This is a genomic window from Marinobacter sp. VGCF2001, assembly GCF_049943275.1.
Classification (GTDB): Bacteria; Pseudomonadota; Gammaproteobacteria; order Pseudomonadales; family Oleiphilaceae; genus Marinobacter.
Map to the genome: position 1 here is coordinate 1 of NZ_JBNFVX010000008.1, position 55,353 is coordinate 55,353.

58 protein-coding genes (1 of these 58 only partly in view) are annotated in these 55,353 nt (G+C 58.5%); 35 read left to right on the forward strand and 23 right to left on the reverse strand.

Translation table 11 applies throughout. The features are described 5' to 3' along the window. Positions 1-23 precede the first annotated feature (23 nt). From ACP2AU_RS09550 to ACP2AU_RS09570, 5 genes are read right to left on the reverse strand one after another with little or no spacing between them, the layout of a single operon-like run. On the reverse strand, positions 24-398 hold the full coding sequence (locus ACP2AU_RS09550) for a hypothetical protein (RefSeq protein WP_426375896.1): 375 nt from the start codon (positions 396-398) through the stop codon (positions 24-26). Then, positions 370-1,152 (reverse strand): CbbQ/NirQ/NorQ/GpvN family protein, encoded by a 783-nt coding sequence (locus ACP2AU_RS09555; protein WP_426375897.1) that lies wholly within the window; start codon positions 1,150-1,152, stop codon positions 370-372. The genes ACP2AU_RS09550 and ACP2AU_RS09555 overlap by 29 nt, the downstream gene beginning before the upstream one ends. 13 nt (positions 1,153-1,165) lie before the next feature. Beyond that, complete coding sequence (locus ACP2AU_RS09560) at positions 1,166-1,891, reverse strand: PhnD/SsuA/transferrin family substrate-binding protein (RefSeq protein WP_426375898.1); 726 nt, start codon at positions 1,889-1,891, stop codon at positions 1,166-1,168. A gap of 1 nt (position 1,892) precedes the next feature. Then, positions 1,893-3,095, reverse strand: a complete 1,203-nt coding sequence (locus ACP2AU_RS09565) for a cytochrome D1 domain-containing protein (protein ID WP_426375899.1) — start codon at positions 3,093-3,095, stop codon at positions 1,893-1,895. 16 nt (positions 3,096-3,111) lie between these two features. Further along, the gene (locus ACP2AU_RS09570) at positions 3,112-3,429 is read right to left on the reverse strand and encodes a c-type cytochrome (protein ID WP_426375900.1); all 318 of its coding nucleotides are present in this window, start codon (positions 3,427-3,429) and stop codon (positions 3,112-3,114) included. Between the two features lie 271 nt (positions 3,430-3,700). Here ACP2AU_RS09570 and ACP2AU_RS09575 point away from each other — a divergent pair, with 271 nt between their 5' ends. From ACP2AU_RS09575 to ACP2AU_RS09615, 9 genes are all read left to right on the forward strand, one after another. After that, positions 3,701-5,428 (forward strand): cytochrome D1 domain-containing protein, encoded by a 1,728-nt coding sequence (locus tag ACP2AU_RS09575; protein WP_426375901.1) that lies wholly within the window; start codon positions 3,701-3,703, stop codon positions 5,426-5,428. 29 nt (positions 5,429-5,457) lie between these two features. After that, positions 5,458-5,922 (forward strand): AsnC family transcriptional regulator, encoded by a 465-nt coding sequence (locus ACP2AU_RS09580; protein ID WP_426375902.1) that lies wholly within the window; start codon positions 5,458-5,460, stop codon positions 5,920-5,922. Further along, positions 5,919-6,452 carry an AsnC family protein gene (locus tag ACP2AU_RS09585; RefSeq protein ID WP_426375903.1) on the forward strand — a complete coding sequence of 178 codons (534 nt, stop codon included), beginning with the start codon at positions 5,919-5,921 and terminating at the stop codon, positions 6,450-6,452. Before ACP2AU_RS09580 ends, ACP2AU_RS09585 begins: the two co-directional genes overlap by 4 nt. Beyond that, on the forward strand, positions 6,436-6,927 hold the full coding sequence (locus ACP2AU_RS09590) for an Lrp/AsnC family transcriptional regulator (protein WP_426375904.1): 492 nt from the start codon (positions 6,436-6,438) through the stop codon (positions 6,925-6,927). The genes ACP2AU_RS09585 and ACP2AU_RS09590 overlap by 17 nt, the downstream gene beginning before the upstream one ends. Next, the gene (locus tag ACP2AU_RS09595; RefSeq protein WP_426375905.1) at positions 6,902-7,420 is read left to right on the forward strand and encodes an Lrp/AsnC family transcriptional regulator; all 519 of its coding nucleotides are present in this window, start codon (positions 6,902-6,904) and stop codon (positions 7,418-7,420) included. The genes ACP2AU_RS09590 and ACP2AU_RS09595 overlap by 26 nt, the downstream gene beginning before the upstream one ends. Positions 7,421-7,553: 133 nt before the next feature. Then, positions 7,554-8,753, forward strand: coding sequence for a heme d1 biosynthesis radical SAM protein NirJ (nirJ, locus tag ACP2AU_RS09600; protein ID WP_426375906.1), 1,200 nt, complete (start codon positions 7,554-7,556; stop codon positions 8,751-8,753). Positions 8,754-8,764: 11 nt separating this feature from the next. After that, positions 8,765-9,628, forward strand: coding sequence for a uroporphyrinogen-III C-methyltransferase (gene cobA / locus ACP2AU_RS09605; protein WP_426375907.1), 864 nt, complete (start codon positions 8,765-8,767; stop codon positions 9,626-9,628). Between the two features lie 36 nt (positions 9,629-9,664). Then, positions 9,665-11,179 carry a cytochrome D1 domain-containing protein gene (locus ACP2AU_RS09610; RefSeq protein ID WP_426375908.1) on the forward strand — a complete coding sequence of 505 codons (1,515 nt, stop codon included), beginning with the start codon at positions 9,665-9,667 and terminating at the stop codon, positions 11,177-11,179. Between the two features lie 102 nt (positions 11,180-11,281). Further along, positions 11,282-11,995, forward strand: a complete 714-nt coding sequence (locus ACP2AU_RS09615; RefSeq protein ID WP_426375909.1) for a Crp/Fnr family transcriptional regulator — start codon at positions 11,282-11,284, stop codon at positions 11,993-11,995. 55 nt (positions 11,996-12,050) lie between these two features. Here the strand turns inward: ACP2AU_RS09615 and wrbA are convergent, their stop codons facing one another. Then, a complete protein-coding gene (gene wrbA / locus ACP2AU_RS09620) occupies positions 12,051-12,650 on the reverse strand; it encodes an NAD(P)H:quinone oxidoreductase (protein ID WP_426375910.1) in 600 nt (199 codons plus the stop codon). 209 nt (positions 12,651-12,859) lie between these two features. Here wrbA and trhA point away from each other — a divergent pair, with 209 nt between their 5' ends. Continuing rightward, positions 12,860-13,519 carry a PAQR family membrane homeostasis protein TrhA gene (gene trhA / locus ACP2AU_RS09625; protein WP_426375911.1) on the forward strand — a complete coding sequence of 220 codons (660 nt, stop codon included), beginning with the start codon at positions 12,860-12,862 and terminating at the stop codon, positions 13,517-13,519. Here the strand turns inward: trhA and ACP2AU_RS09630 are convergent. Next, complete coding sequence (locus ACP2AU_RS09630; RefSeq protein WP_426375912.1) at positions 13,516-14,073, reverse strand: YIP1 family protein; 558 nt, start codon at positions 14,071-14,073, stop codon at positions 13,516-13,518. The genes trhA and ACP2AU_RS09630 overlap by 4 nt on opposite strands. Positions 14,074-14,188: 115 nt before the next feature. Between ACP2AU_RS09630 and ACP2AU_RS09635 the strand changes: the two genes are divergently transcribed. From ACP2AU_RS09635 to ACP2AU_RS09645, 3 genes are all read left to right on the forward strand, one after another. Next, entirely contained in the window at positions 14,189-15,340 is a 1,152-nt protein-coding gene (locus ACP2AU_RS09635; protein WP_426375913.1) for an NnrS family protein, read from the forward strand. Further along, positions 15,341-15,508: a hypothetical protein gene (locus ACP2AU_RS09640; protein WP_426375914.1), complete on the forward strand. Its 168-nt coding sequence runs from the start codon at positions 15,341-15,343 to the stop codon at positions 15,506-15,508. A gap of 90 nt (positions 15,509-15,598) precedes the next feature. Next, positions 15,599-17,191 (forward strand): antiporter, encoded by a 1,593-nt coding sequence (locus ACP2AU_RS09645; protein WP_426375915.1) that lies wholly within the window; start codon positions 15,599-15,601, stop codon positions 17,189-17,191. Positions 17,192-17,273: 82 nt separating this feature from the next. Here ACP2AU_RS09645 and ACP2AU_RS09650 read toward each other — a convergent pair whose 3' ends face one another. From ACP2AU_RS09650 to ACP2AU_RS09660, 3 genes are all read right to left on the reverse strand, one after another. After that, the gene (locus tag ACP2AU_RS09650; RefSeq protein ID WP_426375916.1) at positions 17,274-17,900 is read right to left on the reverse strand and encodes an ankyrin repeat domain-containing protein; all 627 of its coding nucleotides are present in this window, start codon (positions 17,898-17,900) and stop codon (positions 17,274-17,276) included. A gap of 101 nt (positions 17,901-18,001) precedes the next feature. Further along, on the reverse strand, positions 18,002-19,507 hold the full coding sequence (locus ACP2AU_RS09655) for an MFS transporter (protein ID WP_426375917.1): 1,506 nt from the start codon (positions 19,505-19,507) through the stop codon (positions 18,002-18,004). 46 nt (positions 19,508-19,553) lie between these two features. Next, positions 19,554-20,015: a universal stress protein gene (locus ACP2AU_RS09660; RefSeq protein WP_426375918.1), complete on the reverse strand. Its 462-nt coding sequence runs from the start codon at positions 20,013-20,015 to the stop codon at positions 19,554-19,556. A gap of 271 nt (positions 20,016-20,286) precedes the next feature. On the opposite strand from ACP2AU_RS09660, the gene ACP2AU_RS09665 reads away from it, so the two are divergent. Both ACP2AU_RS09665 and ACP2AU_RS09670 read left to right on the forward strand, forming a co-directional pair. Then, complete coding sequence (locus ACP2AU_RS09665) at positions 20,287-21,645, forward strand: MFS transporter (protein WP_426375919.1); 1,359 nt, start codon at positions 20,287-20,289, stop codon at positions 21,643-21,645. 84 nt (positions 21,646-21,729) lie between these two features. Further along, entirely contained in the window at positions 21,730-22,551 is an 822-nt protein-coding gene (locus ACP2AU_RS09670; protein WP_426375920.1) for an ion transporter, read from the forward strand. Position 22,552: 1 nt separating this feature from the next. On the opposite strand, the gene ACP2AU_RS09675 is transcribed toward ACP2AU_RS09670, so the two are convergent. Next, a complete protein-coding gene (locus ACP2AU_RS09675; protein ID WP_426375921.1) occupies positions 22,553-22,924 on the reverse strand; it encodes a SirB2 family protein in 372 nt (123 codons plus the stop codon). 123 nt (positions 22,925-23,047) lie between these two features. On the opposite strand from ACP2AU_RS09675, the gene ACP2AU_RS09680 reads away from it, so the two are divergent. Next, positions 23,048-24,232 (forward strand): NnrS family protein, encoded by a 1,185-nt coding sequence (locus tag ACP2AU_RS09680; RefSeq protein WP_426375922.1) that lies wholly within the window; start codon positions 23,048-23,050, stop codon positions 24,230-24,232. Positions 24,233-24,237: 5 nt separating this feature from the next. On the opposite strand, the gene ACP2AU_RS09685 is transcribed toward ACP2AU_RS09680, so the two are convergent. Then, the gene (locus ACP2AU_RS09685) at positions 24,238-24,753 is read right to left on the reverse strand and encodes an SRPBCC family protein (RefSeq protein WP_426375923.1); all 516 of its coding nucleotides are present in this window, start codon (positions 24,751-24,753) and stop codon (positions 24,238-24,240) included. Positions 24,754-24,954: 201 nt separating this feature from the next. On the opposite strand from ACP2AU_RS09685, the gene fabA reads away from it, so the two are divergent. Together fabA and fabB are read left to right on the forward strand one after the other, a co-directional pair. After that, entirely contained in the window at positions 24,955-25,464 is a 510-nt protein-coding gene (fabA, locus tag ACP2AU_RS09690) for a bifunctional 3-hydroxydecanoyl-ACP dehydratase/trans-2-decenoyl-ACP isomerase (RefSeq protein ID WP_426375924.1), read from the forward strand. A gap of 11 nt (positions 25,465-25,475) precedes the next feature. Then, a complete protein-coding gene (gene fabB, locus ACP2AU_RS09695; RefSeq protein WP_426375925.1) occupies positions 25,476-26,687 on the forward strand; it encodes a beta-ketoacyl-ACP synthase I in 1,212 nt (403 codons plus the stop codon). Here fabB and ACP2AU_RS09700 read toward each other — a convergent pair whose 3' ends face one another. Next, positions 26,688-27,044: a helix-turn-helix domain-containing protein gene (locus ACP2AU_RS09700; protein ID WP_426375926.1), complete on the reverse strand. Its 357-nt coding sequence runs from the start codon at positions 27,042-27,044 to the stop codon at positions 26,688-26,690. A gap of 190 nt (positions 27,045-27,234) precedes the next feature. Between ACP2AU_RS09700 and yegQ the strand changes: the two genes are divergently transcribed. The 8 genes from yegQ (at position 27,235) to ACP2AU_RS09740 (ending at position 35,247) form a co-directional block, all read left to right on the forward strand. Next, the gene (gene yegQ / locus ACP2AU_RS09705; RefSeq protein WP_426375927.1) at positions 27,235-28,557 is read left to right on the forward strand and encodes a tRNA 5-hydroxyuridine modification protein YegQ; all 1,323 of its coding nucleotides are present in this window, start codon (positions 27,235-27,237) and stop codon (positions 28,555-28,557) included. Between the two features lie 330 nt (positions 28,558-28,887). Next, the gene (gene sufB / locus ACP2AU_RS09710; RefSeq protein ID WP_426375928.1) at positions 28,888-30,336 is read left to right on the forward strand and encodes a Fe-S cluster assembly protein SufB; all 1,449 of its coding nucleotides are present in this window, start codon (positions 28,888-28,890) and stop codon (positions 30,334-30,336) included. Between the two features lie 196 nt (positions 30,337-30,532). Continuing rightward, the gene (gene sufC, locus ACP2AU_RS09715) at positions 30,533-31,294 is read left to right on the forward strand and encodes a Fe-S cluster assembly ATPase SufC (protein ID WP_426375929.1); all 762 of its coding nucleotides are present in this window, start codon (positions 30,533-30,535) and stop codon (positions 31,292-31,294) included. Between the two features lie 15 nt (positions 31,295-31,309). Then, the gene (gene sufD / locus ACP2AU_RS09720; protein WP_426375930.1) at positions 31,310-32,596 is read left to right on the forward strand and encodes a Fe-S cluster assembly protein SufD; all 1,287 of its coding nucleotides are present in this window, start codon (positions 31,310-31,312) and stop codon (positions 32,594-32,596) included. Positions 32,597-32,601: 5 nt separating this feature from the next. Further along, entirely contained in the window at positions 32,602-33,855 is a 1,254-nt protein-coding gene (locus ACP2AU_RS09725; RefSeq protein WP_426375931.1) for an aminotransferase class V-fold PLP-dependent enzyme, read from the forward strand. 12 nt (positions 33,856-33,867) lie between these two features. Further along, the gene (locus ACP2AU_RS09730; protein ID WP_426375932.1) at positions 33,868-34,224 is read left to right on the forward strand and encodes a HesB/IscA family protein; all 357 of its coding nucleotides are present in this window, start codon (positions 33,868-33,870) and stop codon (positions 34,222-34,224) included. 25 nt (positions 34,225-34,249) lie between these two features. After that, positions 34,250-34,792 (forward strand): putative Fe-S cluster assembly protein SufT, encoded by a 543-nt coding sequence (sufT, locus tag ACP2AU_RS09735; RefSeq protein WP_426375933.1) that lies wholly within the window; start codon positions 34,250-34,252, stop codon positions 34,790-34,792. Continuing rightward, a complete protein-coding gene (locus ACP2AU_RS09740; protein WP_426375934.1) occupies positions 34,789-35,247 on the forward strand; it encodes a SufE family protein in 459 nt (152 codons plus the stop codon). Before sufT ends, ACP2AU_RS09740 begins: the two co-directional genes overlap by 4 nt. A gap of 3 nt (positions 35,248-35,250) precedes the next feature. Here the strand turns inward: ACP2AU_RS09740 and ACP2AU_RS09745 are convergent, their stop codons facing one another. Together ACP2AU_RS09745 and ACP2AU_RS09750 are read right to left on the reverse strand one after the other, a co-directional pair. Beyond that, complete coding sequence (locus tag ACP2AU_RS09745; protein ID WP_426375935.1) at positions 35,251-36,471, reverse strand: flagellar assembly protein T N-terminal domain-containing protein; 1,221 nt, start codon at positions 36,469-36,471, stop codon at positions 35,251-35,253. 57 nt (positions 36,472-36,528) lie between these two features. Beyond that, positions 36,529-37,065 carry an LPP20 family lipoprotein gene (locus ACP2AU_RS09750; protein ID WP_426375936.1) on the reverse strand — a complete coding sequence of 179 codons (537 nt, stop codon included), beginning with the start codon at positions 37,063-37,065 and terminating at the stop codon, positions 36,529-36,531. A 252-nt stretch (positions 37,066-37,317) separates the two neighbouring features. On the opposite strand from ACP2AU_RS09750, the gene traF reads away from it, so the two are divergent. The 5 genes from traF (at position 37,318) to trmL (ending at position 42,407) form a co-directional block, all read left to right on the forward strand. Beyond that, positions 37,318-38,622, forward strand: coding sequence for a conjugal transfer protein TraF (gene traF, locus ACP2AU_RS09755; protein WP_426375937.1), 1,305 nt, complete (start codon positions 37,318-37,320; stop codon positions 38,620-38,622). Positions 38,623-38,765: 143 nt separating this feature from the next. Then, positions 38,766-39,878 carry a multifunctional CCA tRNA nucleotidyl transferase/2'3'-cyclic phosphodiesterase/2'nucleotidase/phosphatase gene (locus tag ACP2AU_RS09760; RefSeq protein WP_426375938.1) on the forward strand — a complete coding sequence of 371 codons (1,113 nt, stop codon included), beginning with the start codon at positions 38,766-38,768 and terminating at the stop codon, positions 39,876-39,878. Positions 39,879-39,899: 21 nt separating this feature from the next. Continuing rightward, positions 39,900-40,640, forward strand: a complete 741-nt coding sequence (locus ACP2AU_RS09765) for a pteridine reductase (protein WP_426375939.1) — start codon at positions 39,900-39,902, stop codon at positions 40,638-40,640. 124 nt (positions 40,641-40,764) lie between these two features. Beyond that, positions 40,765-41,943, forward strand: a complete 1,179-nt coding sequence (locus ACP2AU_RS09770; RefSeq protein ID WP_426375940.1) for an acetyl-CoA C-acetyltransferase — start codon at positions 40,765-40,767, stop codon at positions 41,941-41,943. Continuing rightward, on the forward strand, positions 41,943-42,407 hold the full coding sequence (gene trmL, locus ACP2AU_RS09775) for a tRNA (uridine(34)/cytosine(34)/5-carboxymethylaminomethyluridine(34)-2'-O)-methyltransferase TrmL (RefSeq protein ID WP_426375941.1): 465 nt from the start codon (positions 41,943-41,945) through the stop codon (positions 42,405-42,407). Before ACP2AU_RS09770 ends, trmL begins: the two co-directional genes overlap by 1 nt. Here the strand turns inward: trmL and ACP2AU_RS09780 are convergent. The 8 genes from ACP2AU_RS09780 to ACP2AU_RS09815 all read right to left on the reverse strand — a co-directional run bounded on the left by ACP2AU_RS09780 (position 42,365) and on the right by ACP2AU_RS09815 (position 50,492). Further along, the gene (locus ACP2AU_RS09780; protein ID WP_426375942.1) at positions 42,365-43,087 is read right to left on the reverse strand and encodes an ATP-binding cassette domain-containing protein; all 723 of its coding nucleotides are present in this window, start codon (positions 43,085-43,087) and stop codon (positions 42,365-42,367) included. The genes trmL and ACP2AU_RS09780 overlap by 43 nt on opposite strands. 92 nt (positions 43,088-43,179) lie before the next feature. Continuing rightward, the gene (locus tag ACP2AU_RS09785; protein WP_426375943.1) at positions 43,180-44,217 is read right to left on the reverse strand and encodes a FecCD family ABC transporter permease; all 1,038 of its coding nucleotides are present in this window, start codon (positions 44,215-44,217) and stop codon (positions 43,180-43,182) included. Then, positions 44,214-45,062, reverse strand: coding sequence for a heme/hemin ABC transporter substrate-binding protein (locus ACP2AU_RS09790; RefSeq protein ID WP_426375944.1), 849 nt, complete (start codon positions 45,060-45,062; stop codon positions 44,214-44,216). The genes ACP2AU_RS09785 and ACP2AU_RS09790 overlap by 4 nt, the downstream gene beginning before the upstream one ends. Continuing rightward, positions 45,059-46,135, reverse strand: a complete 1,077-nt coding sequence (locus ACP2AU_RS09795; protein ID WP_426375945.1) for a hemin-degrading factor — start codon at positions 46,133-46,135, stop codon at positions 45,059-45,061. Before ACP2AU_RS09795 ends, ACP2AU_RS09790 begins: the two co-directional genes overlap by 4 nt. Before the next feature lie 13 nt (positions 46,136-46,148). After that, positions 46,149-47,258 (reverse strand): HmuY family protein, encoded by a 1,110-nt coding sequence (locus ACP2AU_RS09800; RefSeq protein WP_426375946.1) that lies wholly within the window; start codon positions 47,256-47,258, stop codon positions 46,149-46,151. A gap of 44 nt (positions 47,259-47,302) precedes the next feature. Then, positions 47,303-49,297: a TonB-dependent receptor plug domain-containing protein gene (locus ACP2AU_RS09805; RefSeq protein WP_426375948.1), complete on the reverse strand. Its 1,995-nt coding sequence runs from the start codon at positions 49,295-49,297 to the stop codon at positions 47,303-47,305. Between the two features lie 151 nt (positions 49,298-49,448). Further along, positions 49,449-49,946 (reverse strand): protein-export chaperone SecB, encoded by a 498-nt coding sequence (secB, locus tag ACP2AU_RS09810; protein WP_426375949.1) that lies wholly within the window; start codon positions 49,944-49,946, stop codon positions 49,449-49,451. Between the two features lie 129 nt (positions 49,947-50,075). Further along, positions 50,076-50,492 carry a rhodanese-like domain-containing protein gene (locus tag ACP2AU_RS09815; protein ID WP_426375950.1) on the reverse strand — a complete coding sequence of 139 codons (417 nt, stop codon included), beginning with the start codon at positions 50,490-50,492 and terminating at the stop codon, positions 50,076-50,078. A gap of 200 nt (positions 50,493-50,692) precedes the next feature. Between ACP2AU_RS09815 and gpmI the strand changes: the two genes are divergently transcribed. The 4 genes from gpmI to ACP2AU_RS09835 form a co-directional block, all read left to right on the forward strand. Continuing rightward, the gene (gene gpmI, locus ACP2AU_RS09820) at positions 50,693-52,240 is read left to right on the forward strand and encodes a 2,3-bisphosphoglycerate-independent phosphoglycerate mutase (RefSeq protein WP_426375951.1); all 1,548 of its coding nucleotides are present in this window, start codon (positions 50,693-50,695) and stop codon (positions 52,238-52,240) included. Between the two features lie 20 nt (positions 52,241-52,260). After that, the gene (locus tag ACP2AU_RS09825; protein ID WP_426375952.1) at positions 52,261-53,400 is read left to right on the forward strand and encodes a murein hydrolase activator EnvC family protein; all 1,140 of its coding nucleotides are present in this window, start codon (positions 52,261-52,263) and stop codon (positions 53,398-53,400) included. A gap of 84 nt (positions 53,401-53,484) precedes the next feature. Then, complete coding sequence (locus tag ACP2AU_RS09830) at positions 53,485-54,891, forward strand: S41 family peptidase (protein WP_426375953.1); 1,407 nt, start codon at positions 53,485-53,487, stop codon at positions 54,889-54,891. Next, positions 54,888-55,353, forward strand: partial view of a divergent polysaccharide deacetylase family protein gene (locus ACP2AU_RS09835; RefSeq protein ID WP_426375954.1) — the 5' portion only. 350 nt of this gene lie beyond the right edge of the window; only the first 466 of its 816 coding nucleotides appear in the window; the start codon lies at positions 54,888-54,890; its stop codon lies off the right edge, out of view. The genes ACP2AU_RS09830 and ACP2AU_RS09835 overlap by 4 nt, the downstream gene beginning before the upstream one ends.

Genomic DNA, 55,353 nt, shown 5'->3' on the forward strand with positions numbered 1-55,353 from the left:
CCACGGCGCCCTGACCTCGGTGGTTACAGCAACGCCCTGGGAAAAGTAGGCGGCTTGTTACCAATCGCTTGCGCCAGAGCAATCATCCCCCAGAGTACGAACGACGTGTGCAGCACGACAGCCCAGACAATGGCATAAGTCCAGAACAAACCAGTGTTGCCGTAGATGAGCCAGCAAACGCCAACCCCTGAACTGATCAACACCGCACCCAGTATCGACATATAAACCGCCGCCTTGCTATGGGCCCGCCGCAACGCGTGCGCATCAGCGGATTTCATGGCTATAGCCAGCAACACAACGAAACCGATCACCGGCAACGCCAGCAGGTTCAGCAAATACCAGATAACCGGGGCAATCGCCCCGGGAGATTCACTCTTCGGACTGCCCGAATACGGCATACACCACCTCCATCAGTGCATTAACAGTCACCGCATCATCCGATAGCGGCTCGATCATCCCGGCCCGGCAGGCCTCGATGTGGGGCATACCGGAGGCTATCAGGTATGCAGTGTGAATCAGCAAGCGGGTAGACGCTGCTTCTTCCAGATCGTGGTCTTTCAGCTTGCGCAAAGACGTTGCCAGCCCCACCAGCTGCTTCGCCAGGTCGGCATCGCAGCCGGACTCTTCCTGAACGATGGTCTGCTCCACGTCCGGCGTCGGGTAATCGAAGCTCATGGACACAAACCGCTGCCGGGTACTGGGCTTCATGCCCTTCAGCAAACTCTGGTAGCCCGGATTGTAAGACACCACCAGCATAAAGCCCGGTGCAGCCTGCAACAACTCACCGGTGCGTTCAATAGGTAGCTCCCGGCGATCATCCGCCAGAGGGTGCAACACAACGGTCGTGTCTTTGCGCGCTTCCACCACTTCATCAAGGTAGCAGATGCCACCTTCACGAACCGCCCGGGTCAGCGGACCGTCCTGCCAGTATGTGCCCTCGGGGCCGATCAAGTGCCGCCCCACCAGATCCGATGCGGTCAAATCATCATGGCAGGCCACCGTATACACGGGCCGCCCCAGTTTTTCAGCCATATAACGGACAAAGCGGGTTTTACCGCAGCCCGTGGGGCCTTTAATCAGTACCGGCAGACCGTTTTCAGCAGCGGCCGTGAACAGTTCGACTTCGTTGCCGGCGGGTTGGTAGAAGGTCATAAACAGCGTCCTTTTAAGGCTGGGAATCGGGTGTGGCAAAGCCGTGCACCCATTCCGGAAAAAGATTGAAAATCTGGCGGTCGTCACTGCGCTTCAACGTCAGCAGCGCCTCGAAACACGGCTGAATTGCCGGGCCCGGGTTCGCGTCGCGGGCATACCAGCCTGCACCGGATACCGGCTCTCCCTGCCAGGTAATGGTTAGTCCCTGGGGCCCCAGAAACGGCCCGACCAGGCCAAGTTCCGACACCGCCGCATGGGTATTGTTATGCAGCAACAAGCCCAGAGCCGAACTGAAATCACCAGCCACGTAGCGCTGGCCCTGCTCCGGAACCACGCCAGCGCCAGCCAGAGCTTGTAACGCGAGCTGTCCGGATACCGGGTCGCTTCCGGCGACTATTGATACGTCTCGCCCCTCAAGCGCCTGCAACGAGCGCACACCGGCAGTCTTGCGGGTGACCCACACCGGAACGGGGTGTTGGCCGGCGGCACTTACGGCATCAAGCAACCGCCGGTGGCCTGCACCCTCGGGCCGGTACACCAACTCACTGTCGCCGGCCTGGTTGAAGACCAGTTCAGCTTCACAGCCCCGAGCCTGCAGGTAGCGCTGGAGCCGGTAACTGGCGACGGTGGTTGAACGCGCCTCGGTCATTACCTCGAGACGAGGCACCTCGGGCACCTGGCCGGCAAACACAGAACCCGGGAGAAGTGCCAGCACCAAAGCGCCAGCAGCCGGCCTCATGTCACAGGCCCAACTGGTGCGCACGGTTGGTGAAAAAGATGCCAGACGGCTTCTGTGCCGGCAGCGTCGCCACTTTTTCCAGGGTGCGGGTGTTGTAAACCGTCACCCGGTTGCTGTCCCGGGAGGACACCCACACCTCCTCCCCTCTGGGGGTAAACTCCATATGCAGCACAGACTTGCCCGGCTCCAGAGTGCGGATAATTTCCCGGGTCCGGGAATCGATCACCTGCACCACGTCGTTCAGAGGATGGGCGAAGCTGACCCATATCTGCCGGTTGTCCGGGCTGGCCATGACAAATACCGGCTGGCCCTGCACAGGAATGCGCTGCACCATGCTCCAGTCTTCCATATCGGCCACCAGCACTTCATGCCGACCGACTGCCGGCACGAAAGCGTGGCCATCAGCGATGGCCCAGCCCTCCAGATGAGGCATCTTGTAAACCGGCAGGCGCTGCTCGCCCTTGCCGTAATCCGGCAGAATGGTCTGAGCGCCCTGGCCGGGCTCCCACAAGTCCATCATCGACAGGCCGTCCTCACCGAACAGGCCGGCAATGTAATAACGACCGTCGGGTGTGACCAGGGCATCGTAAGGTTCTTTTCCGGCATCGTAGCGGCTGACGCTCGGCGGCGTGTTATGCATATCGACGGTCCAGATCTCACCCGCCTCGAACAGACTGAACACAAACTGGTTTCCCGGGGCATCGACCAGGCCCACCGTTTTGGACTGGCCCTGTTGCTGCTGGTCATTGGTGTAGAAAGCGGGGATTTCCGCCACTGTATCCAGGGTTTCGCTGTCGAAAATATTGACCCCGCCAGGCTCATAGTTCGACACCGCAACGTAACGGCCGTCCTGGGAAATGGCACCCCCGATACTGTTACCGGACTGGATCACCCGGTCAGTCACTGCCCGGGTTAGCAGGTCGACTTTGGTCAATCCTCCATCGCGCCCGAAGACATAGCCGTAGCGGGCATCGCGGGAATAGACGACCGAAGCGTGTGACAAGTCACCCAACCCCTCAACGCGACCGAGTATTTCATGGTCTGAGTGGTCAACCACCAGCACCGACCCGGTCGCCCTTTCGATGATCAGGCCCAGATCGCCGGTCCCCCGGAGTTCCACAGAGTCCGTTGCAGACAGCGACTGGCAACCGGTTATAACGGTGGTAAAAACACTAACTACCAAAGGCGCAAAAAGGCGTTTCATCACGGGTCCTTGAAGCTTATCGGGTTCGAGATGTTTCAGAGTCCGGGGCGAGCAGTGCCCCCGATTTCAACTGACGGCTGATCCAGGCAATTTCCTGTTCATTCAGCAGCGCTTTCCAGGGGGGCATGGCGGTACCCGGAACGCCGTCCCGGATAATGGCAGCCACAGCGGCTTCCGGCAGTAACTGGATGTCTTCGGGGCGGAGCGGCGGGCCAAGACCGCCTTTCAGCTTCAACCCGTGGCAGGAACCACAATCCTGAATGACGAAGTTAGCCAATTCCTCCCTGGTTTCCGGCGCCCCGGCTTGAACGCCCGCCGATAACGACAGAAACATAGCGACCACTCCCAGGTACCTGCAACATCCCGGCATTGACCATTTCATCAGCGTTCTCCTGAAGGACCACAGCCATGCTGCGATCCCGACTGTTTCTTGGCATTGATATTGATTAATTTTGTTGCGGGTATCCAGTGATCTTTGGTTGTAACCCCTCTACCACCTGCGAGGTACTCTCTTGAAAAGTCGTATATTTGTGACATTAATCAAGGTTCATAAGTGATAACAAGAGAACCCTAGGCATACTCTTGAACCCCAAGGAGAGACCCTGATGAGAGTAACCCAGATGATGATCAAACCACTGGCCCTGGCCGTGGCCATTACGTCTCTTGGCGTGATGTCTGCCCAGGCCGCCCCGAAAAAAAACGTCGACGAAGCCACCATGGCCTACGAGGGCACCCCCAGTACCGTAGACGCCGGCTCCGCGAAAGTTGTGCGTTCCCCGGGCGCGCCGGACCTGACCGATGCCGAATTCGAAAAAGCCAAGCAGATCTATTTCGAGCGTTGCGCGGGCTGTCACGGTGTACTGCGCAAAGGCGCTACCGGCAAGCCGCTGACTCCGGATATCACCCAGGAGCGCGGTATCGACTACCTGAAGGCCTTTATCAGCTACGGCTCACCGGCGGGTATGCCGAACTGGCTGACCTCCGGTGACTTCGACGAAGAAACCGTAGAGCTGATGGCCAAGTACATCATGCACGAGCCACCCATGCCTCCCGAATTCAGCCTGGCTGATATGAAGGATACCTGGGAAGTGATCGTTCCGCCGGAAGACCGGCCGACCAAGCAAATGAACGACCTGGACCTGGAAAACATCTTCAGCGTCACCCTGCGTGATGCGGGCCAGATCGCCCTGATCGACGGTGATTCCAAGGAAGTCGTGAAGATCATCGATACCGGCTACGCGGTACACATCTCCCGGATGTCTGCCTCCGGCCGCTACGTGATGGTTATCGGTCGTGACGCCCTGATCAACATGATTGACCTGTGGATGGAAGAGCCGCAAACCGTCGCCAAGATCAAAGTCGGCATGGAAGCACGCTCTGTCGAAACCTCCAAGTACAAGGGTTGGGAAGACAAGCTCGCCATTGCCGGCACCTACTGGCCACCGCAGTTCGTGATCATGGACGGCGATACCCTGGAGCCCAAGAAGATTGTGAGCACCCGGGGCATGACCGTAGGCGACCAGGAATATCATCCTGAGCCACGGGTAGCCGCCATTGTCGCGTCCCACGCCCACCCGGAATTCATCGTCAACGTGAAAGAAACCGGCAAGATCATGCTGGTGAACTACGAAGACATGGATAACATGAACATCACCTCCATTGATGCAGCAAAATTCCTGCACGATGGCGGCTGGGATGCCAGCATGCGTTACTTCCTGACAGCGGCCAACAACTCCAACAAGATTGCGGTTGTGGATGCGCAGGATCGTAACCTGGAGGCGATTGTTGATGTGGGCAAGATTCCGCACCCGGGTCGTGGCGCCAACTTTGTTGACCCCGAGCATGGTCCTGTCTGGGCAACCTCTCACCTGGGTGATCAGACCATCCAGATGATCGGTACCGACCCCGAAAATCACCCGGATAAAGCCTGGAAGGTGGTTCGCACCGTGGACGGCCAGGGTGGTGGTTCACTGTTCGTGAAGACCCATCCGGAGTCTACCAACCTGTACGTTGACACGGCCCTCAACCCGGCGGAAGCCGTCAGCCAGAGCGTAGCGGTATTCGACATCAACAACTTTGATGCCGGCTACGAAGTGCTGCCGATTGCCGAGTGGGCAGACCTGGGTGAGGGTCCCAAGCGTGTGGTTCAACCGGAATACAACAAGGCAGGCGACGAAGTCTGGTTCTCAGTCTGGAATGCTCAGGACAAGAACTCTGCCATTGTTGTGGTCGACGATAAGACACGGGAGCTGAAGAAGGTGATCAAGGGCGACTACATGGTCACCCCGACCGGTAAGTTCAACACTTACAACACCCAGCACGACGTGTACTGATCCGGCCCCGGCCCGGAGGAGATAGCCTGATGAGACTGGACACGGTAGACAAGCAGTTGATCAACCACTACCAGCGCAATCTGCCGGTATGTGAGCGCCCTTATCAGGAAATGGCCAGCAACCTGGGCATTTCCGAGGACGAAGTGATCAACCGGCTGGCTGCACTTCAGGAGCATCAGGTACTCAGCCGGGTCGGCCCGGTATTTGAACACAGCCAGGCAGGCGCAAGCCTGCTGGCTGCCGTGGCTGCCCCTTCCGAACAAATGGACATGGTGGCAGCCCGGATTAATAAAGCGCCCGGCGTCAATCACAATTACGCGCGGGAGCACACCTACAACCTCTGGTTCGTAATGACCGCTCCGGATGAAGACACACTGGATGAGCGACTGGACGAACTGGAACATCAGTTGAAGCTACCCATGCTGAGACTCCCGATGGTCGAGGGCTATCACATCGACCTGGGCTTCGACATCGACTGGGAGGCATTGTCATGAACCTCCCCGGCAGCCCAAACCCCGAATTATTCATGAACCCACAGGCCATCAGTGCCTGGGGGTTGCTAAGGTTGCGAGAACAACTTGAGAATGGCCTGCCACTGACCCCGCGCCCTTACCAGGCTCTGGCCGAGCGCACCGGGCTCACTGAGAGACAAGTCATGGATGCCATCACCCAATGGCAGGAGCAAGGCCTGATCAAGCGCCTGGGGCTGGTGGTCAAACACCGGACCCTGGGTTACCGGGCCAACGCTATGGTGGTCTGGGATGTGCCCGATGAGCAGGTATCGCACCTGGGCAGAACCCTGGCCTCGGTGCCGTTCGTGACCCTGTGTTATCAGCGGCCCCGGCGGCGGCCAGACTGGCCTTACAATCTGTTTTGCATGATTCACGGTGTAGACCGGAACCGTGTGCTCGGGCAACTGGATTCGATGATCAAGGATCATGGTCTGCAGGACATTCCGCACGCCGTACTTTTTAGCAACAAAGCCTACCTGCAGCGCGGAGGCCGCTATGTCAGCAATTGCTGAACGCAAGGAATCCGGGGTGCCACTACCCGAGTTTACGGCGCTGGAGCGCGCCATCATCAACCGCCTTCAGTATGGTTTACCGCTGACCCGGTCTCCCTACAAGGATGTTGCCGATGAGCTGGGAGTGTCTGAAAACACCCTGTTGCAACACCTGAAAACCCTGCTCGACAACGGCACCCTGACCCGGTTCGGCCCAATGTTCCATGCCGGTGAAATGGGCGGAGGCCTGACGCTCGCCGCCATGCGGATTCCCGAGGAGGACTTTGTTCGGGTAACCGAACAGGTCAACAGCTTTCCCGAAGTGGCCCATAACTATCGCCGCGAGCACGAACTGAATATGTGGTTTGTCCTGGCGACGGAAACTCCCGGCGGCATTGCCGACACCATCAGGCGGATTGAGTCCCTCACCGGCTATCCGGTTTACAATATGCCCAAGGAGCAGGAGTTCCATGTCCACCTCCACTTTGAAGTCTGAGTCTCTGAGCGAACAGGACCGGGCACTGATCGTTGCCACCCAGTCCGGTTTACCCCTGGTACCGGACCCCTGGGCAGAACTGGGCCAACAACTGAATATGCCCGCCGGGGAAGTGCTGGCCCGGTTCCAGCAAATGCAACAAAGCGGTGTGATTCGCCGGGTCGCGGCCGTACCGGATCATTACCGTTTGGGCTATCGCTTCAATGGCATGACCGTCTGGGACGTTCGCGACGATGCCATCGCCACGCTGGGCGAGAAGGTCGGCGGCCTGCCCTTTGTCAGCCATTGCTATCAAAGGCCGCGGCATCTGCCCTACTGGAGCTACAACCTCTTTGCCATGGTTCATGGCACCAGCAAAGACGAAGTTGAACACAAAGCCGGGCAGATTCGCGATCTGCTGGGCGACGCCTGCTCCGGGCACACCATCCTGTACAGTTCCGCGATTCTGAAAAAAACCGGATTACGATTGAGAAAACAAGCAGATAAGCAGTAGCACGTACCCCCTGAAGTACTCCATTAAAGGTATGGATACAAAGCACCGGCAGGGGGATAGTTGGAAGGGTAGAGAGCCGGTAAAGGCCCACCCGGAGAGGCTGGAATGCCACTCCCGATGAGAGAGAGAATTTATGTTTCGTATGACCCGCTACATCAAGAGCCTGATGAACCCGGCACCGGTACGCCCGGCACCCAAGCCCAGCGGCCCGGTGGTGATCTGGAACCTGATCCGCCGCTGCAATCTCACCTGTAAGCACTGCTATTCCATCTCCGCCGATATCGACTTCAAGGGCGAACTGAGCACCCAGGAAGTGTACAAAGTGATGGACGATCTCAAGGCCTTCGGGGTTCCGGTACTGATTCTCTCCGGCGGCGAACCGCTGATGCGCCCTGACATCTTCGATATTTCCCACAGGGCCAAGGCCATGGGCTTCTACGTTGGCCTGTCTACCAATGGCACCCTGATCACCGAAGACAACATCGACAAGATCGCTGAAGTGGGCTACGACTACGTGGGCATCAGCATCGACGGCCTGGAAGCCACCCATGATGAATTCCGCCAGAAAAAAGGTGCTTTCAAGGAATCCATGCACGCGGTGGCCCTGTGTAAACAGGCCGGTATCAAGGTGGGCCTGCGCTTCACCCTGACCCAGGACAACTACCCGGAATTGCCCGCAATGCTGGAGATGCTGGACGAGCACCAGATCGACAAATTCTACCTCTCGCACCTGAATTACTCTGGCCGGGGCGGTCGCAACAAGAAGCGGGATGCCTGGTACGACATGACCCGTGAGGCCATGACCCTGCTGTTCAACCATTGCCACGACGAACTCCAGCGTGGCATCGAACGGGAATACGTTACCGGCAACAACGATGCCGACGGCCCCTTCCTGATCGAATGGGCCAAGGAGCATTATCCGGACCAGGTGGACGCCCTTACCCAGCGCCTGACCAACTGGGGTGGCAACTCGTCCGGCGTGAACATCTCCAACATTGATAATCTGGGCGTGGTGCATCCGGACACCTTCTGGTGGGACCACAATCTGGGCAGCGTACGGGAAACGCCGTTTTCCAAAATCTGGTCTGAAACCACCGACCCCCTGATGCAGGGTTTTCGCCAGCATCCGCGCCCGGTCAAGGGCCGCTGCGCCGACTGCAAGTATCTGAGCATCTGCAACGGCAATACCCGTGTCCGGGCCTACAACGTGTCTGGCGACTTCTGGGAAGAAGACCCCGGCTGCTACCTCACCAACGAGGAAATCGGAGTGATGGACACAACGGCCCGTCGAGTCGCCGCTCCGGTGATCGAAATTCCGGTTCACAACCTGTAAGGAACTCCGCCATGACCACAAATCCCCGTAAGAAGTGCCTGGTGGAGTTCCAGTTAGCGGAACAACCCCTTCGGGCAGGAGAAGTTGCCATTGTCGGCGCCGGCCCGGGAGATCCCGGATTGCTCACGTTGAGAGCGCTGATGCTGATTCAGCAAGCCGACGCCATTGTCTACGATCGTCTGGTGTCGCCGCAGATCATGGAACTGGTAAATCCCCGCGCCGAACGAATTCATGTAGGCAAGGCCAGCGGGTGCCATTATGTTCCCCAGGAAGACACCAACGAACTGCTGGTGCAGCTGGCAACCCGCCAGCGCCGGGTGGTGCGGCTGAAAGGCGGCGATCCCTATATTTTCGGCCGAGGAGGCGAAGAGGCCGAATTTCTGGTGGACAACGACATTGATTTCCAGGTGGTACCGGGCATTACGTCGGCCGCCGGATGCGCCTCCTATTGCGGCATTCCGCTGACCCATCGGGACTATTCACAGAGTGTGACCTTTGTGACCGGCCACCGAAAAGGCGACCAGACGCTCGAACTGAACTGGCCGGTACTGGCTGCGCCGGGGCAAACCCGCGTATTCTATATGGGCCTGCACAACGCACCCACCATTGTCCGCGAGCTAACCGCCCACGGTTTGTCTGAAAGCTGTCCGGTTGCCCTGGTTGAACGTGGTACTACGCCCCTGCAACACATGACGGTGACCACACTGAAAGACCTGGTGGATACTATCGAACGGGAAGACTTCCAGCCCCCAACGCTGATTATTGTGGGCGAGGTGGTGCAATTAGCCGAGAAGCTTGCCCAGCCCGTTCTGGCAGGCTGGAACAGCGCCCTGACAGGTCCTGCCGCGGCAACCGCCAGCCGCAGACCTGCCTGATATCGAACCCTTTCTGAGCAACCGGGAGCAGTACTGGTGAATGCCAACCAACCCCGCCGTAACCTGGCCAGAGCCCTGTCGCTGGCCATTGGACTGATAGCCACTCCCCTGCTGGCCGTCCCCGCTGCTGAAGCGGATACCGAAACCCTCTATTTACAGCAGTGCGCGGCGTGTCATGGCCCTGATCGACTGGGCGGTATGGGCCCGGCGCTGCTGCCGGAGAATCTCGGCCGGCTGAAGCAAAGCCAGGCGGAAACCGTCATTCGCGAGGGGCGCCCGGCCACCCAGATGGGGGGCTACGACAAGATTCTGAACGATCAGCAAATCAGTGCCCTTACCAAATTTATCTACCAGCCCCCCAGTCACGAGCTTAAATGGGGCAAAGCCGAAATCCGCAACAGCCGCGACGTCAGCCATGCACAGGGCTCACTGCCCGATGAGCCGGTGTTCGACGCCGACCTGATGAACCTGTTTCTGGTGGTGGAAATTGGTGATCATCACGTCACACTGCTGAACGGCGACACCATGGAACCGATTCACCGGTTCCCCAGCCGCTTTGCGCTGCACGGTGGCCCCAAATACAGCCCGGATGGCCGCTACGTGTATTTCGGCTCCCGGGACGGGTGGATCACCAAGTACGACATCTACAACCTGAAAGTGGTAGCGGAAGTGCGGGCCGGCATCAATATGCGCAACATTGCGGTATCTGCCGACGGCCAATACGTGATGGCCGCCAACTACCTGCCCCACACGCTGGTGTTGTTCGATGCCGCCAACCTGGAGCTGCTCGACTTCATTCCGGTGCAGAACGACCAGGGTGAAAGCTCACGGGTGAGTGCGGTGTATGCAGCCCCACCGAGAGGCAGCTTTATCGCGGCGCTGAAGGACATTCCCGAAGCCTGGGAAATCACCGTAGAAAATCGTGAAGCGAACATCCGCCGCATGACCTCCGACACCCTGCTGGATGACTTTTTTTTCGACCCCGAGTACCAGCATCTGATTGGTGCCGCACGGGACGGCAAGCACGGCGTCGTTATCAATCTTGATACCGGAAAAACCGTTGCCGAACTGCCACTGCCTGGAATGCCCCACCTGGGCTCCGGCATTACCTGGGAATACCAGGGCCGCCGGGTGATGGCGACCCCGCACTTCCGCGCCGGTGCCATTTCCATTATCGACATGGACACCTGGCAAGTGATCAAGACCCTGGAAACCGAAGGCCCCGGTTTCTTTATGCGCAGCCACGAAAACTCCCGCTACGCCTGGGCAGACGTGTTCTTTGGCCCCAATGCCGACAAGGTTCACATCATCGACAAGCAGACCCTGGAAATCGTCAAGACGCTGCAGCCGGAACCCGGCAAAGTGGCGGCTCATGTCGAATTCGATCGCCATGGCGAGAAGCTGCTGCTAAGCATCTGGGACGACAATGGTGCCGTGATCGTCTACGACGCCGACACGCTCGAGGAAGAAAAGCGCATTCCGATGAAAAAACCGTCCGGTAAGTACAATGTCTGGAATAAAATCAATTATGAAGAGGGCACCAGCCATTGACGCTTATCGATTCACCCAAATATCCTTAATGATTTAAGTCATTTTGAATGTGGCCTTGATGGTAGGATACTTGACCTACGCAAATGCAGTCGGGGTCAAGATATGATCAGCAGTTTCAGGCCACCAGTGGCCTCAGCGCCGTGCCTTTTGGGTGACGACAACGACGAGTTGATTCAATATAAATCAGCACCAGCGGAAGTCGCACTGCTGAATGGCCTGAGCCATGCGTTCGGAATCTGCCTCAACGAACAGCGAGACAACCCCGAGGCCAGATTTCTCAGCCATCTGGCCAGCTTGTTCCAGCAACAGCGCGTAGACCCGGAAACCCCGCTGGAAAAGCACGATCGGCCATGGCGCCATGTTTATCTGGTTCAGTACGGGGTTCTTCGTCTGTTCCGGGAGTCTTCTGCGGGCAAGGTTGCAATTCATCACTTCTTTACCGAAGGCGATCTGATCTGGCCCGTCTTTGGTCGCAGTCGCACCGTTCGCAACACCCTTTGCCTGACCAGCGTCTTACCCGCCACGGTCTGGGTCGCCGACTTTGCGGCATTCCGCTCAGTCATCCAGAGTTATGGCGATGGCCAATGGCACAAGTTTGCTCTGGTGCTCACGGAAGAAATTGCCGAGCTCACCAGTATGCGCGAGTTTCGCAAACAGACCATGTCTGCCAGAGAACGTTACCAGCTGCTTCTGGATGAATATCCGGAGTTGGTCAAGCGGGTACCGGATAATCAGCTGGCCTCCTGGCTGGGCGTGGTGCCGGCCACGTTTTCCCGCCTGAAAACAGCCTTCACCAACCAGAGCAAAACCCCATAAAAAAAGCGGCGGAACTTTGTCCGCCGCCAATACCCGAGTTAACTTACTGCGGCGCTCACCGGTGCAGTTTTACCGTCAGTTCAGCCACGTGCTTGCCCTGGAAACGGGCGATAGCCAGTTCTTTCTCACTAGGCTGCCGGCTACCATCGCCACCGGCAATGGTGGAAGCACCGTATGGCGTGCCGCCGTTCACCTCTGAAATATCGAAAAATTCCGGAATCCCATACCCCAGGGGCACCAGCACCATCCCGTGATGGGCCAGCGTGGTCCAGAACGAGGTAATGGTTTGTTCCTGGCCGCCCCCCGTACCCGTGGAGGTAAAGACGCTACCGACTTTACCGTGCAGTTTACCCTCGGCCCACAGCCCGCCGGTCTGGTCGAGGAAGGTGCGCATCTGGCCTGCCATATTACCGAAGCGTGTCGGTGTGCCGAAAATAACGGCGTCGTAGTCGGCCAGTTCTTTCGGGTCCGCCACCGGCGCACCCTGGTCAGCCTTGCCACCGGCACTCAGGAACGCTTCGTCGGCCATGGTTTCCGGAACACGCTTGACCACAACGTCCGCCCCTTCAACACTGCGCGCACCCTCAGCCACGGTATTGGCCATGGTCTCGATGTGCCCGTACATGGAGTAGTAAAGAACAAGAACTTTTGCCATTGCAACAATCTCCTGTGTTTGCATTTGCTGATTCAAAGGCTAACGGCTTCGGATAAAAGACAAAAACGGAAGATTTCCTTCGGGTCTTTCAGTTTTTCTGAACAAGATCACACAATGTTCAAGCAGCAAAATTTGCGTACACGTGTACGCTGAAATACCCTATACTTCCATTGAAATTGCCATTTCCCGATAAGGTACGAACCAACACCATGACTCACAGCCAGGCAACGTCCGTTCATTACAGCATAGAAGAGTGGATCAACAGCGCCACCCATGGCATCGGGGCACTGCTCAGTGTGTTGGGAACCATCGCCCTGATCGCAGGTGCCAGCCAATCAGGCGATATCTGGAAGATTGTCAGCTTCAGCGTATTCGGTGGGTCACTGATTCTGCTGTATATGGCGTCTGCGCTTTATCACGGAGCCCGCCACCCCCGATTGAAAACCGCGTTCAAGACCCTGGACCACTGCGCCATATTCCTGTTGATCGCCGGCACCTACACGCCGTTTCTGCTGGTCAATATGCGCGGCACCACGGGCTGGACTCTGTTTGCCATCATCTGGTCTCTGGCGCTGACGGGCGTGGTGCTGAAAGTCATTTTCAAAAACCGCTTCAAGCTGGCACGGGTCGGCATCTACGTTGCCATGGGCTGGCTGATCACCTTCGCCTCCTCCGACCTGGTAGCCAGCCTCAGTGAAACCGCCCTGCAACTGACCATTGCTGGCGGCATTGTCTACACCGCCGGTGTTGCGTTTTACCTGGCCGATCGCATTCCTTATATGCACGCGGTGTGGCACCTGTTTGTTATCGGTGGCAGTGCCTGCCACTTCAGCGCGATCTATTTTGGTGTATTACCCCACAGCGTCTAAAACGCCCACACCATCGCCATCAAAACTCCCCAGGCCAGCAGCGAGGCGGCCATCACCGTGTAGGTGGCCGACATGGCCAGCACATCGTTCTGTGAGCGCTGGCACAAGGCACGAACGCCCTGGTAGATCAGCGCGCAAGACAGGAACATCCCTGCCATTACCGCCAATACACTGGCGGCCAGAACCGGAACCAGTAATGCAAGTGATGATAACCAGAGCGGCAGCGGTGCAATGGCCGCGAGCAAATAGGCGCTCTGATAACTCACCTGCTGGTTATGGCCATCGAGCACCGCTTTGATCAACCATCCCATCACGAAAAAGGTCAAAAGCTCGGCCAGAAACAGAATCGTGGTGATAAAGCGCCATTCTTTGTCAGCAAACCCACTGATAAAACTGTCACCGTAATGGGTTCCGGCGTAGTACAACAGCACCGGCGGCAGAAATGACATGGGCACCACAATAACCCAGGCCAGAAACGGAATGGACAGGTTCATCCCTTTGAGTTCACGCCAAACGCCATTGGCCGAAAACGGCAGGCTAAGAAGCTGTGTCATTGTCATGGTCTCCCCCTGTATCATGCTTTCTTAATCTCACTTTTAGTGGAGCCACAGAAGAGGTTCAAGGACAGCAGATGATCTTGAACAAGTCTCACCCGCCAGGAAGCACAGAATGACCACCAGGCGTCACAAACCCATCCACAGTTTCTGGCTGTTTTTCCCCGCAGCATCATTCTGGGCAGCCCTGGTCGTTCCCCTATCCATTCTGGCGGTGCTTTCCGGAGCCGGCTGGCCACCCGGGCTGATCGGCGCCGGGCATGGTCATGAGCTGATTTTTGGTTTTGCACTGGCGCTGGTGGCCGGGTATACCCTGGGCCCGCAACCCTGGCGTATACTCGCTCCCCTGCTCATACTCTGGGCCGGGGCCAGGTTCAGCTGGTTGCTGGCGCCAGACACGCTGGTCGCGCAGTTACTCAGCCCGGCTTTCGCCTTGTTGCTGGCCTGGCATGTGGTTCCGCGATTTCAGGCTGCTAAAAAATGGCGCAATAAAATAGCCGGCCCACTCATTCTCGTACTCTGCCTCATGGCCCTGATCTATTCCCTGACAACGGCCGGCCTGCCACTGCCCGCCCCCCGTCGCCTGCTGCAAACCACCATCCTGGGCCTGCTCTTGTTGATGACTTTCATGGGCGGACGGATTATTGCACCGGCAGTGGCGGGCACTCTGGAAAAACGGGGCATTCCACTCAGCGCCAGGGTGCAACCGCGCATTGAAGGGACCCTGTTGTTACTGCTGTCTATAGCAGTAGTCTTAATGCTGTTCCGCGCGACCGAACCATTGGCCGGCCTGTTACTTACCGCGGCCAGCGTGCTGGTGGGGATTCGGGTTGTCCGCTGGAAACTGTGGCATTGCGCGAACCGGCCCGACCTGCTGGTACTGGCCCTGGGCTATTTATGGCTGGCCGGCGGTTCGGCGCTTACCGGTGTGCACCTACTGACAGGCCAGCCGATATTGCCCGCATTACATCTCATTGTTGTTGGTGCGCTCGGTACGCTTTCCTGCAGCGTGATGCTGCGCCTGGCCTGGCAAAGAGCCCGCCGGACCTTCCCCCCGGCATGGCAGGTCGTCGTCATCGCTATTCTGATCGCCGGTGCCAGCATCAGCCGTTATCTGGCCGGGAATATGCCTTTCACGCAGCCGGCTCTGTTGTGGTTTTCGGCAAGCTGCTGGGCGCTGACCTTTGCGTGTGTCACCGGCCAGTTGCTGGCCCTTTACCCGCGCTCCACAAAGCCTCTGACTTCCCGTGCCCACGCCCGGAAATGATTGGCTACCTCCACTGCGCCAACTGAAAATCTCGTTACTCCTTACGGCATACCACCACCGCAACCAACTGTTTTTAATGGCTTTTATATAAGCGATCCGGCAGCGAAAAACGACCCGGCTGGCGAGAACAGCTGGCAGCAAAGCTTCCTTGATATTTATCAGCATTAAACCGCCACTCTCGTTTGCAAAATGTCGCCAACGCCCTGCAAGCCACTGAACCCGGTGGCATAGGACTGAGCGCATACGAGGAGCTTGACCATGGCAAAAACCAACGCCGACATTGAACACTGGGATGTCGAGAACGAAGAGTTCTGGGAACGGGAGGGCAAGAAAGCCGCCTCCCGCAACCTATGGATCTCCATCCCCAGCCTGTTGATGGGCTTCGCCATCTGGCTGATGTGGGGAATGATCACTACACAGATGAAAAATCTGGGCTTTCCTTTCACTGTTGAACAGTTATTCACGCTGACGGCGATTGCCGGCTTGTCGGGCGCAACCCTGCGTATTCCGGCCTCGTTCATGATCAAAATTGCCGGTGGCCGTAATACCGTTTTTCTGACCACCGCATTGCTGATGATCCCGGCGTTCGGTACCGGCGTAGCGCTCATGAACCCGGATACCCCGTTCATCGTGTTCCAAGCACTGGCTCTGCTGTCCGGTATTGGTGGGGGCAACTTCGCCTGCTCCATGAGCAACATCAGTGCGTTCTATCCGAAGAGCAAACAGGGTTACGGGCTGGGCATGAACGCCGGGCTGGGCAACTTCGGCGTGACCACCATGCAGATACTGATTCCGCTGGTGATGACCGTTGGTGTATTTGGCGCACTGGCCGGCGACCCCATGCAGCTGCAAAGCCCGAGCGGTACCCTGATCGGTCGCATTGAGGCAGGTACCGACACCTGGATCCAGAACGCTGGTTTCATCTGGCTGGTTTTTCTGATTCCGCTGGCCTTTGCCGGCTGGTTCGGTATGAATAATCTGAAAGTGGTTACCCCGAACCCGGGCAGCCCGCTATCCGCCTTCGGCAAGATACTGGGCCTTTACGCTGTGGGGGTGCTTACGTCCATTGCCGGTGTCTGGGCGCTGTCGGTGATGAATATGTGGCTGGCCCTGCCGATCACCATCGTGCTGACGGTCGTACTGCTTCGGCTCATCCCCGGCGATATCAAGCCCAACATCAGGAACCAGTTTGCCATCTTCAGCAACAAGCACACCTGGTCCATGACCGTGCTTTACATACTGACGTTCGGCTCTTTCATCGGGTTTTCCGCCGCCCTGCCCCTGTCCATCAGCGTTATCTTCGGCAACATGATGGAAGTGGGCGCCGATGGCACCATGACTCGTGTGGTCAACCCCGATGCTCCCAGCGCTCTCACCTGGGCCTGGATGGGCCCCTTCGTCGGCGCCCTGATTCGCCCGGTAGGGGGCTGGATTTCCGACAAAATGGGCGGCTCCATCGTTACCCAGATCATCTCGGTAGTGATGGTCGTCGCCTCTGTGGCCACCGGCTACGTGATGATGCTGGCCTACAACTCTACCGACCCGAACAGCTACTTCGCCCTGTTCCTGATCCTGTTCATTGTGATGTTTGCCGCCAGCGGCATTGGCAACGGCTCCACCTTCCGCAGCATTGGTTTCATCTTTAACCAGCAGCAGAAAGGCCCGGTGCTTGGCTGGACCTCTGCCATTGCTGCATATGGTGCGTTCATCGCCCCCCGTGTGATGGGGCAGGAAATCCAGGCTGGCACACCGGAAGTTGCCATGTACGGGTTTGCGGTGTTCTATGCAGTATGCCTGGTGGTTAACTGGTGGTTTTACCTGCGCAAGAACGCCTACATCAAGAATCCGTAACGGCAAGAATCCAAGCGTTAGACCTCTGCTCGCCGGCCCAGCAAGGGCCGGCTTTTTTATGTCGGCAGGGAAACGCCTGGTATCAGTACTCTTCTGCCGCTCCTGGCTCACAGCCCAAAGCTTCAAGTATCTGCGGCATGGGCGCTCTCTCCCCGGCACTTGCCGTCAGCGCCAGATCCCTGGCGCTCTTGCCCGCTTTATTAACCAGCTCCGGATCTGCCCCGGCAGAGAGCAGCAAGCTAACCAGTTCCGGGTTCCGGTTGCGCACCGCCATCATTAACGCAGTCTGCCCGTTCTCGTATTCCTGGATGTCGGGATTGGCACCTCTGGCCAGCAGCAGGCGCACGGCGTCGGGCCGATTGGCAATCACTGCGCCCATCAGAGCGGTGTAGCCGGTTTTGTCGGTGTGGTTAATCTCAGCGCCATGATCGAGCAGGAAGGCAAGCGTCTCGGCGTGGCCTCGTGAGGCGGCTCTCATCATGGCTGTCCAGTTGCAGTCATCACCGGCATCAACATGGGCACCCTGCTCAACCAGCTCTGCAACGCGCTCAGTCTCACCCTGCTCTGCGGCAACAATGAGCGGCGTTCTACCCCGGCTGTCGCGGGCTTCCAGGTTTTCACCTTCGCCCAAAAACATCCAGAGCCCCAGTAACAGGGCCAGCGCCAGCACCGCCCCCAGCATCCCGGACCAGCGTTCCCAGAACTCCATGACCTATCTCCTGTTGCCCCGTGTCGCTGCAGAGCATATAAAAAACCCGCCGGGATTGCTCCGCGGCGGGTTGTCGCATCCTCCATTGTAGAGGAAAGGTTTCAGGGTGCAGTCTGGCCAGCCAGCCGCTGGCGCTCCTCTTCTTCAATCTGGCGATCTACAGAAGACACATGGTATTCCTCGGAGAAACCGCTTTCGGGTTCCTTCAGCCACATGATGCACAGCACCCAGCTGACAAAAGCACCTGCCGCGATAATGAAGAAGAACTGGGTCGGGGTGACGAAGGTGAAGATGGTGAGATAGACCACCGCACCCACATTGCCGTAGGCCCCGGCCATGCCGGAAATCTGGCCGGTCAACCGGCGCTTGATAGATGGAATGATACCGAAGGTGGCGCCCTCTGCTCCCTGCACAAAGAATGAGGTGAACACCGTGATTGCCACCGCCACAATCAGCGGCCAGTTGGAATCCAGCAAGCCCATCAGGGCAAAGCCCACGGAAATTCCGAACATATAGCTGAGCATCACGAACCGGCGATTACCCATGCGGTCGGATACCAGGCCACCCATGGGGCGCGCCATCAGGTTTACAAAGGCGAAGGAAGCCGCAATCAGGCCCGCCGCCGTGGCACTCAGGCTCCAGGTTTCCTCAAAGAACATCGGCAGCATGGAGACAACCGCCAGCTCGGCGCCAAAGTTAGCAAAGTAAGTGCTGTTGAGGGCTGCGACGCTGTTGAACGGGTACTTGTCGTCCTCTGGCACCCCCTTTTTCAAAATGGGTACATTCACCCGGAGAATCTGGACAATCTGGTAGCAAACAATGGCAAAGATCACCGCATAACAAATAGCCGCGCCGGTTGCCGTCAGGTAGCCCATGTTCTGGATTCGCCAGACCAGAATGGACAACACACCCACCAGCGGTATCGTCCAGAGGATCAGTTTGACCATGTCACCCCAGGTACTGACCTCCAGAGCAACCGCTTTACGAGGCTTGCGATGAACTGTACCAACAGGGCCATCGGTAATGGCGAACCAGTAATAGATGCCGTACGCGGCCATCACGATGGCACTCTGGGCAATAGCCCAGCGCCAGCCATCTTCACCGCCGTACATGGTAATAGCGATGGTCGGCAGCGACATGGCGGCTGCGGCAGAACCGAAATTGCCCCAACCGGCATAGAAGCCTTCTGCGAACCCAATGTCCTTGGGCTTAAACCACATGGCCGTCATGTGGATACCCACCACAAAGCTGGCGCCAATGGAGCTGAGCACCAGGCGGCTGACCAGCAGTTGGGCCATGGTGTCACCGAACGCAAACACCAGCGCCGGGATCGACATCAGTACCATCAACACAGAGAACACCCGGCGCGGACCGAACCGGTCCAGCGCCATGCCCACAATGATCCGGGCAGGTATCGTGAGCGCCACGTTGCAGATGGCGAACAGGCGCAGGTCGTCTTTGGTGAGCCAGTCCACGCTCTTGAGCATACTCGACGCCAACGGCGCCATGTTGAACCAAACGTAAAAGGTAATAAAGAAAGCAATCCAGGTCAGGTGCAAGGCCCTGATTTCAGGATTGCGGACGCGGAATACGTCAGCGACTTTCATGTCAGCCTCCCGGGGCTATCACAATGTAAACAGGCAATCCCGGCCATCAGCGGCTGGGCAGAATAAGAAGCGGGCACTGGATTCGGCGCGCCAGGAACGAGCTGACGCTTCCGAAGGTCATGTAATCCAGTTCGTCGACAAAATAGGTCAGGGAGCGGGCAATAAAGCCACCATCGGGCTCGTGACTGTGCCGCGCAATGACCAGCATATCGGGCCGGACTTTCTTCTCAGCGGCAAACAACAGGCTTTTGCGCGCGTCGCCTTCAAGCATCAGGCTCTCGGCACGCACTTGCTCGCTTTCGCAGACGTCCAGCGCCTCTTTCAGATGCTGCTTCAGCTCGCTCACCTCCTCCTGAAAGAGGTCTTCGTTACCGGACGTAATGTCTCGAGGGTTTTCTGCTACCGCAACAAGGATGATTTTTGGCTCCAGCCGTCGAAACATTGTGATGGTTTGCGCCAGCGCCAACCTCGCGTTTCGGGAACCGTCGTAGGCAATCATGATGTTCATGGGGTTCTCCAGGAATGGCAGACCTCGCAAAGGAGGTCGTAATGTTGCTATTGGCAAGCATTACCCCATAGCCCTCAGCCGCCATAATTGATTTTCATCAAGCATGATTCCATGTACCCCACCAGAGAAAGCCAGCGAATATCCCCACTCTCACGTTAGCGACCATTAATCTACCTCCTGCCCACCTATGTAGAGGTACCTCCAATGCACACGCCTGAAAAACCGTATTTTTGATATGGTTTAACGGTAGCTTTCACTGCCAGGAGAGATCATGACAAGCGCCTCCGCCAGGACTGAGCAATACCGGGCCCTGGGTCTTTCCACCTTTGCTTTCACCCTGTGCTTTGCCGTCTGGACCATCTTCTCCATCATCGGCATTCGCATCAGTGAAGAGCTGGCGCTGTCCGACACGCAGTTGGGGCTTCTGATGGCCACCCCCATTCTTACCGGCTCCATAAGCCGCTTGTTCCTGGGGATCTGGACTGACCGATATGGCGGGCGCTGGGTGTTCGGCATCCTGATGCTGACCACGGCGGGCTGCGTATACCTGCTCACCTACGCCACTACCTACGCCATGATGCTGGTGGGGGCCCTCGGGGTGGGGTTGGCCGGCGGCGCCTTCATTGTCGGGGTGGCCTATACCGCGGCCTGGTTTGAGCCGGCAAAACAGGGCACGGCACTGGGTATTTTCGGGGCCGGCAACGTTGGCTCTGCGGTCACCAATTTCGGCGCTCCGTTTCTGCTGATAGCCTTTGGCTGGGAAAAAACCGCGCAAATCTACGCCATGGTGCTGGCGATCACGGGCGTTGCCTTCCTGTTGCTGGCAAAAACCGATCCCCTGGCCGAACAACGCCGGAACACCGCGCAAAAATCCTTTACTGAACAGATGGCACCGCTCCGGGAACTGAGGGTCTGGCGCTTTGCCATTTACTACTTTTTCGTGTTCGGCGCCTTTGTGGCTCTTGCGCTGTGGCTACCCCACTACCTGATCGGGGTTTATAGCCTGGACATCAAAACCGCCGGCATGATCGCCGCACTCTATACCATCCCCGCATCCCTGTTCCGAATCCTGGGTGGCTGGCTGTCCGATCGTTACGGCGCCCGGAGAGTGATGTACTGGACGTTTATCGCCTCATTAATCTGCACCTTTCTGCTCAGTTATCCGCCGACCCAGTATGTGGTTCACGGCATTGAAGCCGATATCCGCTTCACCCTGGCCATGGGCCTGCCAATGTTTGTGGTGCTCACCTTCATTCTCGGTTTTTTCATGTCGCTGGGTAAGGCTGCCGTTTATAAACACATTCCGGTGTATTATCCGATGCATGTCGGCGCCGTGGGCGGTGTGGTCGGCATGATTGGCGGCATCGGAGGTTTCATCCTGCCACTCACCTTCGGTGTGCTGAACGACCTTACCGGCATCTGGCAAAGCTGCTTCATGCTGATGTTTGCCATTGTCGCAGTGGCCCTGGCCTGGATGCACTATGCCATCCGTAAGGCGGAGCGCGTGGAGTGGGCAGCGCAGGCCGAGCAAACCGACCTGCCGGAACTGGCAACTCCGCAGATGTTCTATCCATTAAGCCATCAGCCAGCGGCGAAAGCACCCGTACCCGACACCCCTCCGCGCAGATAAACACGTCAAACCCGGGTTCGTGCTTTATGCCCCGGCTCCGGGGCTTTAGAATTGCCGCGTTTCTACTCTTCCGGAGCCGTTGCGATGTCCATGGACATGAATCCCGCCAGCCGTTTTGCCCAGCTCAAGCGCATTGAATCGAGCAAGGTATTCCAGACGGTCGTTATCACCATCATCATTCTGTCCGCCCTGACCATCGGCGCAAAAACCTACGACCTACCGCCGTTGGTGGAGCAGAGCCTGTCGGTAATGGACCACGCCATCACCCTGTTCTTTCTGGTAGAGATCCTGTTCCGGTTTGCCGCCAGCCCGTTGAAACGACGCTTTCTGATGGACGGCTGGAACCTGTTCGACACCATCGTCGTTATCGGCAGTCTCATTCCTCTGGACAATTCCGAGGCGGTGCTGCTTGGGCGCCTGCTGAGGGTATTCCGGGTGTTGCGACTGGTGTCGGTGGTGCCCGAGCTGCGTTTTCTGATCAACTCGTTGCTCAAAGCCATTCCGCGCATGGGCTACATCGCGCTGCTGATGTTCATCATTTTCTATATCTACGCCGCCATGGGTTCGCTATTTTTCGCAAGCGTGGACGAAGAACTGTGGGGCGATGTGGCCATCGCCATGCTCACCCTGTTCCGGGTGGCCACCTTTGAGGACTGGACGGATGTGATGTACGCCACCATGGAGGATTACCCACTGAGCTGGCTGTACTACCTGACGTTTATCTTCCTGACTGCGTTTGTGTTCCTGAACATGATGATCGGCGCCATTCTGGAAGTCATGGGCGAAGAACAGAATGCCAGGGAGGCCCAGAAAGCCCATGACGAACGGGATGAAATTGCCCGCCAGCTCCGGGCTGTTCAGGAACAGCTGCAGGAACTGACGAAGCAGATCGGTGAGAAACGCTAGATCAGAACGGTTTGGCCAACGCCAGATGGAAAATGGCTGTCACCTGCACCAGCGCAAGAACCGCAGCGGCAATCCGCACAGGCTTGTTAACGGTGGCCTTCAGCGCAAAGACCCCGGCCACGATATAGCCGATAAGCAAGACGATTTTGGCCGTCAGCCAGCCAGGCATCGCCGAGGCATAACCGGCCACGAACAATAACGAGATTGCAGAAACCAGCAGCACGGTGTCGTTGATGTGGGGAATAAACCGCAGCGGTGTCTGGCGCCAGCCCGGCCGCCCCACAGCATCCAGCAGCAGCCGCAGGGCGAACAACGTGATGGTGAGGTAGGCGGTGGTCATGTGCAGGTGCTTCAAGATCATGTATGAGGTCATGTAAGTTCCTTTGTTAACAAATGGTTTGCCGACATTGTACGCAAACTACCCCCAAGCAGGTATGGTTAATACAGGCCTGTAGGTTTAACATATACTCGAAATATATGTATTTCGGAGACATCTATGCAGGCCATACCCACTTCCTCTGAAAAGGCGTCTGCCAGCCTGAGCCAGCTTTTTTCCTACCCCTTCCGAATATTCTTCCTGTCCATGACCGTATTGGCCATTGTCGCCATCCCGCTCTGGGTGCTGGAAGTTACCGGCGTGGCTCAGCTGCCACTGGCTTTGCCTGCGCTTTTCTGGCACCAGCACGAAATGCTGTTCGGCTTTCTGTCTGCGGCCATTGCAGGCTTTCTGCTTACCGCAGTCTGTGTCTGGACCAAAACCACCCGGCTGCACGGGGCGCTGCTTGTCGGTCTTTGGGGGGTGTGGCTGGCCGGGCGCCTGTTGCTGGCCTTTGGCGGCAACCTGCCCGAGTGGCTGGTACAAGGCGTCAACCTGGCATTCCTGCCCCTGGTCATGGTCGACGCCGGATGGCGCGTCTGGAAGGCCCAGCAAAAACGACAACTGATGATTCTTGTGGTACTTGGCCTGCTGTGGCTGATGCAGGTCGGATTTGTTACCCGCCTGGACATGGCCTTCAGCTATGGGGCTTTGATCATGGCCATGGCATTGATCAGCATCATCGGGGGGCGGATCACACCGGCCTTCTCAGCCGGCTGGCTGCGCCAGCACGGTGGCGATGCCGGAGCCGTCAGAATGATTCCGGCACTGGATATGGCCGCGCTGTTTTCCATGATTCTGCTGATGGCCTCTCTGGTCACCGGCTGGCAGACCTTCACCGCGGTTATCGCGGTGGTTGCGGCGGCCCTGATGCTGGTCCGGCTGTATAACTGGAAAGGCTGGCTGGTGCGCAAGGACCCGCTGCTGTGGGTTCTGCACCTCTCCATTCTCTGGGTTCCCGTAGCCCTGATTCTGCTGGCAGGTTCTCTGGTTGCCGGTTGGCCAACCAACGCCTGGAGCCATGCCGCCGGAACTGGCGCCGTCGGTTGTCTGATACTGGGTGTTATTGCCCGGGTATCCCTGGGTCACACCGGCAGGCCCCTGGTTTTACCGAAAGGAATGGTGTTGGCCTTTGTTGCCATTCAGCTGGCAGCTGTGATTCGGGTGCTAACCGCCTTTAATCTGATCCCCTGGCACCCCGGGATTGGCACCAGCACCCTTCTCTGGATTCTGGCTTACGGGCTTTTCCTGGTGCGCTACGCAGGCATTCTGGCCAGCCCCCGGGCAGACGGGCAGGAAGGATAAGCGGCTCAGGCCGCTATCTGTTCTCTCACAAGTTGCTCAAAGTGAGCGCGGGCCGCCCGGAAGCGGTCCGCCGGGAAATGAATACTGATACCTTCCAGCGCCGCTCCCAGCATTTCCAGATGGGCATCCCAGCCGGCACAGGCGATGGGCACCAATTCATCATCGGGAAGCTCCAGGGACAGGCACAGCCGCGTTGAAGAGCCCTCCCGAGACAGCGCCCAGGTTAATGGCCGCTCGGGGCAGTCTCCAGAGCTCCAGGAATAGCGCAGTAACTTACCCGGCCGGCAAGCGGTGACATTGCTGTCAACCGGCATTCCACTGTTGCCGAAATCCAGTTGCACCCGGCCTCCTTCGCGTGCATCCACCGTGCCCGGCGCCAGCCAGCGAGCCAGCAAAGCGGATTCCGTCAGCATATCCCAGACGGTGTCGGGCGAGTGGTCGAACACTCGCTCCAGACGAACGGTCACCCGGTTATTCTCCAGTTTTACCCGACCGCCAATAACGCTCTCTTCCGCGCTCATAGGTCCTCCCTTGATGGCGTCATGCACAGATTCGACGAAAGTATCAGGCCCCGCCAGGGCCCGCCTTGATGACCGTCAAACGGCACAAACTGCGGGTTTCCGGGAACTTTCTCCCGGCAAATATCCACTAAAGGTCAATAGCTGTTCTCGCAACAGGCGCTAAAGTAACAACTATAATTTTGCAACAGAGACACGGGCAATATGTATCCTGACCACTTCGACAAAGAAGACCTGATTCGCTGCGGCCATGGCGAGTTGTTTCCCGGTGCCATGCGCCTGCCCATCGACGAAATGCTGATGGTCGACCGCATCACCCACATCGGGGCCGATGACGGCGTATACGGCAAAGGCAGCCTGGTTGCCGAACTGGACATCAACCCGGACCTCTGGTTCTTCAAGGTACATTTCCAGGACGACCCGGTTATGCCGGGTTGCCTGGGCCTGGATGCCATGTGGCAACTGGTCGGTTTCTTCCTGGCCTGGAGCGGTGGCGACGGTAAAGGCCGGGCCCTGGGCGCCGGGGAAGTAAAGTTTTTCGGCCAGGTGTTGCCGGACAACAAAAAAGTGACCTACTACCTGGATATCAAGCGGTTGATTCGCCGCAAACTGACCATGGCCATCGCAGATGCCCGTATGGAAGTGGACGGCCGGGAAATCTACACCGCCAAAGATCTGCGGGTTGGCCTGTTCACATCGACTGATGACTTTTAGGAGCTAGCACAATGCGTCGCGTTGTAGTTACCGGCATGGGGATTGTCTCCAGCCTCGGAACCAACCAGAAAGAAGTGGCCCAGTCACTTCGCGAATCCCGCTCCGGCATTGCCCTCAGCGAAGAGGCCCGGGACAAGGGATTACGTAGCCACATTACCGGCAAGATCGACCTGAACCTGTCAGAACTGATCGACCGGAAACTTCTGCGTTTCATGTGTCCGGCTGCCGGCTACAGCTATCTGGCCACGAAAGAAGCCATTGAACAGGCTGGCCTGACCGAGGAGCAACTTCACGCCAACACCACGGGCGCGGTGTTTGGTACCGGCGGTGCGTCTACCGTAGAACTGCTGGACGCTATTGATACCCATCGCGACAAAGGTATTCGCCGGGTTGGCCCCTACCGGGTGCCCCGCACCATGGGTAGCGCCATCAACGCTTCCATTACTACCGCCTTTGGCATTACCGGCATCAACTATGGCATCACATCAGCCTGCGCCACCAGTGCGCACTGCATTGGCCACGCGGCCGACCAGATTGCCCTGGGCCGCCAGGATGTCATGCTGGCCGGCGGCGGTGAGGACATTCACTGGACTCTGAGCCTGATGTTCGATGCCATGGGTGCGCTGTCGACCAAATACAACGACACCCCGGAGCTGGCCTCACGCACCTACGATGCAGACCGCGACGGCTTTGTGATTTCCGGCGGGGGTGGCGCTCTGGTTCTTGAATCCCTTGAACACGCGGAAGCCCGGGGCGCGACAATTCTGGCGGAACTGGTGGGCTTCGGCGCCACTTCTGACGGTGCTGATATGGTGGCCCCCAGCGGAGAAGGCGCGATTCGGTGTATGCAGCAGGCCATGGCCAATATTGATGGCGACATCAGCTACATCAACACCCACGGCACCAGCACACCAGCGGGCGATGTGACGGAACTGAAGGCCCTCAGGGAAACTTTCGGCGACAAGATTCCACCCCTGAGCTCCACCAAACCTCTTTGTGGCCATGCCCTGGGTGCCGCAGGCGTGCATGAGGCCATTTACAGCCTGATCATGCAGCGGGAGAACTTTATTGCCCCGTCGGCCAACATCCAGACTCTGGACGAAGGCGCCGAAGGTTACCCCATCGTGCGCGAGCGCATGGACGACCAGAATCTGGATCTGGTGATGAGTAACAGCTTCGGCTTTGGCGGCACCAACGCCACCCTGATCTTCAAGAAAGCCTGATCAGGACATCCGTAAAGAGCGGTATTCAGCCGGCGGCGTTCCCATCCAGCGCTTGAACGCCCGGCTGAATGCGCTCAGCTCAGAGAATCCAAGTTGCTCGGCAATTTCCACCAGCGGCTTGGATTTATCCTTCATATAGGCGATGGCCTGCTCCCGGCGCACCTGCTCCAACAGGGCCGCAAACGTCAGCCCCTCCTGGCGCAACTTCTTGTGCAAGGTATAGCGGCTCATATTCAACTGACCGGCGACCGTCTCGACGCCCACTTTCCCCCGTTCCAACTGCACTTTGATCAGTTTACTGACCCGCGTGCTCAGCGAACGTTTTGAATTTTCAGGCCTTAATGGCTCTGATGCCATGCTCATCCCTCCTGCTTTTCGCCTTGGCCTACCCTGTTTACTGTATCAGCGTACACCTGTTCGCTGAAATCAATCAATACGACCTTTGAGCAAGATCAATGGCGAACCCATCGGTTTACGGCAAAATGCCGGCTTTTCCAGAATGCCCCACCTGCACCCATTCGTTTTTCAGTCATTACCCGGAGCCCCTATGATCACCCCGGAACTGCTTGCGCCCGCCGGCACCCCCGAACATCTCGAAACCGCCTTCGCTTATGGCGCTGATGCGGTCTATGCCGGCCAGCCGCGATACTCGTTGAGAGTCAGAAACAACAGCTTCAAGGATGTCTCAGCCCTGGGTGCCGGTATCGCCCGGGCCCACGAACTGGGCAAACAGTTTTATCTGGTGTCCAATATTGCGCCCCACAACAACAAAGTGCGCAGTTATCTCAGAGACCTTGAACCCATCATAGAACAAAAACCCGATGCCCTGATCATGTCAGACCCCGGCCTGATCATGCTGGTTCGGGAAAAATGGCCGGACCAACCCATTCACCTATCGGTGCAGGCCAACGCTGTCAACTGGGCTACGGTGGAATTCTGGCGCAGACAGGGCGTCAGCCGGGTGATTCTGTCCCGGGAACTGGGCCTGGAAGAAATCCGTGAAATCCGCGAAAAAGTCCCCGAAATGGAGCTGGAAGTCTTTGTTCACGGCGCCCTGTGCATGGCGTATTCCGGCCGCTGCCTGCTGTCCGGCTACATGAATCACCGCGATGCCAACCAGGGGGCCTGCACCAACGCCTGCCGCTGGAACTACAAAGAAGTCCAGCACAGCCACGATCAGACCGGGGACCTGATCGCCACCTCCGCCAGCCCCGTGAAAACGGTCGAGCCGAAAGAAATCCTGCTGGAAGAACCCAACCGACCCGGCGGCTTCATCCCCGCGTACGAGGACGAACACGGCACCTACATCATGAACTCCAAAGACCTGCGGGCTGTCCAGCACGTGGCGGAACTGGTCAAGATGGGCGTTCACTCCCTGAAAATCGAGGGCCGCACCAAAAGCACCTACTACGTGGCACGCACCACCCAGGTGTACCGCCAGGCCATCGACGACGCTGTCGCCGGCAAACCTTTCAATATGCAGATGATGGACGAACTCGAAGCCCTCTCGAACCGCGGCTACACCGAAGGTTTCCTGCGCCGGCACGTACCCCAGGCATACCAGACCTACGAACAGGGCTCCTCCTACCTCGGCACCCAACAGGTGGTAGGCACCATTGCCGATGTGGATGACCAGTGGCTCACCATCGACGTTAAAAACAAGTTCGCACCCGGCGACCAGCTGGAGTTGATCACCCCGGCCGGCAACCTGAGATTCTGTGCCAGCACCATGGAAAACCGCCACGGCGAAGCGATGGACTATGCCCCAGGCAGTGGCCACATCGTAAAAATCCCGAAGCCGGCGAACTTGCCGGATAAACTGGATTTCACTTATCTGACCAGGATTTTACCGGAGAAGACTAACGCCTGAATCAGAGCGGCGAGTAGCCGGCAAGCCCAGCTCTATCAAGCCAATAACCGCTCCCTTAGTGCCCCCAAGGCCGATTAAGGTATAATCCCTACATAACCGATTTAATACCTGACTATTTTACTCTGGTATTGTATAATCGCTCGCCAGAAGCAACGGGGAAAGGGCCCGAAAAGCCCGCCCCGTCATCCAAAAACCGATTGCAGGGCGTACTCATCAGGTGAACGACCGCTGCAACACCAGCTAACAGACGACACCCATCCGCCAGCCTTATGGCTGCCGATGACATATGAGGGCGAAAGCCCCGGATGAGAGAATTACGGAGCGACGATCATGGCGACCACCGACAACGAGGTGAAAGAGCTGATCAAACGGGAATACGAACACGGATTCGTGACCGAAATCGAAGCCGACACGTTCGAACCCGGACTGAACGAAGACGTCATTGCCCGCCTTTCGGCCGTCAAGAAAGAGCCGGAGTGGATGCTGGAGTGGCGGCTCAAAGCCTATCGTCGCTGGCAGGAAATGGCAGAGCCGGACTGGGCTCACGTTGGCTATCCGAAAGTCGACTACAACTCGATTTCCTACTATTCCGCGCCCAAGCGCAAAGAAGATATGCCGCAAAGCCTGGACGAAGTCGATCCGGAACTGCTGAAAACCTACGAAAAGCTGGGCATTCCCCTGCACGAGCGCGAAAAGCTCGCGGGCGTTGCCGTCGATGCAGTCTTTGATTCTGTATCTGTCGCCACCACATTTAAAGAGCCCTTGGCCAAGGCCGGTGTGATCTTCTGCTCGATTTCAGAAGCGGTGCACGATTATCCGGAACTGGTCCAGAAGTACCTTGGCTCTGTGGTTCCCCAGGGCGACAATTTCTTCGCAGCCCTGAATTCCGCAGTCTTCTCAGACGGCACTTTTGTGTACATTCCCAAGGGCGTGCGCTGCCCCATGGAACTGTCCACCTACTTCCGCATCAACGCGGCCAACACCGGCCAGTTTGAGCGCACGCTGATCATTGCCGAAGAAGGCAGTCACGTGAGCTATCTGGAAGGCTGCACCGCGCCCATGCGCGACGAGAACCAGTTGCACGCGGCGGTGGTAGAACTGGTGGCGCTGGACGACGCCCAGATCAAATACTCCACTGTGCAGAACTGGTATCCGGGCGACGAAAACGGCAAGGGTGGCATCTACAACTTTGTGACCAAACGTGGCGCCTGCATTGGCAAGAACTCCAAGATTTCCTGGACTCAGGTTGAAACCGGTTCGGCTGTTACCTGGAAATACCCGAGCTGCGTACTGCGCGGCGAGAACAGCGTGGGCGAGTTCTACTCGGTGGCCCTGACCCACAATCATCAGCAGGCCGATACCGGCACCAAGATGATTCACCTGGGCAAAAACACCCGGAGCACCATCATCTCCAAGGGCATTTCCGCGGGCCAGAGCTCCAACGCCTACCGCGGCCTGGTGAAGTTCGGCCCGGGCGCGGAAGGTGCGCGCAACTTCACCCAGTGCGATTCACTGCTGATTGGCGACCGCTGCGGCGCGCACACCTTCCCGTACATCGAAAGCAAGAACAAATCCGCCATCGTGGAACATGAGGCGACCACCTCGAAGGTCAGCGACGAACAGATGTTCCTTTGCCGCCAGCGTGGCATTGATCCGGAACAGGCCGTCTCCATGATTGTGAACGGCTTCTGCAAAGAGGTGTTCAAGGAACTGCCGATGGAGTTTGCGGTTGAGGCTGGCAAGCTTCTGGAAGTCAGCCTTGAAGGGTCCGTTGGTTAACCGGGCCGTCATCGAAAACGTACAGCGGAAGCCACCGGGCAGGCCCTTCCGGGATCGTCAAAATCAGGGATGATTTTGTCGAGCATACAGGGACGTATTCACAGCGTATCCCGTAAGGGCCTGCCCGGTGGCTGACTCACTCCAACACTGGAGCGGGCACACGAATTTAGTCGGTTAAAAGAGAGAAGCGTACAAAATGCTGAGTATCAAAAACCTGCACGCCTCCGTTGAGGGCAAAGAAATCCTCAAGGGCATCAACCTGGAGATCAAGGCCGGGGAAGTTCACGCCATTATGGGCCCGAACGGTTCCGGTAAGAGTACCCTGTCACAGGTCCTGGCAGGTAACGACGCATTTGAAGTCACCAGCGGTGAGGTCACCCTCAACGGCGACAACCTGCTGGAGCGGGAAACCGAGGAACGTGCTCGTGAAGGCATTTTCCTGGCATTCCAGTACCCGGTGGAAATCCCGGGGGTCAGCAACCTTCAGTTCCTGCGCACGGCAGTGAATGCCATGCGCCAGCACAAAGGCGAAGAAGAGATGAACGCGGCCGAGTTTATGAAACTGGCCAAGGAAGTCTCCAAACAGGTTGATCTGGACCCGGCCTTCCTCAAGCGTGGCGTGAACGAAGGCTTCTCCGGCGGTGAAAAGAAGCGTAACGAGATCATGCAGGCCCTGCTGCTGCAGCCAAAACTGGCCATTTTGGACGAAACCGACTCCGGGCTGGACATCGACGCCCTGAAAGTGGTTTCCGATGGCGTTAACGCCCTGCGCTCAGACGACCGCGCCATTCTGATGGTGACCCACTACCAGCGCCTGCTCAACCACATTGTTCCGGACTACGTGCACGTACTCGCTGGCGGCAGGATCATCAAGTCCGGCGGCCGTGAACTGGCACTGGAACTGGAAGAAAAAGGTTATGGCTGGCTGGGCATCAAAGACGAAGACACCAGCAACTGATCAGGAGGCCGTGGAATGAAATCTGTACCCATGCTTTCCAGTGCCTTCCTGCACCCGGCCGGCACCACCTTGCCGGGGCCGCTGCTGGCACTGCGCAAAGAGCGGGCCAGCGCGCTGGTCGATATGCCGCTGCCTACCCGCAAAACCGAAAACTGGAAGTATTCCAGCAAATACCTGAAGCTGGCCGACGATATGGCCATCTCCCTGCCGGCTGAAGGCAAAACCGGCAACAGCCTGGCGGTGCCGGGCTACAAGGTCGTCTTCATCAACGGCGTGATGATTCCCGAGGCCAGCGAGTACCCGGACCTTGACGGCATCGAGATCCTGAGTTTCAGCGACCTGGATGAAGACCAGGCCCAGGCGGTGGCATCGAAACTGGGCTCAACCCTGAATCCCGATCAGGTCCAGTTCGCCCGCCTGAACGGAGCGCGCTTTGAAGATGGCCTGTTTATCCGGCTGAAGCCCGGTGCCGTGCTCGATCAACCCCTGTTCATCATTCACGAGACCAGTGCCGACGCCAGTGGCTCCGCCTACCCGCGCATTTTCGTGGATGCCGGGGCCAACAGTCAGCTCACCCTGGTAGAAGAATATATCTCCAGTGGCGATGCCTCTGCCCTGGTCAGCACAGTCACCGAATTCGATCTGGCGGACGGTGCCAATGCCACCAGTATTCGCCTGAACATGGAAGGCGAAAACGTGCAGCACATCGGCGCCACCGGTGTGCGTCAGCAGCGCAGTTCCCGTTTCGAGAGCCACAGCGTGGGCTTTGGCGGCCCGCTGCGCCGCCACGATCTGCAGGTTCGGCTGGAAGGTGAAGGGGCGGAAACCCAGCTTAACGGCGTGGTCGTAACCCAGGGCAAACAGCACTACGACAACCACACCTGCATCGAGCACGTGGCAGCCCATTGCAACAGCGAAGAGACCTACCGCAATATTGCGGCGGACCAGTCGCACGCCGTGTTCAATGGTCGCATTCATATTCATCAGGACGCCCAGAAGTCCAGTGCGGATATGAACAACAAGAACCTGCTCTTGTCCACCGGCGCGGAAATCGATACCAAGCCGGAGCTGGAAATCTACGCGGATGACGTCAAGTGCGCGCACGGCGCCACCATCGGCCAGCTTGACGAAACCTCGGTGTTCTACCTGGTGTCACGCGGCATTGGCCGGCGCCAGGCCAACATTCTGCTGACCATGGCGTTTATCAACGAGCTGGTTCAGCAGATTCCGGTAGAGGCTGTACGGGAAACCGCTCAGGCTCGCCTGAGTGACTTCTTTGACCAAACCTTTCAGGAGGCCTGAGGGGCATGACTGACCTGTCTGTGGCAAACAACACCCGGCCTACGGCGTTTGATGTTGACACCATTCGCCGGGATTTCCCGATTTTGAATCAGGAAATCCACGGCAAGCCCCTGGTGTATCTGGATAACGGAGCATCGGCACAGAAGCCGCAAGCCGTACTGGATGCCATGGACCGGTATTACCGGGAAATGCACTCGAATGTACATCGCGGCGCTCATACCCTTGGCGACCGCGCGACGGTGGCTTTCGAGGGCGCTCGCGAAACCGTTCGCCAGTTCCTGAACGCATCCAGTACCCGTGAAATTATCTGGACCCGTGGCACCACAGAAGCCATCAACCTGGTCGCCAATGGCCTGGCCTCGCGGCTGAAACCGGGTGACGAGATTCTGGTCAGCCACATGGAGCACCACGCCAACATTGTGCCCTGGCAGATGCTGGCCGAACGTACCGGCGCAAACGTCGTGCCGATTCAGGTAACGCCGGAAGGCGAGCTGGACCTGGACTCGTTCAACAGCCTGCTGAACGAGCGTACCCGGATTCTTGCCATTACCCATGTTTCCAACGTTCTGGGAACGGTGAATCCGATTGCGCCTCTGATCGAGCAGGCCAAGAAGCTGGGCGTACTGACCCTGATCGACGGTGCCCAGGCGGTGCCCCACTTCCAGCCGGATGTGCAGGCCCTGGGCTGCGACTTTTACGTGTTCTCATCCCATAAGCTGTTCGGCCCAACGGGCATTGGCGTGCTTTATGGCCGCGCTGAGCTGCTGGAAGAAATGCCCCCTTACCAGGGCGGCGGCGAGATGATCGAACGGGTATCGTTTGAACGGACCACCTGGAATACCCTGCCCTACAAATTTGAGGCTGGCACACCGGCCATTGCCGAAGCGGTGGGCCTGGGCGCCGCCGTCGACTACCTGAACTCGCTGGACCGAAAGGCGATGGAAGCGGCCGAGAATGCTTTGCTGCGCCGGGCCAATGAACTGGTCGAAACCGTACCAGGCATGGAGATCATCGGCACCGCGAAGCAGAAAGTTCCGGTCATGTCGTTCAAGATTGCCGGCCTGCATCCGAGCGACATCGGCACCCTGCTGGACCAGCAAGGCATCGCCATTCGCACCGGCCACCATTGCGCCATGCCCCTGATGGATTTCTACGGAGTACCCGGTACAGCCCGGGCTTCATTTGCGTTCTACAATACGCTGGACGAGGTCGAGAAACTGTTTACCGGCCTGCAGAAGATCCAGCGCCTGTTTGCCTGAGGAGGTGGAAACATGACAACCGAAGTCTTCACCCCAAGCGATGTGAATGTGACCATGACCCCAACCGCGGTCAAACACGTTCGCAAACAACTGGACAAAAAACCGGAAGCCAGAGGCATTCGCCTGGCCATCAAAAAGAGTGGCTGCTCCGGCTTCAAGTACGAAACCCAGTGGGTAGAAACACCGGAATCCGATGACCGTATTTTTACCATCGACGGCGTGGATGTTTACGTAAGGCAGGAGCACCTGCCCCTGGTCAATGGCATTGAAATTGATTTTGTCACCGAGGGTGTGAACTCCCTGTTCCGCTTCCGCAATCCCAACGCCACCGCTGAGTGCGGCTGTGGTGAAAGCTTCACGGTGGCGTAAAGCACAGAGATAGGACCGATCAACCATGCAAGAACGCGAAGTCGTCCTGACCAAACGCGAAGTGGAAGCCCGCCTGGTGCCCGCCGGGACAGAAATCATGATTCCGTCGGACACCTTTGTCACGATTACCCAATCCCTCGGCGGCAGCTTTACCGTGGCAATCAACGGCAACCTGGCCCGCATTGAAGGCCACGACGCCGATGCATTGGGCAAGCAGCCGCTGGAAAGCAGTTTCGAGACCCCGGAAGACGGCACCATAAATGAAAACCAGGTGTGGGAAGCGCTGCGTAACTGCTACGACCCGGAAATCCCGGTTGATGTGGTCAACCTTGGCCTGATTTACGAGTGTGAAATCGAAAACGGCACCGCCGATGGCAACCACGTGTACATCAAGATGACCCTCACCGCCGCTGGCTGCGGCATGGGCCCGGTGATCACCGACGACGTGAAGCGCAAAGTCGAGTATGTACCGAATGTGGACAAAGTAACGGTTGAACTGACCTTTGATCCGCCCTGGAACAACGATATGCTCACCGACGAAGCCAAACTCGAACTGGGAATGCTATGACCGCCAGCACGGAACAATTTCTGAACAACCCCCTGGGCAAAACCACTACCCTTGAAGACGTTCTGGATGCCTTTGAGTTTCTGGACGACTGGGAAGAGCGGTATGCCTACATCATCGACCTGGGCAAACAGCTGCAGGGCTTTCCCGATGACGAGCGGATTGAAAAGAACTACGTTCACGGTTGCCAGAGCCAGGTCTGGCTGATTCATCATTACGATGAGGACAGCGGCAAACTCTTTCTGCTGATCGATTCAGACGCCATGATTGTGCGCGGCCTGGCCGCCATCATTCTGGTAGCCCTGAACGGCAAGGCACCCAGAGATCTGCTCGCAACCGATATCGACGAACTGTTCGAGCAGCTGGATCTGTTCCGCCATATCTCCCCCACCCGGGGCAACGGCCTGCGGGCCATGGTTGGCAAGATCCGGGATATTGCCGCCACCGAGGCGGCCTGATCACTACCAGATAATGGCCAGGTCCTCGCGCTGAACGTTGACCTGTCCTCCCTGTGTTGGCATTCGCCCGTTACTGAAATCCGGATGCACGTTATCCAGGGTCAGCGTTACCCCGGTATCCGACAGTTCCGGCGTGCCATCCAGGGAGTCAAAGTAGCGCTGGGTTCGGTAAACGCTAAGCTCGTCACCTGGACGCAATCCGGCGGTGGCGCCAGACGCCAGCGTGACTCTGTTACCCTCCACCCGGGTTATCCGCGCCATGAAAGGCTGGCACGCCAGGGCATTGTTCACGGCTGCCGTCATCTCGGCAATCACACCGTCAACGGCTCGCCCCCAGTCGGAACCTTCAAAGCCGGCAGAAGCAAAGCCGCCGGTGCCGCTGCCGTCCGGGCGCCATTCGGCTGAGGTCTCAAACCGCTGCCGGAACACCGGTGAGCCGCTGAAGCCATCGAACACCATCACTTCGGCCTCAAACCGTCGGGTGGTGTCAGCCATTCCGATACCGCGCTGCATTCGATCCAGAATGGAGCTGCCCCAGGCATCGGGGTCGGCCAGGCCGATATCACGAATGACTCCCGCCACCACAAACTGGGCACCCAGTTCGCGAGCCAGTTGCACTACGTTCGTCAGATGATTAGTCGCCAGATTTTTTCGGGAGGTCGGGGCATCCGGCAGATTCGCGAACAGCTGTAACGAGGTAGCGCCAAGCACCTGCAGTTGCCCCTGTTGCTGCAACCGGGCCACCAGTTCTTGCGGCAATTGTTCGCCAGCACTGTCCAGTGCCGCACTGCCTCCCTGTTCTGGCCGGGTAATCGGGAAAGCGGTTACCGCCACACGTTTACGCAATCCAGACGCCTGCCCGGCTTTACAGGCCCCCGCCCCCTGGCCAGAGGCATCAGACAAATCAGCCCGAACAATCACCCGCAATAAATTGCCACTGCGGTACTCATCAACGATGGTGGCGTTACGAACCTGCGCGATGGCAGACAATTCGGTATGGGAGCCGGTCAGTTGCCCGTTCTCCATGGTATCCCGGGTACTGACCCGGGCTTCGTACTGCAGCGCAAGATCCCGCATCGCAGCCTGGCGCGCCTCCGTGCGAGCCTGGTCCAGGTTGTTCTCACGGATGTTGGCATGGCCTACTCCCTCAAGAACCGTCGCCTGAGCCAGCCCTGGGCCCAGGGTCAGGGTCAGCATCAGCAGCAACAACACGGATCTCATCATGGCTCTCTCTAACCCATCCTTGTAACAACACCGCAACCACGGCGTGCATCAAACGTTTTAATCAAGGTAATACAGTGAATCGGTACGGCCAGCCTCGACATCACCTGTCCGATCGCTGCGCCGGGGCATTGGAATGGCGCAGACATCCTGTACTTGATCATCCGCCACTTTCGACACACATTCCCGAAACCTCGGCTCCAGACGCAGCTCCATGACCGTCTCGACCACGCCGTCGCTGTGCTCATTCACCGCCACCATCCGGGCTCCGCGAATGTAACTGTCCACATAAGTGCGGAAACTGTCGTTGTGCAGCACGAAGTCATTCACCGTGGAACTGCCATAAATCACCGTGCCGTAGACTCGCTCCGCCAGGTTTCGATAGGCGTCCAGCTTTGAGGCCCGGCGAGCCAGCAACCGTTTACGAGTTTGCACTCGGTCCGCCTGGGCATTTTCATAGGTACCAAACCCACTGACCCGGACCGTGATCGGTTCGAAGGTATCAGTGCGGGCCTGCTCGCTCCGGTAACTGCCCACCGGCGCACAGGCGGCCATGGTAAAGGCCAGAACAGACACAAGGATCCAGCGCAACGTCATTATCTTGTCTCCGGAAGATACTTTCTCAAATAACATGAAAAAATCACGCCAGTTACTCCAACCTGTTGATCTAAAAATATTTTCAGCCATTTGCAAAGAGTAAAAGAAAAGCTGAGGCGGCAAAAAACTGCCTTTGTTTACACAGACAGAACAAACCGTTACCGGTTGTGAGCTGTGTCACATAAAAAACTGATCTAACCTTTCGATTACTTAATAATTTTCTCAGTTAATAGAATAAACACAGGATCTCAGATGAACCCAATCCGCCTCAGCAAACTGTCCCTGGCCATCGGCCTGTCTGTTGCCACCACTTCCGCCCTGGCCAGCCCCCAGGCCTTTATGTCTGCCCGTTCCTTTGCCATGGGCGGAACCGGTGTTGCCGTAGCCCATCCCTCCGCCGCGCCCAGCGCTAACCCGGCCATGATGGCTGCCGAACAGCACGACTGGGCGGACGATTTTGGCCTGATGCTGCCGTCTGTGAATGCGCGTGCGGCCGATGAGGAAGAGGTGATTGATCAGGTTGATGATATTCAGGATGTGATTGAAGAATTTGATGCGATCGTTAGTCGCTTCAACAATTCGACCGCTGGAGTCAGCGATGTAGCGGAGTTTCAGAACGCTGCGAGTGACCTGAATGATCGACTCAATGCCTTTGACCGGGACACCATGAGAGCAAACGTTGGACTTGGACTGGGTTTCGCAGTGCCCAGCTCATCTCTTTCTTTTGGATTCTTTACCTCTGGTAACCTGACAGCAACCGTTCGCGGCGAGCTGTCAGAAAAAGACAAGACAACGCTGAGCGATATTGCCGAAACTGCAACCGTAGCTGACGTACAAGAGCTCATCAACGACAACAATGGCGATATCAACTTCACCTCCGAGGGCAAAATCCTTGCGTCAGCTGTAGTAGAAGCCGGCATCAGCATTGCCAGCACATTCCAGCTCAATAATGGCAGCGCCCTTCAGGTTGGTGTTTCACCAAAATACGTGCAACTTCAGACCTTCCAATACACCGAATCCGTCTCCGATTTCGAGGACGACGACTTCGACGCCGACGAATACCAAACCGACAAAAGCGGCTTCAACCTCGACTTGGGTGCCGCCTACGCCTTCGGCGCTGAAAACCAGTGGAACGCCGGCGTTGTGGTGAAAAACCTGATCCCGATGGAGCTGGACTCCGCCCAGTCCCGCCCGGACCTGGACGAAAAAGAATACACCCTGGAACTCAACCCCATGGTCACCGCTGGCATCGCCCACAAGAGTGACTACCACGTGATCACTGCGGAAGTGGATCTGACCAAGAAAGAAGCCTTCGGCTACGAAGACGACACCCAGTGGGTTGCCTTGGGTGCCGAGTTTGATGCCTGGCGTTATGCCCAGTTGCGCGCCGGCGTTCGCCACAACCTGGCCAGCAACGATGACAACGACGGTATCGAGGAAGACACTCAGTTTACGGCGGGCCTTGGCCTGAACCTCATGGGTGTTCGTGTCGATATCGGCGCGCTCTACAGCAGTGCCGATGTCGGTGCCGCACTGGAGCTGGGTACGTCTTTCTAAACACCGCTGGCAACATCCTGAAAAGCCCGGTCTGGCCAATGCAGGCCGGGCTTTTTTGTTTCCGCCACTGCAGTTGCCTCTGGCAGACGCGGGCCGGATAATCGGCGGTCTTCCATCCACGGCAATCAGGAACGAACGGCATCATGGAAATTTATCTGGTGGGCGGCGCTGTCCGCGACAAACTGCTCGGTCTGGGCGTGAAAGACCGGGACTGGGTTGTGGTTGGCGCCACCCCCGAAGAGATGAGCCAGCGCGGATTCAAACAGGTCGGGGCCGATTTCCCGGTGTTCCTGCATCCAAAAACCGGCGAGGAATACGCCCTGGCCCGCACCGAGCGCAAACAGGGGCGGGGCTATCACGGCTTCACCGTCTATAGCGCCCCTGATGTGACCCTGGAGGAAGACCTCAGGCGCCGGGACCTGACCATCAACGCCATGGCACAAACCGAAGAGGGCGACCTGGTAGACCCCTTCAACGGCCACACCGATCTGGAACAGAAAACGCTCCGCCACGTTTCCGAGGCCTTTGCCGAGGACCCTTTGCGCATCCTGCGCACGGCCCGGTTTGCCGCCCGCCTGCAGCCACTGGAGTTCAGCATTTGCCCGGAAACCATGGCCATGATGCGCACCATGGTCGCCGGCGGCGAGTTGGCAGACCTGGCGCCGGAGCGGGTCTGGCAGGAAGTTCAGCGAGCTCTGCACGAGCAGGCTCCCGGAGTATTCTTTCAGGTGCTCCAGGCACTCGGAGCGCTCGAGGTACTGATGCCGGAGCTGGCTGAGGAGCAAGTTTTCAAGCAGGGCCTGACCGCGTTGGCCTGCTTACACCGCAGCCAGGGCTCTACCGCCCAACGCTACGCCGCGCTGCTCAGCGGTGTGCCCGAATCCGATGCAGTTGCTCGCGCCAGCGCCATGAAAAGCCCCAACGACTGCCGGGAGCTCACCCGCCTGGTCTGCCAGTTTCGGGCCAAGCTGAACGACTCCGGATCCGAGGGAACGCTGACGCCTGAGCAGGCGCTTGAGTTGATGAACAGCGCAGATCTGTGGCGCCGGCCGGACCGTTTTGAAGCCTTAGTGGCCACCCTCGCCTGCTGCATCACCAACGAGCCTCTCAATCAGATCCGCCAGCTTGAGCAAGCGGCGCTGGCGGCCCGTGGCGTGACACCTCAGCCGTTCCTTGCACAGGGAATTCAGGGCAAGGCTCTGGGCGCGGCAATCCAGAACGAGCGACTGGCCCGTATTAGTCAGGCATTGAACTGACTCGCAAAAGGAAAACATCCAATGTCCCAACCTGTCGCCCTGATCACCGGCGCCGCCCATCGCCTGGGCGCACATACTGCCGAAACCCTGCACGCCCGGGGCTGGAACGTCGTTATTCATTACCGTGGCCGGGAGCAACAGGCACAGGCTCTGGTGGAGAAACTGAACCAACAACGGGCGGGTTCAGCCGTATGTTTCCAGGCCGACCTGGCCGTTGCCGGTGAACTTCAGAACCTGGCGCAGCAAGCCTGCCACCACTGGGGGCGCTTGAACGCGCTGGTGAACAACGCGTCGGTGTTTTATCCAAATCCAACCAAAGAAGCCTCCGAGCAGGACTGGGACACCGTCATGGGCGCCAACCTGAAAGCCCCGTTTTTTCTGCTGCAGCATTGCCTGCCGGCCCTCAAAGAAAACGCTGGCTGCGTGGTCAATCTCATCGACATTTACAGTGAAAAGCCCCTCAAAGATCATCCTTTATACTGCGCCAGCAAAGCAGGGCTGGCGGCTTTGACCCGTTCCTGGGCCAAAGACCTGGCACCGGAGGTTAGGGTGAACGGCGTATCCCCGGGAGCCATCCTGTGGCCCGAGGGCGATGCCGCAGTAGACGAATCTCATCAACAGATCATTCTCGATAAAACACCGCTGGCTCGCACCGGCAACCCCGCGGATATTGCCGGTGCTATTAGCTATCTGGTGTGTGACGCGCCCTTCGTGACTGGTCAGATTCTGTCCGTCGATGGCGGTCGCAGCCTGAATATGTAACTCCCTTCACCAGACCACTCCGACCTTTGTTGTTTTGGCGGGCAACGGCTTTACAGCTACAATGCCCGCCATTACTACAAAGCGGCGCCCTCTGACCGGGCGCCCGAGTTAACGGAGAATCCCCATGCGTGATGTTGTTATTGTTGCCGCCAAACGCACTGCTATCGGCAGCTTCGGAGGCGGTCTGTCCAGCCTGCGTGCCGACCAACTCGGTACCGAAGTGATCAAGGCCGTGATGGCAGATACCGGCGTGGCCGGTGAGCAGATCAACGAGGTCATTCTTGGCCAGGTACTGACCGCAGGCAGCGGCCAGAACCCGGCCCGGCAGGCCGCCATTCATGCCGGCTTACCGGCGTCCGTACCGGCCATGACCATCAACAAGGTCTGCGGCTCCGGCCTGAAAGCCGTACACATGGCGGTACAGTCCATCCAGTGCGGCGACGCCGAGATGATTCTGGCCGGCGGCCAGGAAAGCATGAGCCAATCCCCCCACGTGGTCCCCAACAGCCGCAATGGCCAGCGCATGGGCAACTGGACCATGATCGACACGATGATCACCGATGGCCTGTGGGATGCCTTCAACGATTACCACATGGGCATCACCGCCGAGAACATTGTAGAAAAGTACGGCATCAGCCGTGAAGAGCAGGATGCGTTTGCTGCTGCCTCCCAGCAGAAAGCCGTGGCCGCTCAGCAAGCGGGCCGCTTTGACGGCCAGATCGTGCCGGTCAGTATTCCCCAGCGCAAAGGCGATCCTATCATCGTCGATAAAGACGAAGGCCCCCGCGACGGCGTCACCGGCGAGAGCCTGGGCAAACTGCGCCCGGCGTTCAAGAAAGACGGCTCGGTGACCGCAGGCAACGCTTCCTCCCTGAACGACGGCGCGGCTGTGGTGATGGTGTGCAGTGCCGACAAGGCGAAAGAGCTGGGCCTGACCCCGCTGGCCACCATCAAGGCCCACGCCAACGCCGGCGTAGACCCGACCATCATGGGCACGGGCCCGATCCCCGCCAGCCAGCGTTGTCTGGAGCGAGCAGGCTGGACTGTGAACGATCTGGACCTAATTGAAGCCAACGAAGCCTTTGCCGCCCAGGCGATTTCCGTCAACCGGGATCTGGGCTGGGACACCAGCAAAGTGAACGTCAATGGCGGCGCCATTGCCCTGGGCCACCCGATTGGCGCTTCCGGTTGCCGTATTCTGGTCAGCCTGCTACACGAAATGGTTCGCCAGGATGCGAAGAAAGGTCTGGCGACCCTGTGCATCGGTGGCGGCATGGGCGTTGCCCTGGCTGTGGAACGTTAATGCTGCACGTGGTTCTGTACGAGCCGGAGATACCGCCGAACACCGGCAATATCATCCGGCTGTGCGCCAACACCGGCTGTCAGCTGCACCTGATTGAGCCTCTGGGGTTTACTCTGGAAGACAAACAGATGCGGCGAGCCGGGCTGGATTACAGCGAATATGCCACGGTGAAAATCCACCCGGATTACGCCAGTTTCCTGGCCAGCGAGCAGCCTCAGCGCCTGTTCGGCCTGACCACCAAAGGCTCTGAGCCTTACCATGAAACCCGGTTTCAGGATGGTGACTATCTGATGTTCGGCCCGGAAACCCGGGGCTTGCCGGAAACCGTGCGCAACGGGCTGGCCGACGGCCACCGCTTGCGGGTGCCCATGCGCCCGGAAAGCCGGAGCCTGAACCTGTCCAATACCGTGGCGCTGGTGGTTTACGAGGCTTGGCGGCAAACCGGCTTTAACGGCGCAGTCTGAGCCCGTGTCTGACCCAGGGGAACCACCAGAGGGTACCCCTCGGGCAACTCGACAATCCGGGCCTGAAATCCGTAAACGGCTGCTAACACCTCGGGCGTGAGCACTTCCCACGCCGACCCCTCGAGCACACAACGGCCTGCCCGCATCATCACCAGACGGTCCGCATACTGGGCCGCCAGGTTCAGATCATGCACCACCGCCAGCACCGCCACGCCCTGCTCGCGGGCGAGCTTTTGCACCCGTTGCAGCACCAGTTGCTGATGGGCCGGGTCCAGCGCCGACGTGCATTCATCCAGCAGCAACAGTCGGTCGCCCTCGGTATCGGCAATCTGGGCCAGCACGCGGGCCAGTTGCAGCCGCTGCTGCTCGCCGCCGGACAACCCCGGCACCAGGCGATGTCGGAGATGGCTGATTTCAAGCTCAGACAACAGATGTTCCACAAGCTCATCCGCACGGCCCGGGGAGTGGGCCGAGAGCCCCAGCCGGATAACCTCTTCGGCGGTTAGCGGAAAATTGATGTCGACTCTCTGCGGCATAACGCCCCGGTGGCGGGAAAGTGCCTGTGGGCAGCAGTCGGCCAGCGCTTGCCCGGACACAAGAATTTCACCCCGGGCGGGGGCATCGCCGCTGACGGCCTTCAGCAGGGTCGATTTCCCCGCCCCGTTCGGCCCCAGCAGCATCACCAGTTAACCGGCGGCCACGCTTAGGTCGACACCATGCACAATCGGCGTGGCCCCAAGGCTCACATGCACATTCCTGATATCCAGTACCATCATATCACCCGGGTTCTTAACAGCAGCGCCAGAAAGAAGGGGCCGCCAATCAACGCCATCATAAGCCCGATGGGCAGCTCGGCAGGCGCCACCACCACCCGGGCCAGAGAATCAGCGGCCACCAGCAGAGTGCCGCCCAGCACGGCACTGAATGGCAATACGACCCGATGGCTGGCCCCCAGCACCTGGCGCACCAGATGGGGAACCACCAGCCCGACAAAACCAATCAGCCCGCTGACCGCGACGGCCGCTCCCACGCCAAGCCCGACAACGACTATAGCCACTTTTTTGACCGTGTCGGCACGGTAGCCAAGATGGCCTACTACCGACTCGCCCAGCAAAAAGGCATCCAGCGGCCTTGCCAGCCAGGGCGCCAACACCAGTGCCAGCACCATAAACGGCGCACCGAGCACCAGATCATCCCAACCCGCGTGGCCAAGACTGCCCATAGTCCAGAACGTGAGCGACCGCAGCTCTTCGTCGCTGGCGTAGAAAGTCAGTAAACCGGTACCGGCGCCCGCCACTGCGTTGATGGCAATGCCTGCCAACAACAACGTCGCTACCGCAGTCTGGCCGGAGCGGTTAGCGATGCGCCAGGCCAGCAGTACCGTCAAGCTTCCGCCAATAAATGCCGCAATGGGCAAGGCCCAGTCGCCAGTCAGCGCCAGCCAGCCACCAAGCCAGGTGTTACCCAGCACAATCACGGCAATCGCGGCCAGCGAGGCACCGGCCGACACCCCGATCAAGCCGGGGTCGGCCAACGGATTACGAAACAATCCCTGCAAAACGGCACCACAGACTGCCAATACCGCGCCCACCAGAAACCCCAGCAGGAACCGGGGCATCCGCACTTCCAGCAGCACCATGGAGGCCACCGGGTCGGCGGTCTCACGGCCACTCAGGACTCTCAGAATGTCACTGACCGTGAGCGGATAAGCGCCGCTGGCGACAGACACCAGCGCCACGGCGATAGCAGCAACCCCCAGGATCAGCAGCGCAGGCCTGGCATCCAGACGACCGGCAGGGGTCAGCATCATCGGGCGACCACATCCTGATTATCCGGTAACACCTTGTTCACCGCCGCCATCGCATCCACCAAACGGGGGCCAAAACCCAGCAACAACATACTGTCGGCCATCAGCCGATGCCCGGATGTCCAGGCGTCCAGCATTTGCAGTTCCGGCCAGTTGTCCACATTGAACTGCCCGGGCACAGACTCGGCCACCACAATGGCATCCGGCTGTGACGCCAGAATCGCTTCCCGGCTGGCCGGTTTGTAGCCTTCCAGATCGGCAAAGGCGATGTCCGCGCTCACTTCGTCGAGCAGCGCCTCGGCGGCGGTATTCTTGCCCGCCAACATCACTGCGTGATTACCGGCCGCCAGAACGAACAGTACTTTCGGGCGATAGCCGCGCGCCCCGGCAGACCTGTGCAGGGTATCGATCCGGGCCTGCAGGTCTGCCACCAGAGCACGGGCTTCGGCCTCCTTTCCCAGAAGACCGCCGACAGCTTGCACCCGACGCAGAGACGCCTCGGAACTCCAGGCCGAGGGCAGAATTTCCACCTGCACACCGGCCTTGCGCAGTCGCTCCAGATTCTTTTGGGGTGCCGCCTGCTCTGAAGTAATCAGCATATCCGGCTGCAGCGCCAGCACCCCTTCAAAAGGCAGTGCCCGTAAATAGCCGACCTTGGGCAGGGCGGCAGTCGCTTCCGGATAGCCACTGGTGGTGTCCACCGCAACCAGCAAAGAGCCCAGCCCCAAACGGTAGACAATCTCGGTGATGGCCCCATCGGCGGTCACCAGGCGGGTATCCGCCGCAGCGGACGCCCCCGGCCATAACATCGTCACCGCCAGCAAAAGGCCAGCCAGTTGCGATCTCATGACAGCGCCTCCAGATTGTGGGCCTGCTCGCGCCAGTGCTCGGACTCCGGGATGCCCGGCTTTCGGTCGCCAAACACGGTAAGTACCAAGTCACCCTCAGCATTAAAGGCTTCTACCGAAGTGATAATGCCGTCGTTCGAAGGCCTGCGAACCAGCCACCAGCGGGTGATTGAAGCAGTATTCACGTGCAGGTTGAACCTGCTGTCGAGAACGTTCATCCAGGGGCCGCTGCGGCGCAGGTTGTCTACCTGTCCGGTCCAGATCTGGATAATGCCCGGATTGCCTACAAAGACCATGGCTCTGCACTGATTGTCGCGCAACAGCTCCAGCAGGCGATCACACACGTCATCGTTCGCGCGGTTCAGCTCAGTTGCCCATTCGCCCCGCAACAGTTCCAGCGCGGTTAAGCGGTCGGCACCGGTCTTTTTCAGCAGAGCGCCAAAGTGATGCACATCCTTGAGCTTGCTCCAGCCATCCCGCAGGGCTTCAACATCGATGCTGTCCGCGTCTGCACGTTCCGTCGCCGGGCGGGTGCCATTTGGAATGAACGGTTCCAGTTCATCGGCCGCAAAATTCTCGACCAGCGAATCCCAGGCCGCTCCGTCGGTGTCGTCCACCCGGTAGATCTTGTGCACGGCGGCACCGTATTTGTCGAAAAACTGCAGGCTTTCCCGCAGCCCGGACCGCACCTGCTCTTTCACCCGATAGCCCCAGGCCCAGGCCTTGAAGAACACACGGATATCGATCTCACCCACCGCCAGGCCCATGGCGCCGGAACCGCCTGCGGTGAAATCCCTGAAGGTGCCGGTCACTTCGTGCACCACCTGCTCGTTGCGAGTCAGAATCATCACCGGCCCCACCGCTTCGAGCGCTTTCAGGATGCCGGGGAAATCTTTTTTCAGCGGAATCAGGGCGTCGCCGGTACGCACTCGCATCAGTTCCATTTCACTGACGTTGAGCTTGTCAGCCATTTGCCGCACCCTCAGGTTGGGCTCATCGGCCAGCAACGCCTGCAGGCGGACGGCCAGTGATGGCTGGGGTTCTTCGGTGGGTCTTACAATCGCGTCTTGCATCACAATATCCTTTTTATCGGGTGGTTACCGGCAGCCAACGCACGGTCGGGTTGCCACTTTCACCGGCTTCGGTGTAGTAGCCGATGATTTGCAGAGCCCAAACGGTGGAGCCCGAGTCCTCGACATCCGCTTTGATCAGGTAGGTGCGGAAATTCGGCCAGATCTTGTGTTCACCGGTCAGGTTGTAGGCCTGCCACAGGTGTTCCGAGAAAACACCACCGGTGCTGTCGGTCAGATACAACTGACTGATGCCCGGGTCTTTCTGCAGCGCATCGGCCTCTGCCCAGGTCATGGGATCGGAAGCACCACCCTTGCCGGGGCCGCTCACGCCGCTGTTTGATTTCAGGTACCACTCGCGGCCGGAGAAGCCGACTTTGACATCCCAGTTGCTGTCGCCCTGGCAATCCACAACCGCAGGGGCATCGAAGTCGTAACAGGCATCGCCACCGCTGTAGTCGGCAGGCGGGATAAAGCTGACGGGCGTGGTTGAAAAGCCGCTGGCGCCTTCCGGCTGAACGTAAAACTCAAAGGTGAAGCTCTCGATGCCCTGGCCACCCCGGGTGGGGAAGTTGAAGTCCTTCACCTTCATCCGTGCATAACTGTTGCCTTCTGCGGAGCGCACCAGATAGGCCACCTCGGCTTTGGCCTCAATCACGCCATTGGTCATATTGTATTCAGACCAGTTATCCGAGCCCCCAAAGGCACTGGAGAAGGCATCCTGCTGCCAGCTTTCGGGCTCGCTGAACGGCCCTCTCAAGTGCTCTTCCTCCGAGTTCGCCGTGGCGTTGGTGAACACGTTGGGATCAGGCTCGCCGTTTGCGTTATAGAAGTCGTCCTGAGCCACGGCCAGCGCCCCGCCAACCTTGCCCTCGCCCGAGGCACCGCTGTTCAACTTGAAGGCCATGCGGTTGGCAGCAATGTGCCAGGAGTCTTCTTCTGTAACGATCTGGCCGGTTTCCAGGTTGAGATAAACCATTCGATCGGCGGCGGGCAGTAACACTCCGGAGATATCATCTGCATCTGCCTGCGTCTGTTCTTCGATCGTGTTATCGCTGCCGCCACAGGCGGTCAGGGCGAGCGCGGCCGACAAAACGGCCGGGACTTTCATGCGGGAAATGGGCACTTTCTACTCCTTGGAACATTGGGTCGTTGTTGTGAAATCTGCTTTCAATCACCGAATGCCAGTGACAGCCCGGCGTAGACGAACCGCCCTGCCACGGGCCGGAAATCATCCCCATCGGAAAAGTCGCGCTGCTCGTCGGTGGCGTTGTCGGCACCGGCAAACAGGCGCAACTGATCGTTCAGCTGGTAATTGAGTTTCAGATCGACGGCGGTAAATGCGGGGGATTCAGAACCGCTGGCGGCATCCACAAATTCCTTGCTCTGGTAGCGAATGCGCGTGGTCCAGGACAACCCGGGCAGCAACAGCGGGCCATCCACAGCAAACGAAGCCTGGTGCTCCGGGCGACGGTTGAGATCGTTGCCGGTTTCACGATTTTCAGTTCTGGTGAGGGTATAACTTGCTGTCAGCCGCCAACGGTCGTCGGGTTCCCAGCCTGCAGTAGCTTCCAGCCCCCAGGTGCGGGCCCTGGCAATGTTTTCATAGCGGAACACCATCACCCCGTCGTTGCGATCGCTGGTTGCGTCCACATCTTCGGTGGTCTGAATGAGGTGTTCGATGTCATTGAGAAAGGCGTTGGCTTCCAGCCACACATTGCGATTCCAGGACAAGCCACCGCCCAGCTGGTAGCTGACGGATTCTTCCGGCTGCAAGCCCTGAAAGCCCTTGACCACGTAGCCCAGCTGGCTGTGATCAAAGGTGAAATGACGTTCCTTGAGGTTTGGCACCCGGTAGCCGGCACCCACCCCGCCGCGAATAAAGGCCGTCATTCCCGGGCTTTGCACCAGGTCATACCGGGCGTTTACTTTGGGGGCTGTATGGGTGCCAAAATCCGAGTCGTGCTGCACCCGCACTCCCGTCACCAACTCCAGGGCAGACAAAGGAATCCAGGTATCCTGAAGCCAGAGCTCCCGGCCATCCCGGTCGCGATCGCCGGCATTGCCCAGTTCTGAAGCGCCATCAATCGATTGCGCGAGGGTTTCCCGCTGCAGATCGAGTCCGCCCATCAAATGATGACTGACACCCAGAGGCGCCCCCAGGTGCCCGGACAAGCGTGACAAAGTCGACTCCGCCTGGCGCTCGTCGAAGGTACCCCGGGCTGAATATTTCCCGGTATTGTCTTCAAGCACCTCGTGGACAGCAGACCAGCCCGCCCGAACCTCGGTGTTATCGCCATGGCTGCCGGACAGCCCGTACCGGGTTCGGTACACGTCCTCGTCTTTGCCTTGCCGAATAACGAAGGGCGGTTTACGAACCACAAACCGGGAACCGGATTCTTCCTCGAACCGGGCCACACTGGCACTCAGACGATGCTGCTCCGACGGAGCCCAGTCCAGACGGGCCGTCAAATCATTGCGATCAAACTCATCTCCTGGCCGGCTCCAGGTTTCAGGCTCCGGATCAATGCCATCAGAGTGCTGGTGCGATGCGGAGAGGCGTATAGCAAGCTGCTCACTGCCGCCCTGCAGCGTCGCCCGGGCCCCGTAGCGCGCAGGTTCCGTTTTCTCGCCGGAGGGATTCTGCTCGCCGTAGCTACCGGCATCGGTGGTGAAGCGGCCAGACAAACCCGATCCCGGTGCCCGGGTGATGACATTCACCACGCCTCCTATACCGGAGCTCCCATATTGGGCAGACACCGCGCCCTTGACCACTTCAATCCGCTCAATGTCGAGCACCGCCAGCTGGCTGACATCCACCGAGGAGCCAGTGGTGGCGGTCATCGGCATACCATCGATCAGAATCAGCACCCGGTCGGCCGCCACACCCTGCAGCCAGACTTCGTAACCCGGCTTGCCGTGAATCTCCCTCAACTGCAACCCGGGCACGTTGATCAATGCCTCTTTCAGGTTGCGGGCATGGGTTTTCTCAAGTTCATCACCGGTAACAACTTCGGTCCGAACGGGGGTATCAAGCAGGGGGCGTTCGGTTCGGGTACCCGTCACAACCAGCTCGTCCAGATAGCCTGCATCGCCCGCACGAGCGTGGGAAGCCACACCGGCCGCCAGACCACAAATACCCAGAACTAAAGCACGCCGAAACATAAGTAATAACCGTTAGCCAATTTGAATGCGAACGATTATTGTTTAGATAAATTGCGATTTCAACCCTTTGTTGATATTTATCAAACAGGCATAAAAAAACCGGCCGAAGCCGGTTTTCAATTTCCGATAAGCCTGGAGCTGTCTCGGAGACTTAGTGGGTCTGCTCTTCCTTCGCTTCGCCTGCCGCCTCTTCCTGCTTGCGCTTGAGCGCCTGGGCGTAGATGGCATCGAAGTTGACCGGCGCCAGCATCAGAGCCGGGAAGCTGCCTTTATTGACCACGCCGTCAATCGCTTCACGAGCGTACGGGAACAGGATGGTCGGGCAATAGGCACCCAGCATCTGGCCAAGTTGCGGACCTTCCACGCCGGACACCATGAATACGCCACCCTGCTGGATCTCGACAATGTAGGCCACCTTCTCACCCACTTTTGCGGTAACCGTCAGAGACAGAACCACTTCGTACTGGTTGTCGCTGATCTTGTTGTGGGAAGTGTTCAGGTCCAGGTTCACCTGCGGCTTCCACTGCTCCTGAAAAACCAGCGGTGAGTTGGGCGACTCAAAAGACAGGTCCTTCACATAGATGCGCTGAAGGGCGAACTGGGGTTGGTTCTGGTTCTCGTTGCCAGCGGCTTGCTGATTCTCAGCCATGATCAGTCCTTTCGTTTCCGTATTATCGGGCAATACCCGTTGTTATGTCGTCTGCCGGAACAGTTTACTGCCAGGTTCCGATTGGTAATGTGAAACAGTGCGTCAGATCGCCATTCAGATCAAGCCCTGTTACTTCTTCACCAGCGGCAGGTTACTGGCCTTCCAGTCAGCGATGCCACCGTTCAGCCGCACCACGTTATCGTAGCCCTCGGCATTCAACTGCTTAACCGCCATGGCCGAGTGCTGGCCCATTTTGTCGGCGACGATAATCTGCTTTTCTTTATGCTTACTCAGCTCATTAACCCGGCTCTTGAGACTGTTAAGCGGTATGTTCACCGAACCGGTAATGCGCCCTTCATTGAAGTCCTTGCGGTCTCGAATATCGAGGACTATGGCTTCGTCTTTATTGATCAGCGTGACCGCGCCCTGGGCCGAGATCTTGGCACCGCCGCGGCGCGATTCCAGAACAAGAATGGCCAGCAGGAACGCCACAAACAGCGAGGCCAGAATGTAGTGATTAACAACAAATTCAAACAAGCGGTCCATGAAACTACCCTGACAAATGATTTGGCCGGATTATACACACCCGCACCGGCTCACAGAAGGCAATCACAGCGCCATAATAGGCGTACCTCATTACCCTCATGCACAACACACGGGCGAACCCGCGTGGCCTGAGTAAATGAAAACGGTTACAATCTGCCCCACTCAAATTCTGTTCTTTTTGCAACCAAGCGGACGACAAAATGACCGAGACGCGCAAGCCCACTGCATTGATTATCCTGGACGGCTGGGGCCACCGTGACCCGGCAGAAGACAATGCCATTTCCAATGCCAACACCCCCTTCTGGGACAAGATCTGGCAGCATCAGCCCAAAACCCTGATCAACACCTCGGGAATGTTCGTCGGGCTGCCTCAGGGGCAAATGGGCAATTCTGAAGTCGGCCATATGAATCTCGGCGCCGGCCGCGTGGTGTATCAGAGCCTGACGCGCATCGACAAAGACCTCGAAGACTGTACCTTCCAGGACAACGAAGCCCTGTGCAATGCCATCGACAAAGCCGTCGCCAACGGCAAGGCCGTGCATTTGATGGGCCTGTTATCACCCGGCGGCGTTCACAGCCATGAAGATCATATTCTGGCAGCCGCAGAGTTGGCCGCGGCCCGGGGTGCCAAAGAAGTGTACATCCACGCCTTCCTGGATGGCCGCGATATGCCTCCGCGCAGCGCCCGCCCTTCGCTGGAAAAAGCCGCCGCTAAAATGAAAAGTCTGGGCGTTGGCCGCGTTGCCACCCTCGTTGGCCGCTATTTTGCCATGGACCGCGATAACCGCTGGGACCGGGTTGAAGCAGCCTACAATGCCATGACCCTGGGCGACGCCGAATTCATCTGCGACGACCCGGTGGCGGCCCTGGAACAGGCTTATGAACGTGGCGAGAACGACGAGTTCGTCAAACCCACCCACATCCGCGCAGACGGCGAATCCGAAGGCACCATCAACGATGGTGATGCCGTGCTGTTCATGAACTTCCGCGCTGACCGGGCACGGGAAATGACGCGCACCTTCGTAGAACCCGATTTCGAGGGATTCGACCGTCGCAAGCATCCGGCACTGGCCGATTTCGTGATGCTTACCGAGTACGCTGCCGACATCAAAACCAGCTGCGCCTACCCGCCCGAACAGTTGGCCAACGGGCTGGGTGAATTCATGGCGAAGCAGGGCAAAACGCAGCTGCGCATTGCCGAGACCGAAAAGTACGCTCACGTTACTTTCTTCTTCAATGGTGGCCAGGAAGCACCGTTTGAGGGCGAAGACCGCATCCTGGTGCCCTCCCCCAACGTGGCCACATACGACCTGCAGCCCGAGATGAGTGCCCCCGAAGTCACCGACAAGCTGGTGGAAGCCATCAAAAGCGGCAAGTACGACCTGATTGTATGCAATTACGCCAATGGCGACATGGTCGGCCATACCGGAAAACTGGACGCCGCCGTGAAGGCCGCCGAGTGCCTGGACCAGTGCGTACAGCGTATTGTTGAAGCCCTGGATGAAGTGGGCGGCGAGGCACTGATCACCGCCGACCACGGTAACTGCGAACAGATGACCGACCCCAACTCCGGGCAGGTTCACACCGCCCACACCATTGGCCCGGTGCCGCTGGTGTACACCGGCCACCGCAAGGTTCATCTCAGGAACGACGGCAGCCTGTGTGATATTGCCCCCACCTTGCTGGCCCTGATGGCTGCCGAAAAGCCCGCAGAAATGACCGGGCACAGCCTGGTAGAGTTCGACTGATCACTCTGCCGGCAACCGTGTTGACAAGACTGACCACCGTGCTGCTGGCTCTCGTTCTTGGGGCCTGCAGCGCGGCGGCTGCCGCGCAGGATGTAACCCCCGCCCAGGTTGAGGCGCTGAAAGAGCGGATTGCCGACATCGACCGCTGGCTGGCCGATGCCGAGGAAGACCGCTCCACTCTCGAGCAGCAACTGGCAGCCACCGAACGCAAGATCAGCACCCTCACCCGGGAACGCCGCGACCTGCGGCAACAAGCCCGGGAGCAGCAGGAGCGCCTTGGTGAACTTCGCACCCGGGAAAATGAGCTGTCCAGCACCCTGGAACAACAGCGGGAAAACCTGAAGGCCCAGATTCGCGCCGCCTGGATGAAAGGCGACGCACCCGCCCTGAAAGTTCTGCTCAACGAAATTGAACCCGGCGAAATCGCCCGAACCCTGACCTATTACGAATACCTGAGCAAGAGCACCGTCTCCCAACTGGAAGCGTTCCAGCGCAGCCTTCAGCAACTCAAAGCTGCCCGAACCGCCGTGCAGGCAACCCGAACCCGGCTGGCAAAGACCGAAGCCGATCTGGATCAACGTCAGCAGCAACTGGCGCAAAGCCGTCAGGATCGCACCCGAACGCTGGCCGCCCTGAAAGCAGACATCCGGAACCGACAAAGTGAACGACAATCCCTGGAGGCGGACCGCCAGCGCCTGGAAAAACTGCTGAAAGAAGTCCAGCAGGCGATTGCCAGCATTCCGGCACCCAACGAATCCAGCCCGTTCAAATTCTTGCGCGACCGACTGCCCTGGCCAGCCGGTGGACGCGTGGTTGGCAACTACGGCGCCTTATACGCCGATGGCAAATTGCGGCGCAACGGGCTTTTGATGAACACGGCCGAAGAGGCCGAAATCAAAGCCGTACATTACGGCCGGGTGGTCTTCGCCAACTGGCTTCGGGGCTTTGGATTGCTCACCATTATCGACCACGGCGATGGCTACATGACCCTCTACGGCCACAGCAGCAGCCTGTTCACGACCCCGGGGGACTGGGTTCAACCGGGAGAGACCATAGCCCTGGCTGGCCGCACCGGCGGCACCGAGGACCCGGCGGTCTATTTTGAAGTGCGTCGCAACGGCAAGCCGGTTAACCCCCGTAGCTGGCTGGGTAAGCCATAACAGGGCTGACAAACGGCGTTGCGAGCGCCATACTGTCCGGGTCGGGAACCAGTCCAACTATTGGAAACAAAACAGGATATGTGAATGAAACGGGCCAGAAGTACACTCAAGACCTCGCCACTGCGCACCATGATTCTTGCCACCTGTTGTTTCACCGCCCCCGGACTGGCCCTGGCGCAGGATCAGGATGCCCAGACCCGGCAGATTCTGGAGTCCATACAAAACGGCGAACAGGTTGAACTGAAGCTGCCGGACCCGGAAGAACAGCTGCCGCTGGATGAGTTGCGCAAATTCACCGAGGTATTCAGTCGCATCAAAGATGCCTACGTGGAAGACGTCTCCGATACCGAACTGCTGGAGAGCGCCATCAAAGGGATGCTCTCCGATCTCGACCCCCATTCGACTTACCTGGCCCCCAAGGACTATGAAGAACTGGAGGAAAGCACCTCCGGCGAATTCGGAGGGCTCGGCATTGAAGTCGGCATGGAAAACGGCTTTATCAAAGTTATCTCTCCGATTGACGACACACCAGCCCAGAAAGCCGGCGTGCAGGCCGGCGACCTGATCATCAAACTGGACGAAAAGCCGGTGAAGGGAATGTCGCTGGAAGAGGCGGTCAACCTCATGCGCGGCAAGCCGGGCACGGTGCTTACCCTTACCATCATGCGTGAAGGCGAAAGCGCCCCCATTGAGCTGGACGTTACCCGTGATGTCATCAAGGTAACCAGCGTGAAAACCCGGATGATCGACAATGGCTACGGCTATGTCCGGATTACCCAGTTCCAGGCCGAAACCGGCCGGCAGTTCCAGAAGGCCCTCAACGATCTTGAGGCCGAGTATGGCAGCGACCTGGACGGGCTGGTGATCGACCTGCGCAACAACCCCGGCGGGGTATTGCAGGCCGCGGTGGAAACCGCTGACGCCCTGCTGGACGAGGGCCTGATCGTCTACACCGAAGGCCGCATTCAGAGTTCACGCCTGCGATTCAGTGCCAAGCAGGGCGACATCATGGCAGACACGCCGATTGTCGTTCTGATCAATGGCGGCTCGGCGTCTGCCTCGGAAATTGTTGCCGGTGCGCTTCAGGACCACAAACGCGCCGTGGTGATGGGCACCCAGTCGTTCGGCAAAGGCAGCGTGCAAACGGTCATCCCTCTCGACGAAACCCACGCCATCAAAATGACCACCGCCCGCTACTTCACACCGGATGGCCGCTCCATCCAGGCCACCGGCATCAAGCCGGACATCGAGGTTCGCCCGGCAGAGCTCAAGGAGCTGGACAGCCGCCCATTCTTCACTGAAGCCGACCTGAGTGGGCACCTGGAGGGCGAGAACGAGCAGGAAGCACGGGAAGCCCGTGAACAGGCCGCTGAAGCCGGCGCATCAGCGGCAAACCGGGATTACCAGCTTCGGTCTGCACTCAACCTCCTGAAAGGACTGCACATCCTCAACCGGAAAAACGACAGCAACCGGCAGGAACAGAGTCAGTGACCTTACGCTCCACCCTTACCCTTCTGGCACTACTGGTACTGTCCCCTGCTGCGCTCGCAACGGGGACGCCAGAACCCCAGCAGCCCACGATTGCCATCATTATTGATGACATGGGCCACAATGAGTTTGAAGGTGAGCGCCTGGCCAGGCTGGACCAGCCATTAACCCTCGCCTTCCTGCCCTATCGCCGGCACACGGTGGCCCTGGCCAAGCTGGCTCATGCCCGGTCCAAGGAAATCATGCTGCACGCGCCCATGGCCAACACCCGGAACTTTGGCCTTGGGCCGGGCGGCCTGACATCGACCATGGACGAGCAGGCCATCACCACCACCCTCCGCCGTGCACTGCAGTCGATCCCCTATGTCAGCGGAGTAAACAACCACATGGGCAGCCTGCTCACCCAACAACTGGCGCCGATGGACTGGGTGATGAGGGAGCTGGATCGCTATCCGGTGTATTTCG

Bases quoted from the DNA above. Each gene is read 5' to 3' on its own strand.
- ACP2AU_RS09725 (WP_426375931.1), top strand. From the start codon at position 32,602: ATGACTGACCTGTCTGTGGCAAACAACACCCGGCCTACGGCGTTTGAT.
- nirJ (WP_426375906.1), top strand. From the start codon at position 7,554: ATGTTTCGTATGACCCGCTACATCAAGAGCCTGATGAACCCGGCACCG.
- ACP2AU_RS09760 (WP_426375938.1), top strand. From the start codon at position 38,766: ATGGAAATTTATCTGGTGGGCGGCGCTGTCCGCGACAAACTGCTCGGT.
- fabB (WP_426375925.1), top strand. From the start codon at position 25,476: ATGCGTCGCGTTGTAGTTACCGGCATGGGGATTGTCTCCAGCCTCGGA.
- ACP2AU_RS09660 (WP_426375918.1), bottom strand. From the start codon at position 20,015: ATGAACATCATGATTGCCTACGACGGTTCCCGAAACGCGAGGTTGGCG.
- ACP2AU_RS09570 (WP_426375900.1), bottom strand. From the start codon at position 3,429: ATGTTTCTGTCGTTATCGGCGGGCGTTCAAGCCGGGGCGCCGGAAACC.
- fabA (WP_426375924.1), top strand. From the start codon at position 24,955: ATGTATCCTGACCACTTCGACAAAGAAGACCTGATTCGCTGCGGCCAT.
- ACP2AU_RS09595 (WP_426375905.1), top strand. From the start codon at position 6,902: ATGTCCACCTCCACTTTGAAGTCTGAGTCTCTGAGCGAACAGGACCGG.
- ACP2AU_RS09765 (WP_426375939.1), top strand. From the start codon at position 39,900: ATGTCCCAACCTGTCGCCCTGATCACCGGCGCCGCCCATCGCCTGGGC.
- ACP2AU_RS09565 (WP_426375899.1), bottom strand. From the start codon at position 3,095: ATGAAACGCCTTTTTGCGCCTTTGGTAGTTAGTGTTTTTACCACCGTT.
- ACP2AU_RS09665 (WP_426375919.1), top strand. From the start codon at position 20,287: ATGACAAGCGCCTCCGCCAGGACTGAGCAATACCGGGCCCTGGGTCTT.
- ACP2AU_RS09790 (WP_426375944.1), bottom strand. From the start codon at position 45,062: ATGAGATCGCAACTGGCTGGCCTTTTGCTGGCGGTGACGATGTTATGG.
- cobA (WP_426375907.1), top strand. From the start codon at position 8,765: ATGACCACAAATCCCCGTAAGAAGTGCCTGGTGGAGTTCCAGTTAGCG.
- ACP2AU_RS09675 (WP_426375921.1), bottom strand. From the start codon at position 22,924: ATGACCTCATACATGATCTTGAAGCACCTGCACATGACCACCGCCTAC.
- ACP2AU_RS09805 (WP_426375948.1), bottom strand. From the start codon at position 49,297: ATGTTTCGGCGTGCTTTAGTTCTGGGTATTTGTGGTCTGGCGGCCGGT.
- traF (WP_426375937.1), top strand. From the start codon at position 37,318: ATGAACCCAATCCGCCTCAGCAAACTGTCCCTGGCCATCGGCCTGTCT.
- gpmI (WP_426375951.1), top strand. From the start codon at position 50,693: ATGACCGAGACGCGCAAGCCCACTGCATTGATTATCCTGGACGGCTGG.
- ACP2AU_RS09635 (WP_426375913.1), top strand. From the start codon at position 14,189: ATGACCACCAGGCGTCACAAACCCATCCACAGTTTCTGGCTGTTTTTC.
- ACP2AU_RS09615 (WP_426375909.1), top strand. From the start codon at position 11,282: ATGATCAGCAGTTTCAGGCCACCAGTGGCCTCAGCGCCGTGCCTTTTG.
- ACP2AU_RS09645 (WP_426375915.1), top strand. From the start codon at position 15,599: ATGGCAAAAACCAACGCCGACATTGAACACTGGGATGTCGAGAACGAA.
- ACP2AU_RS09795 (WP_426375945.1), bottom strand. From the start codon at position 46,135: ATGCAAGACGCGATTGTAAGACCCACCGAAGAACCCCAGCCATCACTG.
- trmL (WP_426375941.1), top strand. From the start codon at position 41,943: ATGCTGCACGTGGTTCTGTACGAGCCGGAGATACCGCCGAACACCGGC.
- trhA (WP_426375911.1), top strand. From the start codon at position 12,860: ATGACTCACAGCCAGGCAACGTCCGTTCATTACAGCATAGAAGAGTGG.
- ACP2AU_RS09580 (WP_426375902.1), top strand. From the start codon at position 5,458: ATGAGACTGGACACGGTAGACAAGCAGTTGATCAACCACTACCAGCGC.
- sufC (WP_426375929.1), top strand. From the start codon at position 30,533: ATGCTGAGTATCAAAAACCTGCACGCCTCCGTTGAGGGCAAAGAAATC.
- ACP2AU_RS09730 (WP_426375932.1), top strand. From the start codon at position 33,868: ATGACAACCGAAGTCTTCACCCCAAGCGATGTGAATGTGACCATGACC.
- ACP2AU_RS09670 (WP_426375920.1), top strand. From the start codon at position 21,730: ATGTCCATGGACATGAATCCCGCCAGCCGTTTTGCCCAGCTCAAGCGC.
- ACP2AU_RS09685 (WP_426375923.1), bottom strand. From the start codon at position 24,753: ATGAGCGCGGAAGAGAGCGTTATTGGCGGTCGGGTAAAACTGGAGAAT.
- ACP2AU_RS09780 (WP_426375942.1), bottom strand. From the start codon at position 43,087: ATGCTGCTGGGGCCGAACGGGGCGGGGAAATCGACCCTGCTGAAGGCC.
- ACP2AU_RS09770 (WP_426375940.1), top strand. From the start codon at position 40,765: ATGCGTGATGTTGTTATTGTTGCCGCCAAACGCACTGCTATCGGCAGC.
- ACP2AU_RS09655 (WP_426375917.1), bottom strand. From the start codon at position 19,507: ATGAAAGTCGCTGACGTATTCCGCGTCCGCAATCCTGAAATCAGGGCC.
- sufD (WP_426375930.1), top strand. From the start codon at position 31,310: ATGAAATCTGTACCCATGCTTTCCAGTGCCTTCCTGCACCCGGCCGGC.
- wrbA (WP_426375910.1), bottom strand. From the start codon at position 12,650: ATGGCAAAAGTTCTTGTTCTTTACTACTCCATGTACGGGCACATCGAG.
- ACP2AU_RS09630 (WP_426375912.1), bottom strand. From the start codon at position 14,073: ATGACACAGCTTCTTAGCCTGCCGTTTTCGGCCAATGGCGTTTGGCGT.
- ACP2AU_RS09585 (WP_426375903.1), top strand. From the start codon at position 5,919: ATGAACCTCCCCGGCAGCCCAAACCCCGAATTATTCATGAACCCACAG.
- ACP2AU_RS09680 (WP_426375922.1), top strand. From the start codon at position 23,048: ATGCAGGCCATACCCACTTCCTCTGAAAAGGCGTCTGCCAGCCTGAGC.
- ACP2AU_RS09740 (WP_426375934.1), top strand. From the start codon at position 34,789: ATGACCGCCAGCACGGAACAATTTCTGAACAACCCCCTGGGCAAAACC.
- ACP2AU_RS09830 (WP_426375953.1), top strand. From the start codon at position 53,485: ATGAAACGGGCCAGAAGTACACTCAAGACCTCGCCACTGCGCACCATG.
- ACP2AU_RS09650 (WP_426375916.1), bottom strand. From the start codon at position 17,900: ATGGAGTTCTGGGAACGCTGGTCCGGGATGCTGGGGGCGGTGCTGGCG.
- ACP2AU_RS09590 (WP_426375904.1), top strand. From the start codon at position 6,436: ATGTCAGCAATTGCTGAACGCAAGGAATCCGGGGTGCCACTACCCGAG.
- ACP2AU_RS09750 (WP_426375936.1), bottom strand. From the start codon at position 37,065: ATGACGTTGCGCTGGATCCTTGTGTCTGTTCTGGCCTTTACCATGGCC.
- ACP2AU_RS09555 (WP_426375897.1), bottom strand. From the start codon at position 1,152: ATGACCTTCTACCAACCCGCCGGCAACGAAGTCGAACTGTTCACGGCC.
- ACP2AU_RS09700 (WP_426375926.1), bottom strand. From the start codon at position 27,044: ATGGCATCAGAGCCATTAAGGCCTGAAAATTCAAAACGTTCGCTGAGC.
- sufT (WP_426375933.1), top strand. From the start codon at position 34,250: ATGCAAGAACGCGAAGTCGTCCTGACCAAACGCGAAGTGGAAGCCCGC.
- ACP2AU_RS09560 (WP_426375898.1), bottom strand. From the start codon at position 1,891: ATGAGGCCGGCTGCTGGCGCTTTGGTGCTGGCACTTCTCCCGGGTTCT.
- ACP2AU_RS09550 (WP_426375896.1), bottom strand. From the start codon at position 398: ATGCCGTATTCGGGCAGTCCGAAGAGTGAATCTCCCGGGGCGATTGCC.
- sufB (WP_426375928.1), top strand. From the start codon at position 28,888: ATGGCGACCACCGACAACGAGGTGAAAGAGCTGATCAAACGGGAATAC.
- ACP2AU_RS09575 (WP_426375901.1), top strand. From the start codon at position 3,701: ATGAGAGTAACCCAGATGATGATCAAACCACTGGCCCTGGCCGTGGCC.
- secB (WP_426375949.1), bottom strand. From the start codon at position 49,946: ATGGCTGAGAATCAGCAAGCCGCTGGCAACGAGAACCAGAACCAACCC.
- yegQ (WP_426375927.1), top strand. From the start codon at position 27,235: ATGATCACCCCGGAACTGCTTGCGCCCGCCGGCACCCCCGAACATCTC.
- ACP2AU_RS09785 (WP_426375943.1), bottom strand. From the start codon at position 44,217: ATGATGCTGACCCCTGCCGGTCGTCTGGATGCCAGGCCTGCGCTGCTG.
- ACP2AU_RS09745 (WP_426375935.1), bottom strand. From the start codon at position 36,471: ATGATGAGATCCGTGTTGTTGCTGCTGATGCTGACCCTGACCCTGGGC.
- ACP2AU_RS09815 (WP_426375950.1), bottom strand. From the start codon at position 50,492: ATGGACCGCTTGTTTGAATTTGTTGTTAATCACTACATTCTGGCCTCG.